The sequence below is a fragment of the Turicibacter sp. T129 genome, from assembly GCF_025594975.1.
GTDB lineage: Bacteria > Bacillota_I > Bacilli_A > MOL361 > Turicibacteraceae > Turicibacter > Turicibacter bilis.
On sequence record NZ_JAMQUU010000016.1, the window covers coordinates 57672 to 115342 of the forward strand.

Genomic DNA, 57671 nt, shown 5'->3' on the forward strand with positions numbered 1-57671 from the left:
TATTAATCGTTTTAATAATCAATACTTATTTATAAAAGAGTCTAAATTCATTTTATTACTGTTTTTTCCCCGATAGTTTTAACGGATAAACCTGATAAGATGCTTGGTTGTTTTTTTAATAAATCATATAATTTTGATAGGTAGTAATCATTGCATTTAATAGGAGTATTGAGGTATTCATTTAGAAATTAATACTTCTATCGATAGTATCAATAATATTTGTAAAGAAAATAAATAATGGAAAGATAACTACGTCAAATAATTTTCGTGAAATTTTTCGTGATATTAAGGAGCTAAATTCACTAATATAAGTTTATTTGTATTTGTCGTCTCAATCGTATTTTTACGAACTTTTTTGGTCTTCTATATCATTACCTTGTTAAAGTAATAAAATTTAATCTATAATAAAAGAGATAAAATTGTTTTAATTTTAGTGAGAGTTAGTAGGAGGATAAGGATGAATAAAGCCTTAACAATTAAAGATATAGCAGAAATTGCTGGAGTAGCGAAAAGTACGGTATCTCGATACTTAAATAATGGAAAAGTAAGTGAAGAAACAAAAGAAAAAATAAGACAAGTGATTGAAGAATATAATTATGAACCTAATGCCTTTGCACAAAGTCTTAAAGCAAAAAAGACTAAATTTGTAGGGATTATAGCACCTGGGTTAGACTCGATTGTTACCTCAAAGGTCATTATGGCAATAGATATGACGTTACGAGAAAATGGGTATAATCCATTAATCATCAATACAAGTTTAAGAAAAGATTTAGAAATTGAAAGTATAGAAAATTTAGCTCGATTAAAAGTTGATGGAATTATTTTAGTGGCTACAGAGATTAAAGAGATTCATCAGGAAGTCATTCATCAATTAAATGTCCCATTTGTAATGATTGGACAAGGAAGTGATGGAATTATTTCTATTATTAACGATGATTACCAAGCTGGATTTGAGATTGGAAGTTATGTTCAAGAAATGGGACATGAGAATGTCATTTATTTAGGAGTGCCAGAAGATGATACTGCCGTTGGAATCAATCGTCGTAATGGTGTTATAGACGGCTTACGTAACAACAATGATTCGATTCATATCCGTGTATTAGAATCTGACTTTACGAGTGAACTAGCGGAGAGAGTTATCGATGAGGCTTTAATGGAAAATCAGCCAAGTGTCATTATTTGTGCGACTGATCGTATCGCATTAGGAGCTAGAAGGGCTATTTTACGTCATAACCTAAGTGTGCCTGAAGATATTTCATTGACTGGTTTTGGTGGCTATGATTTGGCAACCTTAGTAACCCCTCCTCTGACCACGATTAAATTTGAAAATGAAAAAACTGGTCAATTGGCAGCTGAAACAATCATTGACTTAATGGCTGAAAAGAAAGTTCCGGATTTACAGATTATTGGATATCAACTCATCAAATCGGAAAGTGTTAAAAGAAAATAGAAGTAGAAGACAATCAGTTTGAAAATTGATTGTCTTTTTTTGTAAATGCTTACTGAAAGGGGTTGTAATAGATAAAATAGTATGCTATATTATCCCTGTAACGCGTGGAACCGGTTCCTATTAATGAGAGGAGAAATGAGATATGTCTAATAAAAGAGAAACTTATCAAAAAATTTCAGAAAAATTATTAGTGTTGCTTGGTGGAAAAGAAAACATACAAGGAGTTGCCCACTGTGCGACACGATTAAGAATTGTATTAGTGGATAATTCATTAGCAGATTTAGATCAAATCGGGGAATTAGATTTAGTTAAAGGAGTGTTTGTAGCGGGGGATCAGTTACAAATCATTTTTGGTGCAGGAATAGTTAATAATGTTTATGATGTCTTTACAGAAGTTAGTGGAACGGAAAAAATGTCTTTAGGTGATGTGAAGGCTCAATCAGCACAAAAACAAAATGCTTTCCAAAAGGCGATTAAATCATTGTCTGATGTTTTCGTCGATATTATTCCAGGGTTATTAGCAGCTGCTTTATTAATGGGATTAACAGGTTTACTTGAGCAACAAGGAATTTTTGGTTCTCAATCTGTTGTAGAAATGTTCCCATCTTTATCTGGTATTAATCGCTTCTTATCCATTTGTTCAACAGGGATCTTTACTATCTTACCAATGTTAGTTGTTTATTCAGCAACAAGACGTTACGGAGGAACACCCGTTCTTGGGTTAGTCATTGGAGCTATTATGTTACATCCGGATTTAGCCAATGCTTACTCAGTTGGAAATGGAACAGTTGAACCAGAGGTTATTAATATTTTTGGATTAAATGTTGAATTAGTTGCCTTTCAAGGTGGAATTATCATCGCTTTAATGATGGGATTCATTACAGCTAAATTAGATATTTTCTTTAATAAAAAAATTCCTGATATGGTTAAACTATTCTTTGCTCCGTTATTAACAGTAGTTGTGGCTGCGTTATTATTATTTACAATCATAGGTCCACTAGGACGTAGTTTAGCAGATATCATCACTTATTCATTATTATGGGCAACAACAAGTTTAGGCGTATTTGGTTACATGTTATTTGCTGGAATTCAACAAATTATTGTTATTACTGGGATCCATCACGTGATTGGAGCAGTTGAAGCACAATTAATTGCTGATACAGGACGTAACTTTATTATGCCATTAATGTCAGTTGCATTAATTGCACAAGGTGGGGCAGTTTTAGGATTCTTACTTTTAAATTGGAAAGATGATAAAACAAAACAAATCTGTATTTCTTCATTTGGATCAATTTTATTTGGAATTTCGGAACCTGCTATTTTTGGAGTGACATTAAAAAATAAATTCCCATTAATTGCAGGATGCCTTGGAGCGACACTAGGTGGAGCATATGTTTATTTGGCACATGTCACAGCTATTGGATTTGGAGCAACGGCTATTCCTGGAATTGCAATCGTTGCAGCTGAAGGAAATGGACATTTAAACTATATTATTGCTCATTTAATTGCCTTAGTGGCAGGATTTATTTTCACATATGCCTACGGAAAAGTAAAAGGTAAAAGAGAGGTAGCTTAATCATGAGATATAAAGAGCCTAAACATCGTACCATCCTAGAAACGACAAAAGAAGAATTAGCTCAACTTCTAGAAAAGTCAAAAAATGACAATTGGAAACCGATTTATCATATTCATCCAGAATTCGGACTATTAAATGACCCGAATGGATTAGCTTATTTTAATGGATATTATCATCTTTTTCATCAATGGTATCCTTATGGAACAACACATGGAATGAAGCATTGGGCTCATTTAAAATCTAAAAACTTAGTTGAATGGACACGTGAAGAAGTCGCTTTAATACCGACTGAAGACTATGAAGCTCATGGAGCTTATTCAGGGACATCTATTGAAATAGATAATAAGTTATACTTATATTACACAGGCAATATTAAATTAGATAAAATGAATCGAAGTTCCAACCAATGTTTGGCAATTATGGATGGTGATGGTAATATTCAAAAACATCCATCGAATGCATTAATTGAAGGGGTTCCACAAGGATATACGGGACATGTTCGTGATCCAAAAGTATTTAAAAAGAATGATCAATACTATATGATTTTAGGGGCTCAGCGATTAGATGAAACAGGAACGTTCATTGTGTATCAATCTCCAAATGGGATAGAGTGGAAGTTACTTGGAGAATTAATCTTAAAGAACTTTAATCAAGAGTTTGGTTATATGTGGGAATGCCCAGATTATGCTCAGATTGATGGAAAAGACTTGTTAGTCTTTTCACCACAAGGAATTGAGCCACAAGGAGAGAAATATAAAAATTTATTCAATGTGACGTATGTTATTGGAAAATTAGATATAGAAAATTTAACGTTTGAAGTCGAATCATTTGATGAGTTTGAACGAGGATTTGATTTTTATGCGACTCAAATGTTCAAAGGAAAAGAAGAGCAAACATTATTGTTAGCATGGGCTGGTTTAGGGGAGTTCGAGTATCCAACAGATGAATTCGGATGGGCACATTGTTTAACCTTCCCAAGAGAGATCACTATTAAAGATAATAAAGTCATTCAATTTCCAGCCAAAGAACTAGAGCTATTACGTCTAGACGGAATGAGTGAATCAGGAGAATGCCAAGGATTTGCTTTATTACCAAATGAAACGAATACGTATGAGTTAAATGTGACACTTAAACCAAATGACGCGAATACGTTTGGATTGAATTTAGCCGTTTCAGAAGAGGAGCGTTTAATACTCGAGTTTAATCAAAAAGAACAAACTGTGACTCTTGATCGAAGCGAGTTGAAGCACCAATTTGTTGAGGAGTTCGGGACGTATCGTCAAGCAGATTTAAATATTGGTGAAGTGCTTGAAATTAAAGTTTTAATGGATAATAGCATTGCTGAAATTTTTATCAATAATGGGGAAGTAGCTTTTACAACTAGACTATTCCCATTAAAAACATCGACAAATATTGAAATTTTTAGCGATGGATCAATGATGTATAACTATGAAAAATATCTTTTAAAACGTGGTATCTAAGATATTTATTTTTAAAAAGAAAAGGACTGTCAAAATTCTGACAGTCCTTTTTACTATATAAGTCCGAATGTATTAAACTAATCGGAACTTATATAAACATTCAAATTTGCAAGACTTTATTGATAAGAAATAAATAATTCTGTTAGAGGATTCTAAAAACTAAACAGAGGAATACGCTAATCAGGCTAAAAGCATATTAGTGAAAATAATTAGTATAAGGTAATAATAAATAGCCGTACTGATAATAAATAATGGACTTCTTTTATTTATTGTATTTTTAAGAGATTAGAAATTTAAAAACTTTTTAATTAAACCATGCACGTTTGCCGTTTCCTGACGTATTTTAAAGTAGATGCTGATTGGTGGGGTGAAACGATGAAAAAGGTAGAGGATTGTAAATTTTTGAGTGGAAGTTTTGTGGAGGATAGAATTAGGGAAGCGTTTAAGAAAAATGAGTATTGTCAGCTTTTTGAGCTGAGTTGTAAGTATCCAAAAGAGGCTGTTCAGTTTGCGCCATATCAGACGTTAAAGACGCGTTTAAAAGAACGAATTAAAGAAGACATGCGTTATCAAATACTAGATCGATTTAAAGTTGAAACGATCGAACATCTTCCATATAAATATGTAGAGGAGCTTGAAAACTTTATCAATCATGAGTATTGTCCATCAAAAGGACTAGTCAAAGAAATTTATAATTTAAGTTTATTTTATGATTCTGTTCGTCTAAGAACGGGTTTAAGGTTAGATGAAACAAGTGTGAAAGGAAATTATAAGCGTGAGCTAACCTTCTCTGAAGATTTAAGACGAATTATTGATGCAGAATTTTAAAGGCGTTAGATCGTAGGTCTAACGCTTTTTCGACGTTTAAATTTCCAATTTTATGTCATCACACACGCGAGGTTACTTGACTTGTCATAAGATAATATCACTCAAAGACACTAATAGTAAAAAATTCTCGAGGTGAAGCAGTATGGAAAGCAGTAGTCAATTAACTGAGTCTAAAATGATGCAAGTCTTAGAGTGGGGGTATGAAAAAGCAATTCAAGGACTTCCTGGTATGGAGTCGGCAGAAGAGTTAGCTAAACGTTATCTTGAAAAGTATGACACCGTTGATGAATCCATTGATACCTTCATCAATTGGCAGTGTGCAAAATGTGCAACCAGTGGATTTATCACTGGATTAGGGGGACTATTAACATTACCAGTTGCCATTCCAGCTAACATTAGTTCCGTTATTTTTGTTCAAATTCGAATGATTGCAACTATTGCAAAAATGAGAGGATATAACCTCAAAGATGATCAGGTTAAAACATTAGTTTTTGTCGCTTTAACGGGTCAAGCGGCGACAGATATTTTAAAACAAGCTGGGATTACGATTGGCTCAAAAGTTGGGATAAATTTAATTAAAAAAATGCCAATGAAAGTCATTTACCAGATTAATAAAAAAGTAGGATTTCGCTTAGTAACCAAATTTGGCCAAAAAGGGATCATTAATTTAGGAAAATTAGTCCCTATTGTTGGTGGTGTTATCGGTGGAACGGTTGACACCGTTGGAACCTTAACTGTCGGAAAAACAGCTAAAAAACTCTTTATTTAACTATTCAGCCCCCGTAATATGTAAAAAAATGACGCCTTGCGTCATTTTTTTTGTTTAATATTCGGTCATTTTAACGGATACAATCTGTTCATTTTCATTAATATCATTAAATAGTGTTGTAGCATCCAGTGTTTTACGAAGTTTTTTGGTTGAGAAATTGAAGGATATTTCAGTGATATCGTCATGTAAACCAAGAAGTTCTAAATCAAGAATATGCGCATGATACTTTTTTGCCGTAGCATTTAAATGCTGTAAGGTTTCATTTAATTGATGACATTGAAGATTAATCGAAAAGCGGCGATATTTTCCGAAGGGAATGAACGTGGAAGCATGTTCGAAAACAGTGAGCGTTAAGATAACCGCTACAAATCCAATAATGGAGATGGCGTAGGCTCCTGATCCAACGGCAAGTCCTAAACAAGCTACGACCCAAAGACTAGCGGCTGTTGTTAATCCTTTAATGGTGGTTCCTTCTTTTATAATCGTTCCCGCTCCTAAAAAACCGATACCAGAAATGACTTGAGCACCTAAACGAGAGGGATCAACGTTAAATTCGGCTCCAATATGAGTAGCATTAAATGCTCCAAGTTGCATGATGGCACAGGAACCCACCGCAACAAGCATATGAGTTCGTAATCCGGCGGGACGATGCGTACTTTCTCGTTCCCATCCGATGAGACCACCAATAAACATGGCTAGTAAAGTGCGAAAAGTAATATTGATTAAAAGTTGATAGTTCATTAGTGTTTCCCCCACATTTAAAACGGTTTATGTTTTACGATATGAAAAATAAAAGTCAAATAGAACGTGCAATTGTTTGAAGTGATGATTTAGATCATCTCTCAGAAGTTTTTTTGCTTGATGAAATCAAGTATAGTTTCTTGATTCTGCTCCACACTACTTTTGAAAGGAGTGTTGTTATGCAAAATCAAACCCAAGTGGTGAATTTAAATTTTTTAAATGATCGTAAAGAAATCGTGACTTCTAATGAAAAGTATAAATGCGTCTATTTTAATTTTGAAGTTGGAGATGGATTAGCCAAACATCATCATGACGGATATGCGACAGTGCTCGTGTTAAAAGGTGCCGTGAAGATGACCTTTGAGACAGAGAATGTTCCACTGGCAGATGAAAATGTTTTTGAATTAAGCGAGAATATGATGTTATCGTTTGATGCGCGTGTTGTTCATGACTTAGTGGCAAAAGCACCATCACAAGTTTTAGTGACGATTTCAGAACGTCTAAGTTAAGAAGTGAGAACTCTCACTTCTTTTTTTATGTATGAAGATCCGACAAAATACCACATAATAAGTGTATCTAAGCTATGGCGAGGTGGGATCATGAATTTATATAATTTTATGAATGAGATTGATGAAACCATTTTAAATCGAGGGCTTCTTTATTTTAAAGATGGTCATGTGCTAGGAACAAAAGTGTTATCAAATGGATGGGTGGAAGTGTTGGTGGTAGGGCATGATGACTATACGGTCAGCGTTCAACTAGCAGACGACGGTACCATCTTAAAGGCAAATTGTGCATGTCCGTACCGAGGAGGTCCGATTTGTAAGCATGAAGTAGCTGCTTTTTATTCCCTCTCTCATTCCTTTACTCCAAAAGAAAGTCCTTTAGCCAGTCTTTTAAAAAGTTTATCGATCGAAACATTGGTGGCAGAGCTTTTAAAAGTGGCAGATGAAAATCCAATGATTTATGAACGGTTGATGGCCTATCAGCAACCACAGGATCAATTAGCAACGTTTGAAAGACAGTTAGAGGAAATGGTGGCTAAACATATTCAGTTCGGTCATGAGATTTCAGGAAAAGCGGTGCAGCACTTCGTTGATGATTTATATGAGTTGCTAGGGCAGATAAAAGAGCAAGCGTCTGTTCAATTAAAGGTCGAAATGATGCTTTTATGTCGAGAGGAATGTGAGGGAGTCGATAATCAAATTGATGATTCAGATGCCATTTTTTCTGAGTTTTTAGGGGAGTTACATGCTCAGTTGCAAAGCCTTATTTTTGCGACCATCGATTATCATCAAGACATTGATGAGGTTTATTCATTATTGATGAGTCGATTACAAAAAAATGCTACATGGGTTGATTTTGAACTCCTTGATTTATTGTCGGAGTATGGGCGAGACCCACAATACTTACAACAGATGATTGAGTATATTGAAACGATGGTTGAAGTGGTTGAAGATAAGGTGAAAGGGTCTTTGTATAAAGTGTGGTATGAATTACTGGCGAAGTATCAGGAAGAAAGTTTAGATGCGTTCCTCGAATGTCATGCGGATGTGCCGGTCTTAACCGAATTTCGAGTGGAGCAATTCGTTTCGCAAGCAAGGTATGAGGAGGCTATTCCGTTGATTTTAGAGCTTGAAGCGTTTGAAGAAAATCGTTTTGATGCGACATGGAAACTGTATCGCTATACGATTTATGAAAAAATGAAAGATATAGAGGGGATGAAAAAACTGGCGTATGAGCTCTTTGTTGGAGGGAATTTTGATTACTATGCGAAATTAAAAAAACTTTATGGGGAGGCGTTTCCTTTCATTTATGAATCCCTAAAATTAGAGATGCGACGATTAGATAAGCAGGAGCTTTATTTGAAAATGATTGAAACAGAAAAAGATCAAGAGGCACTGCTGGCTTATGTGAAAGAGGACTTACGTTACATTGAAAGGTTTGCAAGTTTACTTTGGGACACATTTGAAACAGAGGTGCACCATTTATATGAGCAGTATATTAAACAGGAACTCATGAAGGTTAGTCATCGAAGTGGTTATCGTCGAATCTGTGCCATTTTCAGACGATACCGTCCCTTTACAACCGATGAGGCGTATGAGACACTTATTCATCAATTAATCGCGATGTACCCCCGACGACGAGCCTTGATTGAGGAATTACAGTGTTTACTTCACGAATTAGAGGAAGAAAGCTCAAATCAGCATGTCGAGCAACTATCAATAGATATCGCTTAAAAAAAGATGACCTGAAAAGGTCATCTTCTTTTAGTTATTCATGGTCATATAGTTAATCACAAAACTATGAACTAGCTCGTCTTCACTGGCAAATGAGGTTTTATAGTAAGTATGATAGTTAAAGGATTGAATGTAAACATTCGGGTTATCTTTCAGCCAGTTGTTGACGGTCTTCACCAAAATCTCTTCCCCTGCTGTGCTTGAAAAGATTTTAATCATAGAGACTCCTCCTTTAACAAATGAGATAATACATTATATGTGTCAAAAGTCCAAAAAATGCTTCATCTTTTGTATGAAATTGATGGATTTAGGATTATAATAGAATAATTAGTTAGAAATGAGGCGTTAGTATGAAGAAGTGGATTTGGATATTGAGTAGTTTAGTGCTATTGATCATCGGGGGTGTTTATGTCAATCGTCATCTTCCCGAATGGATGATTAAAGGTGGACTCGCGTATGTACAGCAAACGGATTATGCGTTAATCTTAGAGTCAGATAAGGTTTCGCTGAATGCAGACCAAAAGGCTGTGGCCAAAGACGTGTTGCAAACAATGACCTATGATGTGAAAGGAACCCGTCTTTTAGGGGATGAAGCGTTTGTGACTGTTGAGGTGACGCTTGTTGATTTAATGCAGCTTATTGTGGATGAAAAAGAAGCGATTTTTAAAAATACGTTATCGGATTGGAAACAAACACTGAATGATTTATTTAATCAGCGAATAGAAGGGGTTGTCATTCGACAGTTAGCACTTGTTTTAGAGCAGACAAGTGAGAAGCCGATGACAACTGTCACGATTGAGGTTCCCTTTGTTCGAGAATATCTATGGTGGAAACCTGTGATGACGAAAGAATGGATCGAAGCCATCGTACACGATTATTTAACGCACGAATAGGGAGCGGATGTGTCGCATATGCTTTTTTTAGAGGAGCGTGATGCGCATGAAATTAAGTCGCACCGATTTATTTTGGGGAATTGCACTTATAGTGATAGGAATTGGGTTTGGTGGAGAAGCGTTAGGATTATGGAATTTTGAAGTGTTTTTTAATGGCTGGTGGACGTTATTTATTATTGTGCCTTGTCTAACCAATATGTTTGAATCAGGAATTAAGCGATCAAATACCATTGGTTTGACGATCGGTAGTTTGTTGTTATTATCGAGTTGGAATGTGGTACCAGAGGAGTTAGTTGTTCCTCTTTTATTAGTTGTCATTGGGGGTGTTTTAATTTTTATCCGTCCCTGGTCTGACAGAAATGATTAATCATTTCTGTCTTTTTTAGTTGCTTTTTAGGGACAAGGGGAGTAAGATAAACATATATTAATTAAAAATAGACACCGGTTGAAACTTTATAGAAGAGTTTCCCTATGGGAACACCGAAGGAGTCATACTCTCAGGTACTTGTTAGCAAGTGAGGACTGTAAAGTGGACGGAACTCTGGAGAGACCTATTGATTAGGCGCCGAAGGGGCAAGGCAGTGATGCTCAATCTCTCAGGCAAAAGGACAGGGATATTATCGACTTTTTTGAGACGCTTTTTTTAGCTGCCTCAATTTTTCGTTAATGCTAACTCCAGAGTCATCTTTTTAGGATGGCTCTTTTTTGTTAGTTAGGTGAATAAAAGTGCTCTTGAAAAAGAAACATCCCTTCTTTTTTAGGCAACCCGTCGGGTGTGGAAAAAAGGAGACGATTGTATGATTCAATTTTTAGACCAGTTAGATAGTTTTATTTGGGGACCCCCTCTACTTGTGTTATTAGTCGGAACAGGAATCATGTTAACCATTCGTTTAGGATTGATTCAGGTGACTAAACTTCCTCAAGCGTTAAAGCTGATTTTTAAATCTGATGATTCGGGTGAAGGTGATATTTCTTCATTTGGTGCGTTGTGTACCGCTTTAGCGGCAACGGTTGGAACTGGAAATATTATTGGTGTGGCCACAGCTTTAGCAGCAGGAGGACCAGGTGCATTATTTTGGATGTGGTTCGCGGCTTTCTTTGGAATGGCAACGAAGTATGCTGAAGGTGTTTTAGCGATTAAATATCGTCAGCTTGATGAGAATGGTCAGGTAGCGGGTGGCCCAATGTATTATATTACAAACGGAATGGGTGAAAAATTCAAACCGTTAGCGATTTTCTTTGCGTTTAGTGGGGGCTTAGTCGCGTTATTTGGAATGGGGACATTCACGCAAGTGAATGCCATTACGAGTAGTATTGAAAATACGTTACATCTTCCAGCTGAGGGAGTTGGTCTCGTGTTAGCACTATTAGTGGGGATTATCACTTTTAGAGGCATTAACTCGATTTCAAAGGTGGCAGAAAAAGTGGTACCTGTTATGGCAGCCTGTTATCTTATCATCTGTGTCACCATTTTAGTGATCAATCACGCTTCACTTCTCCCAGCTTTTGAACTGATTTTTAAAAGTGCATTGACCCCAACAGCAGCGGTTGGTGGATTTACGGGAGCAACGGTAGCGATGGCCATTCGAAATGGAGTTGCGCGCGGGGTCTTCTCAAATGAGTCCGGACTTGGAAGTGCACCGATTGCAGCGGCGGCAGCGAAAACAGAGTGGGCAGCTGAGCAAGGATTAATTTCCATGACAGGAACATTTATTGATAGTTTAATTATTTGTACGTTAACTGGATTAACACTCATGGTCACAGGCGTTTGGCAAATGTCTGATGTTGCCACAGGAGCGTTAACAGAAACCGCGTTCAATACAGTTTTACCAACGATTGGAGGACTTCCATTAGGATCCGTATTATTAATGGTTTGTTTATCATTATTTGCTTTTACCACAATTTTAGGTTGGAACTATTATGGAGAGCGTTGTTGTGAGTTCTTATTCGGCGTGAAAAGTATTATACCGTATCGTTTGATTTTTGTTTTAATGGTAGGACTTGGAGCTTTTCTACAACTGGAGGCTGTGTGGTTAATTGCTGATATCGTTAATGGATTAATGGCACTCCCAAATTTAATTGCGATTGTCGCTTTAAGTGGAGTCGTTGTTGCCGAGACAAAAGCTTACTTTGAACATCTTCAAGAACGCAAGCAACAATCAGTGGAATCTATCCAAGCGATGGAGGATTAATTTTATCATTTAATAAATAAAATCAGGTGTAGGAGTGAAAAGAACCGGATCACATTTATTAAATGTTGAGAAAGGCCTTATAAAATAAGACAAAATGACTATAAAATTTTTATGTTTGTAAAAAAAAACTTGAATTTTCAAATTTATTTGCGATAATAATATCAATATTCAAAAGAGAAAAAGGAGGATGAAAATATGAAAAAGTTACCGTTAATTGCACGCATTGTGATATGGCTTTTAATCGGGATTGGTCTGGGGGTGATCTGTCGCACCACGGCGTTTGAACTACCGATTGCTATGACGGCAACCTTTCGTACTTTGTTTGGAGCCTTCTTATCTTTTGTTATACCGTTAATTATTCTTGGACTGATTATTCCTGGAATTGCTTCCCTTGGACGTCAGTCAGGTAAAGGGTTATTATTAACAACTGGGTTAGCCTATGTGTCAACGATTTGTGCAGGATTAACTGCTTTTGTGATTGGGAAGGTTTTTTTACCCATGTTTACAAGTGGTCTAGGCTTATTACCCAGTGAGGGTTCTTCGGTGTCACCTATCTTTACCATTGATATTCCAGTACTGATGAGTGTCATGAGTGCTTTAGTTCTCGCTTTTATTTTAGGGATTGGATTAGGTGCTAACAAAGATAGTGTGTTATTAAAAGTTTGTCAAGATTTCAGTGATATTATGATGGGGGTGATCGGTAAGGTGATTGTTCCTATCGTACCACTTTATATCGGTTCCGTTTTTTCAGAATTAAGTTATAGTGGAGAAATTTTTGTAACCATCAAATCATTCTTAATGGTTTATGTTGTTTTATTCTTATTACAAGTTGGTTATTTACTAATTTTATATAGTGTGGCTGGAGGGATTAAACGTAAAAATCCATTTGCTTTATTAAAGAAAATGTTACCTGCTTATTTGACCGCTATTGGAACACAATCTTCGGCTGCAACGATTCCTGTAACACTTGAATGTACAAAATCAAATGAAGTAGATGAGGAAATTTGTGAGTTTGTCATTCCATTATCAGCTACGATTCATATTGCAGGTGATACGATGACACTTGTGCTCACATCTATGGCGATCTTCTTTATGAATGGTCAAGTGCCAACGTTAGCACAATATATCCCGTTTATTTTCATGATTGGTGTGATTATGATTGCTGCCCCAGGAGTACCAGGTGGAGGTGTCATGGCTGCTTTAGGTTTATTAGAGTCAATGCTTGGATTTGGAGCACTTGAAACCCCATTAATGATTGCCTTACATGCGGCACAAGATAGTTTCGGAACAGCGACAAATGTCACAGGAGATGGAGCTATGGCCATTTTTGTTGAGAAATTGATGAAACGCTCAAAAGAAAAGTCAACTCAAGCAGTTGGCGTTGAACCAGTTATTCACGATTAGTGATTAAACCAGTTACGGAAAGTAACTGGTTTTTTTATGTTTAATAGATATATTTTCCTTCTTTTTCGACCATACTACGATGGAATCAATAGGAAAGGGTGGTAGGGTATGGACTTATCGAATTATGAGTCTTTACGTGCATGCTCAGCCGATGAGGTGCTTCATCAATTAAGGCAAGCAAATCAAAAGTTAGAAATTTATGCTGCGGAGATTAATCCTGAACTTTTTGTCAATTTACAATTACCAACATTTCCAAAAGCAGATGTCATCATGTCTAAAGAAGTCTTAACCGTTTCAGATGATGAGTTTTTAGCGTTATTTCATCGTGTTTTTTATGAATCTTTACAGGTTGAAATCGATTTGAAAGAAGAGAAACGAATTAAATACTTAAAAGGTTGGTGCCTGTTAGCGATTGTGTGTGTTTCCATTTTATTCATTAGTTTTAGTCAAAACCAGGAACTCAAAGTTTTAATGTTTATCATCGTCATAGCACTTTGTGTGTGTTTATATGAGTTACTTAAACATAAAACGAAGTTATTTGTCTCAGACATTAAACGACGAACGAATTTTAAGGTGATGGCGGATAGCTTCCTTGGATTTTTACCAACCGTTTATATTATTGATCAACAGATGTACATTGGAGCTAATTTGTTAAAACGTCCATGTAGTATGGAGTTTTATTCTGTTGAATCTGAAGCTGAGCAACAACAGCTAAAATCAATCTATGAGCATTATGTGATGGCTAATAGACGCATTCAAGATGAGTTTATTATTGGTCAATATTTCGAACGAATGCATTCGGATGAGCTGTCTAGTATGAGTTGGCAAGATTAGATTATCTAAGAACTTAAGCTACGTTGATATATAAGTCCAGATAAGTTTTTTACATCGTAAAAACTTTTAGCTGGACTATAGTCTGCCTTGAACGGCATGATCATCCCATATTTCGGTTGCTGTATTAAACGTAGAAAACATTTCTGTTTGTATATAGGCAATCTAATCAGAGACTTTTTTGATCATTAGTTTTTGTTTAAGAGGTTATTTTTGAGCGATTCATGTTTAGTATTTGCTATATTAGAATACTTTTTTGAGGAGTCGAATTAATTTATGAAAGTATTAGGTTATAAAAACTAATTATCAAATTGAATAGAAGTAAATCATTAATGAGGAAAGTAATTAAATCTATTGTTGAAAAAACAAATCCATATTTTTATATAATGTTGAAAAAAAGTCGAAATAATGTAAGGGATTAAAGAAATGAATTTAGATACTCATGTGAGGAATAAAAACAAATCGCTTGTAAAATGATGTCAAATTGAGTAAACTATTATTATTTGATAAAATATATTGGAGGTTATTGCGACTCATGCAAAGTACATTTTTTACAGATTTTTTATATTTAACAGATATTAAGACGATTCTTTTTATCGTTGTGTTATTTGCTTTATTCTTTGTAATGAAGCAAATGGAGAAAAAGAAAGTTAAATTTTCAACGCGTATGTTATCTGCAACTGGAATCGGATTGGTCTTAGGACTTTTAATTCAAGTAGTCGGGGGATTCCCAGATGCACCACTTGAGGTGCCATTCATTGCAGAAATTAATAAATGGTATGGACTATTTGCTAATGGATTTATGGATTTATTAAAAATGTTAGTTATTCCATTAATTTTCGTCTCAATCATGCGTGTTATTATTAACATGAAACAAGGTGAAAATTTAGGGAAATTAACAGCTCGTACGTTAGGTCTTTTACTTGGAACGACTGCTATTGCAGCGATGATTGGATTAGTGGTCGGTAACTTATTCCAATTAGGTGTGAATTCACACTTAGTAGCTGGAGAGGCAACGATTCGTGAAGTAAGTTCACTTGTAGATACGTTACGTGGATTATTACCATCTAACCCAATCGCATCGATGGCAAATGGAAATGTTGTTGCGGTTGTGATCTTTGCAGCCTTCTTAGGACTTGCTACAAAGCGTCAAACGAAAAAATATTACGATATTGTCAAGCCATTTATTGATTTAGTTGAAGCTTTTTATAAAATTATCTTAAGTGTTGCGATGACAATCATTAAATGGATGCCATATGCTGTTATTGCCTTACTTGCGAATACGATTGCAGGGCGTGGAATGGCTGCTCTTGGGGAAGCTATCGACTTTATTTTAGCTACATATATTGGTGTGGCCTTAATGTTTGTCGTACATTTAATTTTAATTGCCTTAAGTGGATTAAATCCATTCCGTTATGTGAAAAATGTTTTAGATGCCTTAGTTTTAGCTTTTACGTCACGTTCATCACTTGGAACATTACCAGTAAGTATTGAAAAGTTAACTGATAATGTGGGACTAGATAATGGGACAGCAACGTTTGTTGGAAGTTTAGGTTCAAATGCCGGAATGAACGGATGTGCTGGAATTTATCCAGCTTTAGTGGCCATTACAGTAGCCAATATGACAGGAACACCAATTGATATGACATTTATCGTTATGTTAGTGATTGTCATTGCCTTAGCTTCATTTGGTATTGCTGGTTTACCAGGTTCTGCAACAATGGCTATTTCAGTTGTTTTATCAGGAATGGGAATGGGAGAATACTTCCCATTAATTGCAGGGATTATTGCGATTGATCCAATCTTAGATATGGGACGCACGATGTTAAATGTTAATGGAACATTAACAACGGCAGTTTTAGTTGGAAAATCATTCAACAAAATTGATCAGGATGTTTACTACGGACGTAAACAAGTCGTGACAGAAGAATAATAATAAAAGACGGATCGTTTCATTTGAAATGTTCCGTCTTTTTAGTTTCTTAGGCTTTCATTTCTGTGATTCCCATATCCAGTAATTGAAGTTTAATGGATCCAATTTTTGAATCTTTAGCGACTTCATACTTTGTTGGTTCAATAGGTTCTAAAGCACCAACGATATCGATAATCTCATGGTTATCTGATAATCCTTGTGTCGTAATCACTTTGTAGCAGGCAATGATTTCTTTATCTTCTTGATGTTCAATTTTAGTGTATTCCGTATAGCTATTGGCTGAGACTTCATTCCATGCGTGGAAGAATTCGATATTAAAGTTTAAAGCTTTTAAATGCTCACGGAAAATATCGATGCGTTCAATTAGATAGGCATCTTTTAAATCGTCTAATTCAATCGTCATTAAGTCATTTAAAAAGGTTTGTTGTTCTTCCTTTGTTGCCAAACGTGTTTGATTATCTTCATCCATTGTTAATTGTTGTTGATAACAACCATATACTTTCGTATTTAATTGGATTTTCCATTCTGCTTGCATTGGTTTAACTCCTACATCTATTAGTTTTTCTGATTGTATTTTACTATATTTTTGGTTAAATGAGTAGGAAATGTTAGTTATGAATGATGATTATGGTGATTAGTTTCTCTTTAGTCATAAAATTGTGATGGGTATCCTCAAAAGTCAGTAATTTTATAGGGGGAAAGAAGTGATAGTAGATAACTATTTACTTTTATGAGTGTTTTAGAATTTTATTAAATGATATTAAAAACATCGAAACTTTAGGATTTCGATGTTTTTAATTGGTCAATGAAATTAAAGAAGCTTTGTAAGCTTGAAAGATGATGGGTTTCTGTAATTCGTCCTTTTAATCCATTGATAAATGCTTCGGTGTACATAATCGGAGCGGGACGCGACTTACTGTATCGGTATCCATTTTCTTGCATCATGCATCGTAAATAACGTTCGTGATAAAGAGATGAGGTCGATACGAGACGACGACTTAGATCATTTTCCATATATTCAGGATCACTGGAAGAGACGTTGTAATGTGTTAAAAATGGTAAAAACTTTTCACTAGGTTGCGCTGGGAAAAAGTCACGATTTCCAAGTAACCAGGTTTCGAGACACTTATTTTGAACAAAGATGACAAATGGGCAAGTTAGAGGTTTCGGATAATTTTTGATTTTTTGGGTGACGATTTCGGTTCGCCTTTCTGTGCCCTCCTCATCACCATCTAAGAAAATTAAGAGGTAGTCAATTTTTTGAGTGTCATTAATCGTCTCAATCGTTTGTCCGAGGACATTTTTTGAAGGGGACGTTGCATCGGTTCCAAGTATTCGCGGATAGCCCAGTCCACTAAAAATAACATATTGATTTTCTGTCATCTCATCGATCGTCGGTGCCCGAGTGATAGAGGGAAGTAAGAGTGGAATCCAGTGATCAATAATTTTATGGCCGGATTTTCCATCTTCAACGAGAATGTAGAGATTCATGTTATAAGACCCCCTCAAATTCTAATCGATTCATTAATTCAAAAAAGGCATCATATCTCGTTTTTCCGATTCCGAATTCTTCAGCTGATTGGGCATGGATTGTCGATTGTTCTCTTGTGATAATCTGCCATGATTCACTCGGAATATTATTGATGATATAGGGATGATGACTACTTAAAATCAGTTGAAGATCTTCACGTGCGACTATTTGTTCGAGTAAAGGTCCCATACAGTTTAACCCGAGTCCATTTTCAAATTCATCAATCAAGAGTAAAGATCCAGATTCGCTTAAAATCACTTCAGTTAAATAATAAAAAGTTTTAAGCATTCCATCTGATAGAGTTTCGATGCTTAACCATTCACCACTTTTTTCTTTGAAGAAAAGGTGAAGAGCAGATTGAGGGGTACATTGGACTTGAATATCTTCAATCGAATCAAAGATAAGTTGAAAAATTGAGAGAATCTCTTCTTTTTGCTCGTTACTTGCAAGGATAAACCGTTTGGTGAATGAATTCGTTTGTCTGATTTGATTGATAGGTTTCATCAAGTTAATAGAAGGAAGTTGGGTGATTAAATCTGAGGGAGCATCTAATAATGCTTCATTGCACCAAAGTCGAATGATAACCGGATGATGATCTTCTATATAAACGAAGTAATGATAGTGTTGATGGTTTAACTCAAAGCGTAATTCATACTCTCCATCTTCAAGGTCGGATGAAGATTGCCCCATTAAAAGTTTAAAAAGGCTATCGATATAGGTCAAAACTTGACTTTTTCCAGAACCTGAGACTCCGACTAATAACGTGAGCGGATGAAATGATGAAAGATTAACACAAAGTCCCGTTGCACTACTCGCACGCAATGACTCCAATCGCACAGTGATCGCCCCCATTTTATTTTTACTTAGTATAAGATATGAAAAAATGAGTTAAAGTGTGAATTGCCCGTATTTCTTAAGATTTTCTTAATAAAGAGGTAAACGACAAAAAAAAACAAAAATCTACAAATTTGTATGTTATAATTAAGGAAAAAAATCAGGAGGCATCGAGGAATGGGAAAAAAAAATAAAGTAAAAATCATGCTTATAACTCTGGTTGTTGTTGTAATTGGAGTTGCAGGATTTTTTATGTGGAAGAGTGGACCGTCTAATAATGGATTAATCGCCTATGTGGATTCGGTTTCAACGATTACAGATCTTGGGAGTGGAACTGGATTAAATAATCGATATAGTGGGGTAGTAGAGCCACAGGAAACGATTGAAATTAATCGTAATCAAGAGCGACAAGTCAAGGAATTGTTTGTGAAAATCGGTGATAAAGTTGAGGAAGGTACAGAACTTTTTGCTTATGATACAGATGAAATAAGTTTAAGTTTAAGTCAAGCCGAATTAGAGTTAGAGCGCTTGGGGGCATCTATTATAAGTTTAAATGAGCAAATTAAATTATTAAACTCACAAAAAGCTTCAGCACCCGAAGATCAAAAATTAGACTATACGTCACAGATTTTAAATACTGAAAATGACTTAAAACGCGCAGAGTATGATAAAAAAAGTAAAGAAGTTGAAGTTGCGCAATTAAAAGCTTCACTAGAAAATTCAGTCGTGAAAAGTACCGTTTCAGGAGTGGTGAAATCAATTAGTGAAAATGGATATGATATGTATGGTCAGAATGAAGCATATATTACGTTATTATCAACGAAAGATTATCGAATTAAGGGAAAAGTGAGTGAGCAAAATATTTGGCAATTACAAGCTGAGCAACCGGTTATTATTCGTTCGCGTGTGGATGAAACACAAACATGGAGTGGTATGATTACGCATGTCGATTTAGAAAATACAAAGTCTAACAACAATAATAATTACTATGATAGTAATGGTGAGAGTGGAAGCACTTATCCGTTTTACATTGAGCTTGACTCAGCGAGCGGTTTAATTTTAGGACAACATGTTTATATTGAATTAGACAATGGACAAGATGAGGTGAAAGAAGGCGTTTGGTTATATGACTATTATCTTGTCCATGAAGAAGATGGAGATTATGTTTGGGTTGCCACAGAAAATGATAAATTAGAAAAACGTAAAGTTACACTGGGTGAGCTAGATGAAGAATGGATGCGATATGAAATTTTAGATGGTTTAACAGTAGATGATTACATTGCTTTTCCAGATGACCGTTTAAGTGAAGGAATGTCTTGTGAGCGAATGCTAGGATCAGGAGGATATTTATCAATGGAGGAGTCAGATTTCAAAGAAGGATTTGAAGGAGATTTTAAAGAAGAATTCAATGAAGAAGTTGAAGGGGAGTTCGATGAAGGTATTGAATCTGAGGTCATAGAAGAAACTGAGAGTACAACCATTTCACCGTCTTCAACGACAAGTCAAAGTGCCAGTAAACAATAGGGGGGAGGCTGAGCAATGATTTTACAGTTAGAAAATATTAATAAACACTATTTACAAGATAAACTTGAAGTCCCTGTCCTAAAAAATATTACGTTTGAAGTGGAAGCGGGAGAATATGTCGCCATCATGGGACCTTCAGGATCAGGAAAGTCAACCTTAATGAATATATTAGGTTGCTTAGACCTCCCTTCATCAGGAAGTTATCATCTTAATGGATTAGATGTTTCAAAATTAAATGATGTACAGTTATCAGATTTAAGATTAAAAGAAATTGGATTTGTTTTTCAAAGCTTTCAATTGTTATCACGCCAAAGTGCGCTTGAGAATGTAGAGTTACCATTGACTTACGCTGGTGTTTCAAAACAGGAACGTCGTCAACGAGCGACGTTGGCTTTAGAGCGTGTTGGATTAGGTGAACGATTACACTTTAAACCGACTCAGCTTTCAGGGGGACAAAAACAACGTGTTGCGATTGCAAGGGCGATGGTAAATAATCCAAGCATTTTACTAGCGGATGAACCGACAGGTGCATTGGATAGCAAGTCTGGTGCGCAAATTATGTCACTTTTTAAGAAGCTAAATGAAGAAGGCGTCACAATTGTAATGATTACTCACGATCGTGCAATTGCAGACCAAGCTCATCGAAAGATAGAAATTTTAGATGGAGAGATTGTTTATCATCCAGAGAGAGGGGGCGTGGATCGATGAAAAAAGCACCTTTAATAATTGGCGCTTCGTTGCTTTCATTTGGTTTGATTGGTGGAGGAGTTTATGCTTATCAGCAACTAAGTAGCGGCTCAGCGATTGAGGTACAACCTGTTGCGTACATTAGTACGTCATGGTGGGGCGACGTGAATGAATCAGATGGTTATGTTACATCGGATATGACACAAGAGGTCATGCTTCAAGATCGCAAGGTAATCAAAGAGGTACTGGTTCAAGAAGGACAACAAGTATCGATTAACGATCCATTGTTAGTTTATGATAGTACGTTAGTTGAGTTGGAACTTGAAATGCAGCGACTAACTATCGAAAGTTTAAAAGTAAACATTGATTCAGCTAAACGTCAGTTACAAAAATTAAATTCAACTCAACCGATTGCAAAAAGTGAAGGAAACCCAGTGACCACAATGCCCGTGTCATTAACAAGAACACGAACAACAGAAGGAGAACAAGAAGAAGTTTTAACCTATGCCACAGCGTTAACACCTCTTGAGGATGGAACTTATTCTTTAGAAGTTAAAGCTTCAGCCAAGTTAAATGTGTCATTCTTATATCGTTTAAAGGGGTTAGATGAAGTGGGACAAACTCAAATTTCACAACCGATTCAGTTAAGTTTGACTCTTTTATCGGATGATGGATCACAACCAATGATTAAAGTATTAGATGGATCAAGCTTAGAAATTCCAGCAGAGTTTATTGAAATAACAGTTAGTGACTATTTTAAAGAAAGTATACCTGATGAACCTGAACAAAACCAACCAGATCATGAGGAGAAGCCTGATCAAAAACCAGAAGAAGAACCAGAACAGCCGATATATCCAGATCAGGAGCCTGAAGAGGAACCTGATATCTCACCAGATCTCCCTGATTTACCACAAGAAGGGTATACTAAAGAGGAGTTAGCACAATTAATTCAGGAAAAAAAGACAGAGATTCAAACATTAGAACTTGATTATAAAGAGGCACTTCTAAAAGAAGAGAAGATTAAAAAAGAAATTGAAAATTTAACGGTTCGTAGTAGTGTTAACGGAGTGGTCAAAAAAGTTGGCGATCCAAGTGTCGGTTCGATTGAAGGATCAGCATTTATTGTTGTTAGTAGTGATAGTGGCCTTTATTTAAAAGGAACGTTAACAGAATACCAATTAAATGAGGTGGAACCTGGACAAATGGTAGAGGTGATGTCATGGGATACAGGAAATAGTTATATTGCTTCTATCACAGAGATATATCCATACCCAGTCGATGATCCGTATTCGTATGGGAATCAAAATGTTTCTAAGTATCCTTTTGTCGCTTATATTGAAGATGCCACCGATTTAAAAAATAATATGTCTGTTTCGGTTCGAGTTCAAGAAAACGTTGAAAATTCAAATGCTTTATATTTAGACATGGCTTACATTGGTGATGAAAATGGACGCAAGTTTGTCTATAAAGTTGATGAAGACTTCCGTCTGAAAAAGGAATACATTCAAACAGGGAAAGTCATTTATGGTTCGTATATGGAGATTCTTTCAGGTGTTAATGAAGATGATCAAGTGGCCTTCCCATATACTAAAAATATTAAAGATGGTGTCAAAGCTAAAGAGATGACAAATATGTGGGGGTACTAGATATGATAGAAAATATTCAACTATCGTTAAAAGGAATCTGGTCCCATAAAATGCGTTCATTTTTAACTATGCTCGGGATTATTATTGGGATTGCTGCGATTATCGCTATTGTCTCAACGATTAAGGGAACGAATGAACAAATTAAGCAAAATTTAATTGGATCAGGAAATAATGTAGTAAATGTAAAATTAAGCCAAGATGGTTATGAAGTCGATGCAGGACAAGTGCCTTATGGAACTCCTGTGATGACGAGTGATATTTTAGAGGAAGTTAAAGCGATTGAAAATGTAGAAAATGCTTCGTTCTATGTGAGTCGAAGCTATGCTGATAGTATTTATTATCAAAATACGGTATTAGATGGGGCATCAGTGAAAGGAATTGATGAGCATTATTTCCAAACGACAGGATATTTGATTAAACAGGGACGTTCATTTATTCCATCAGATTATGAAGAGTTTCGTAAGGTCGTTATTTTAGATCAAAATGCGGCAACAAGTATCTTCCAAGGAACTGATGCCATTGGAAAAACAATTGAGATTATGGGGGAACCATTTATTGTTGTTGGTGTTGTTTCACTACCAAGTAGCTTCTCACCTGTGATTCATTCGATTGAAGATTATTATATGTATCATCAAGATAACGGTGGAGCCCTTTATATTCCAAATGCTGCTTGGCCAATCGTTTATAGTTATGATGAGCCGCAACATTTAGTTGTTAAGGCAACTGATACGGATGCGATGGGACAAGTCGGGCGAGAAAGTGCAGATTTATTAAATATGTATTTAGGAGACAATAATGTACAATATAAAGCAACCGATGTTTTAGAACAGGCTAAACAATTACAAGAATTAAGTGCCGCAACGAATCAACAGTTGATTTGGATTGCAAGTATTTCTTTACTTGTTGGTGGAATTGGTGTGATGAATATTATGCTCGTTTCTGTTACAGAACGTACGAGTGAAATTGGATTGAAAAAAGCCATTGGAGCCCGAAAAAGTGTGATTCTCACACAGTTTTTAACTGAAGCCGCAGTATTAACAAGTTTAGGTGGTGTCATTGGGGTATTAGTCGGTGTTGGACTGGCTCAAGTCATTTCTCGAATTTCTCAAACGCCAGTGGCCATTAGTGTACCGGCTATCGTTTTATCAGTCATCTTTTCAATGATTATCGGAATTGTCTTTGGATTATTACCATCCATTAAAGCAGCAAACTTAAATCCAATTGATGCCTTACGCTATGAATAGTTAGTTCTAAAAGGTACTCAAACATTTATTTATTAGAATAAATTCATTCATACTAAAACGCTAAAAAGCCTTAGAGAAACGAGCTGAATGGCTCTGTTTTCTAAGGCTTTTTAGTTATTTATCTTTTCTTTTTACCTAGCTTTATTTTTTTCAGTGCTTCTGTTTTAGTTCTTCTTTTATCGTTAGTCATCAATTAAAAGGAGAAGTGAAATAAGATAGTTTGGTCATACAGTGCGTTATCAGTACAACAACTAGCTGTTATTGAAGATAATCTAACGTTTCATGAGTAGGAAATGGAGTTAGAAGAAGATGACGGCAGGGATACAGAAATCCTCTTTTAAGTATAGCTTAACTTATTGTTTAAAGTTTTGGATATGAGTTCTATATATAAACAGAAATGTTTTCTACATTTAATACAGCAACCGAAATATGGAATAGCTATGCCGTGCAAGGCAGACTATAGTCCAGCTAAAAGTTTTTACGATGTAAAAAACTTATCTGGACTTATATATATAAATAGATAAGTAGTCTACCTCTCAAGTAGCAAATAAAAAATACTGATCTGTTTTACCAATCAAGGCAGACTATTGTTCAGGGGTTCCCTGGCATTTTTGAGAAAATGTATCCTCCACTGCTAGGGTATGGGTTCCCTGGCATTTTTGGAGAGAATGTATCTACCTCTAGTATGGCTTAAAAGTTTTTATCATCTGAAAAACTGATTTGGATTTATATAGACTAGAGCCACAGTTGGTATATAATCTTGATTAAAAGAATTTTGTCTTTTCTTATATTTAAAGATAGTGAGAGGCGTGAAACGTTACTAATAAAATGATTGTTTTTTATGAGCTAGACAGGAAAATGAAAAACCACCATCTAATATGGTGGTTTAGTTGAACGCCCTGTTTAAGGGAGTTTTATTTATTCGGTTAAAGCTAACTCTTCTTCGTGAATTTTATCAATGGGTTCATCTTGTTGAACGCTATTTTCAATTTCACGGTAATGATCCATCTTTACACGAAATAATTCTCCATTTGTTGGGGGGGTATAGGTAATAGCATTTGCTCCCGCTGCAATGGTTTCAAGAATTGATTCATCGGTTGGTCCGCCAGTTGCGATAATCGGAATGGTTGGGTATTGTTGGCGAATTTTACGCACAATGCTAGCTGTTTTAGAACCACCACTGACATTTAAGATATCAGCTCCAGCATCAATACGAGATTGAACATCTGTATGTTCAGAAACAACTGTCACGACGACAGGAATATCAATCGTTTCCTTAACGTATTCAATGGTTTCACGAGGTGTGGGTGCATTTAAAACGACGGCAATAGCACCTTGGAATTCGGCATGTAAGGCAATGTTTGCTGAACGCGTTCCATGTGTTAGTCCTCCACCAACACCACAAATAACAGGAATGTCTGAAACGGACATGATCGCTTGAGTAATCGTTGGTTGTGGAGTGAATGGATAGACGGCAATGACCGCGTCTGCATTTGTATTTTTAATAATTGCTACGTCTGTTGTAAAGATAAATGATTTTAATCGTTTACCAAAGATACGGATTCCACTTGCATTTCGAATCACATCTGGGACACGAACGAAATTTTTACGCAAGTTACTCGTTACCTCAGGTACAAGTTTTTCGGGAATATTTACTTTATTCAAACTGTCACATCCTTTCGTAATGTCCATAATTACAATATATTCATTATATCGAAATTGTCTGAAAAAGTTAATAATATCCGATTTTTATTTTATAATTCTCATAGGAATTTCTCGAAATTTACGCTTTTTATAAAAATTTCGCACTCGTTTCCATTATATTTGTCGACAGGTGAAAAAACTTACGTCTGAAGGTGGTCAATTCTAATGATTAGTAGTATACTTGAAAAGGAAAAGAATCCTGTTATATTTCTTTAAAGGGTGCAAAGACTAAGTTTAATACTAGTTTTTGTTCTTTTACTATGTTTATGAGACAGTTGGAGGTGACATCAAGTGGAAGATTCCATTCCCATACGGACAATTAAATTAATCACATGGATGTCACCAAGTGTCGATGACATCGTGTGAGACTATAAGAGGTGATTCGATGAGAAGTGAAGTGAATTTCATTAATTCACTAACAAGTGGCGGGTTTGAGTGGGTTAACTTAATTAATCCCACCCATCAAGAAGTAGAAACATTATGTAAAGCACATGACTTAGAGTATGAAACAGTTATTACAGCACTTGATGAAGAAGAGCGTTCACGTGTTCAAATTGAAGATAACTTTACGATGATTATCGTCGACGTTCCTGTCTCATTTGAGTCTGATACGTATTACTCAACTGTCCCACTTGGGATTGTTAAAACAGATCGCATGCTTTTAACATTATGTACACAAGAGTTAAATGTATTTAGCAAACGCTTAAAAGTCACAACAACAAGTATCAATGCACATATTTATCAAATTTTATATACGATCTCGATTCAATACTTAGGTTATTTACGTGTTATTGAACGTAAGAGTAGCCAAGTTGAGCGTGCCTTACGTCACTCACCACAAAATGAAGATTTAATCGAAATGTTGGACTTACAAAAAAGTTTAGTTTACATGTCTTCATCCCTTCGTTCAAACCAAATTGTATTAGAACGTTTAGTCAAGCTTGAAAAAAATGATACACCGGAAGCTGAAATGTTAGAAGATGTTATCATTGAAAATAAACAGGCGATTGACATGTCAAAAATTTATGGAAACATCTTAAGTAGCAACTTAAATGTCTTTGAAACAATTATTTCAAATAACTTGAATATGGTCATGAAATTTTTAACGGTCGTCTCAGTGATTATTGCGGTTCCAACCGTCGTTTCAAGTTTCTGGGGAATGAATGTTCCCGTCCCATTCCAAGAGAATAAATACGGCTTTTTAATTGTTTCTATTATTTCAGTTATTATTACGATCTTAGCCGGTCTTTACATTAATCGTAAAGAAAACCGACGTTATAAAAATAAATAGAAGAGCCCATCTGCCTTGCAGAGGTTTTTTTCTTTCTTGAGGTGATCACATGAACTTAAATGAACAATTACAACGACAAAAATCTTATTTACATCACCACGGACCCATCTCAATTCAACAACGACTGAAGGCATTAATGCAATTAAAGCAAGCAATTAAGCAGTACGAAACAGAGTTAGAAGAGGCACTGAAAAAAGATTTAGGAAAGTCTTCTTTTGAAGCTTACACCTCAGAGATTGGTTTCATTTATTCGTCCATTGATTATACGATAAAGCATTTAAAGAAATGGGCACGTCCTCGTCGTGTGAAGAGCGATATAGCCCAATTAATCGGAACATCTTCTGTTTATCCATCCGCCTACGGCGTCGTTTTAATTATTGGACCTTTTAATTATCCCGTTCAACTTTTATTAGAACCATTAGTAGGAGCCATTGCAGGTGGAAATGGCGCCATTTTAAAACCTTCAGAGCTTACCCCAACCGTTGAAAAAGTATTAGTTTCATTAATAGAAACAGCCTTTAGTAATGAGTATGTTTCTATTGTAACTGGTGGAGTTGAGATTAATCAGGAACTGCTTGATTTACCATTTGATTATATTTTCTTTACCGGGAGTGTACGAGTTGGTAAAATTGTCATGCAAAAAGCGAGTCAACATTTAACTCCAATCACACTCGAACTGGGAGGAAAGTCTCCGGTGATTATTGATGAGACAGCGAATTTGAAGCGGGCAGCTAAGCGTTTAGCTTGGGGAAAATTTATGAATAACGGTCAGACGTGTGTGGCGCCAGATTATGTCCTTGTTCATCATCAAATCTATGAAGCTTTTTTAGAGGAACTGATTCAAGTGTTGATGAGATTTTATGGTGAGAATCCATATTTAAGTGAGGACTATGGTCACATCGTAACCGTCCAGCATACGAAGCGCTTAGCTCAGCTCATTGAAGAGAACCGCGAAAAGATCATTATTGGAGGTGAGGTAAGACTTGATGAGAGATATGTGTCTCCAACCGTTTTTAAACACGTTTCTCTAGATGATTCTTTAATGGAAGAAGAGTTATTTGGACCTTTATTACCGACGATGAGTTATCGAACGCTTGATGAGATTGATCAGTGTCTAGCTTTGCATCCTAAGCCTCTTGCTTTTTATGTTTTTTCTGAAAATCAGACCTTTGCGAATCATTTGATTCAACGTTATGCCTTTGGAGGGGGATGTATTAATGATGTTGTAACACAGGTAGCATCTAATTATTTACCTTTTGGTGGAGTGGGCCCATCTGGTATGGGGCGTTATCATGGAAAATCAAGTTTTGAGACGTTTACGTATGAAAAAGCGATTGTTAAACGTTCAACGAAGGTTTCTGTTCCACTCGTATTTCCACCTTATCAGAATCGTTTACGATGGATCAAAAAAATCATGAAGTAAGTGATCATCATTTGGCATATTATTTAATAAAGGAGGAGAAAATATGTCGTGTCTAGGAAATTTAATTTGGATGATTTTTGGAGGATTTATTAATGCTCTCATCTGGTGCTTTTTTGGAGCGCTATGGTGTTTGACCATTATTGGGATTCCAGTTGGACTTCAATGTTTTAAACTAGCTAAGTTACAATTTGCACCGTTTGGAAAGGAAGTTGTAACGGTGAATACATCGGGTGGAACTTTTGTTTTAAATATTGTTTGGCTTTTATTTGGTGGTTTAGAATTAGCACTGGTTAATTTAGTTAGTGCGATTTTTCTAACAGTGACAATTGTTGGTATTCCGTTTGCGCGACAAGCGCTAAAATTAGCGATGTTATCCTTAATGCCATTTGGAAAAGAAGTGTTGTAAACGTCTCATATTGGGGCGTTTTTTTATTTTTTTGGTAATTTTTGTTTAAAAATACGGTTCTTTTCTCATACTAAAGTAGGTGATATAATGGAAAAAAGAGTCGTTTATATAGCTTATTTGATTATTGCATTTGTCATTTTTAACTTTTTTTATGGGTTTACCGATTGGGTTGCCTCTTGGCAGATGTGGGATTGGTATCTCATTATTTTACTGTTAACCATTGTGAGTTTACTCATCATTAAATATAAACAAAACCAACGGAAATTAGCGGTGGAGCAGTATGCAAAAGAGAATGATCGACGACGGATTCAGCTAAGTCAGTTGTTACTGTTTGAACAGTTAGATAAATTGAATGATGAACTCTTCCATGAGTTATTACAGCGTTTTTTTGAGCTTCAAGGATATGAAGAGCTTGAAGTCAGCTCGAATCCAATAACATGTGGTTACGATTTTATGATGTGGAATCAGGGACAAAAAATTATAGTAAAATATTTTAAACGCGTTCCGATGATTGAAAACTTATACACGGATCCTGAAGGATTAGATTTTGCTCTTGGCGAGCTAGTGACTTTAAAAGAAATTCGTGAGTTTTATGGAAGTATGAAAGATTATGACATTCAGGCAGATATAGCTATCGCTTTAAGTACGAGTGATTTTGAAGAAGAGGCGTTATTGTTTGCAAGTCGAAATGGTATCAAGTTGATGAATGGTCATGAATTTTATGAGGCACTTAATGGACTAAAGGAGGAAAAGACAACCATTTCTCCTTCACCACAAGTTTCAGTGTCTTGATTTGCTCCTTTGATGAACTGTTTCATACACTATATAAGAAGCAGTGCTTTTGGACATCAAAAAAAATTTGATTTCTGTCGTCATTTTTTGTGAAAGGAATTAAATGATGTTAATGGTAATGCAGCCAATAAATCTTGTAGTCGAACAAAGTAAAGGATGGTGATTAGATGTTTTGGAGTGGTTTTGTAGTTGGAAGTGCGGTGACCTTTATTGAGTTAACTATCTATAGCTGTTTAGTGGTTGCTTCGCGTGCTGATCAACAAATGGAAGAGGAACTTAACCAGGAAAATAAATAGTTTTAATACCCTTGGATAAACTAACAGTAAATTAAAGAATCCGAGGGTGTTTTTTATGAGAGTTCGATTTGGTTATGTTGCGATTGCGATGCGTTTAGATAAAGTTACAAGTTCATCTCCTGTGACATATAAGAAGTATTCATCTATTGAGTCTGAAAGGGAACGTTTAAGTTTACTTAAACGAGTGACTCAATCGAATCTAATTGATTTAATAAAAATTTTAAAGTATAACATTGAAAATGACATTCATTTTTATCGCCTCACGTCAAAACTCATTCCACTTGCCACCCATCAAGATGTGGTATGGAATTATTCAAAAGTGATTCAGACCGAATGTCACGAAGTAGCTAAGTTAATCAAACAGTCTAATATGCGAGTCGATGCGCACCCCGATCAGTTTAATGTCTTAAATAGTGTCAATGAATCGGTTATCGAGTCTTCGATTCGTACACTTGAGCATCAATTAGATTTATTTGATTTATTTGACATGGAGCATGGAAAGCTAGTCCTTCATGTGGGAGGAAAAGCGGGTGGAAAAGAGGCGGCACTAGAACGATTTATACATACCTTTGAGCGGCTACCCTCACGTCTTCAACGGGCACTTATTTTAGAAAATGATGATAAGACCTATTCGGCTTCAGATGTTTTAGGTCTTTGTCAACGACTGCATATACCAATGGTATTAGATATTCATCATCATCGTTGCTATAATGAAGGAGAATCATTAGAATCAATGGTAGAATCTATTTTTAAGACGTGGGAAGCCGATTATTGGCCACCTAAAATTCATGTGTCAAGTCCGAAGGAGTTTGAGACTGATCGTCGTCATGCTGATTTTATTGAAGTAGACGATATCCTACGATTTTTAGATTTAATTAAACCGTTAAATCAAGATATTGATGTTATGATTGAAGCCAAGCAAAAAGATTTAGCTCTCCACCGATTAGTTCATGAGATTAAACAAGCACGGCCAAAGTGGCAGTGGCTTGATCATACGACCATTGAAATTTAATAAACCACATAAAAAACAGATTGCTTATTCATGAAGTAGTCTGTTTTTTAATACAGTTTAATAAAGAGATTGAATAGAACTAAAGGAGCGAATAAATAGATGAGAAACTTAGTTAAAGAAGATTTTAAAGGGGTTATTTCAATTGAGGAGCATGGAAAATGGGTTTTTAAACAAGCGTATGGAGAGGCTGATCTTGCCAATCAACGCCTCAATCGATTAGAAACAAAATTTCCTATGGCATCAGGAAGCAAAGTATTTATTGCAGTGGCCATTTTACAACTTATTGAGGGGAAGTTTATTTCTTTTGATAGCACACTTGGCCAACTCTTACCCTTTGATTGGCATCATATTGATAAAAATATTACGGTTCGTCAATTATTGACACATACGTCAGGATTACCTGATTATTTTGATGAGTCGCTTTGTACGGACTATGCGAAGTTATGGGAGAATTATCCGAATTACCGAATTCGAACGTCTCAAGATTTACTTCCCTTATTTCTTCATAAACGCATGGCATTTCCGAAGGGGCAAAAGTTTCAGTACAATAATGCCGGGTATGTAGTCTTAGGGTTAATCATTGAAGCTGTCACTAAATTACCGTTTGATCGTTATTTAGAAAAAATCATTTTTACTCCTTGTGAAATGGAGGATACTGGCTATTATGAGCTTGATCGATTACCACTTCACTGTGCAACGGGTTATTGTCTAGATGAAGAGACACAAACTTATTACAGCAATATTTATAGCCTTGATGTGAAAGGAAGCGGAGCAGGAGGAGCCTATACAACAGCAAAAGATATGGATCGCTTTTGGACGTGTTTGATGAAAGGAAGATTAATTTCTCAACCGATGGTGAATGAAATGTTATCTCCTCAAGTGAAGGAAGATTGGTATGGTTACGGGGTATGGCTTAAATCGTTAGATGATGGTCACTATCTTCCGTTTATACAAGGGAGTGATCCAGGAATTAGTTTTATTAGTTCTTATGATCGACAGAAGTGTCGAACTATGACAATGATGAGTAATTTTGCTCAAGATGTTTGGACCTTACACGGGAATTTTTATAAGGCTTTAAACAACTAAGTCTTATTTTAATCAGACGTTGGAATTTAGGATAGAACTAATGTTTGAACTCATGCGTTGTCCCTTTATTTTACGACAAACATTCGGTATAATAATAAAGTTAAGAATGTAGATAAAGGATGAAACGTATGTATTTAAAAAGAATTGAGACAATTGGTTTTAAATCCTTTGCAGATAAAACTGTCGTTGAATTTGAACAAGGTGTCACTGCGGTCGTTGGACCGAATGGATCCGGAAAAAGTAATATTTCCGATGCGATTCGTTGGGTACTAGGTGAGCAGTCAGCTAAGAGTTTACGTGGGGGGAAGATGGAAGATATTATCTTCGCCGGAACATCAACTCGTAAACCATTAAACTTTGCTGAAGTGACGCTTGTTTTAGATAACAGTTGTGGAAGTTTACCAATTGATTATGAAGAAGTCAGTATTACGCGCCGTGTTTATCGTACGGGAGATAGTGAATATTTAATTAATAAACAAAAAGTGCGTTTGAAAGATGTCGTCGATTTAATTATGGATACAGGGATTGGTCATGACTCTTTATCGATCATCTCTCAGGATAAGGTTAAGGCAATCGTTGAGGCGCGCGTTGAAGACCGCCGTGTAATTATTGAAGAAGCGGCTGGTGTATTAAAATATAAAATGCGTAAAAAAGAAGCGACTCGAAAGCTTGAATCAACAAGTGATAACTTAAGTCGTGTACAAGATATTATTTTTGAGCTTGAGGACCAGGTTGAACCGCTTCGTAAGCAGTCAGAACAAGCTGAGAAGTACATGGTGTTAAAGCAAGAATGTAGTGATTCTGAAATTAGTGTGTTAGCTTATGATATTAAAACTTTAAATGACCAAATGGAGCGTTCAAAAAAGGAACGTAAAGATGTTGAATTTGAGCATGTCAGTATTAATGCTAAAATTGCTAATGATGAACGTCGTCGTGATACGTTAAAGCAAAATCAGCAAGCACAAGAGCGCCAGTTGGAACAATTACAAGCTGATTTAGTTGAAACATCAGAATGGATTCAAAAGCTTCAAGGTCAACGTGATGTTTTAAAAGAACGTCATAAAAATGCGTCATCTAATAAAGAAGAATTAGCAGAACAACAAGCACAACTTGAATCACGTTTAGAAACTTCACAAGTCGAGTTGAAAACAGCTGAAGAGGCCATGACAAAGACGAAGACATCGTTAGAAACGAAGCAATCACAGTTACAGAAGGTCTCTGAAGAGTATCAACATTTAGAAGAAAACTTAAAGATTCAATTAGATACGACGCGTGACGCTTATTTTGAAGATGTGAATCGGTTAGCGAGCGTTAAAAATCAATATATTGCGATTAATCAGCAGATTAAGCGAACAGAGACCACGCTTGAGCGCATCAATGAGGATGAGGAAAAAGCGTTACTTGATCGTGACGCATTAGTTCAAGAGCAAGAGACATTTAAAGCACAGTATGGAAAGTTTGAGACATCGCTAAAAGAAAAACGAGATTTATATCAACAATTATATAAAAAACATCAACAACGCTTAAAGCAGGCAGAGATGGAAACAAATCGTCATCGTCATTTAACCCATCAGTTAGATAAGATGAATAACCGTTTGCAATGGCTTGAAGATGCTCAAAAAGATTTCTCTGGATTTAATGAAGGGGTTAAAAAGATTTTAAAAGCTCGTGAACAGGGACAAGTCTCTGGGATTGAAGGGGCTGTTGCTGAGTTAGTTACGGTTCCAAAAGAGTTAGAATTAGCGATGGATGTCGTCTTAGGGCCAGTCATGCAACAGATCGTCACGACCAATGATGATTCTGCTAAAAAAGCCATTGATTTTTTAAAGAAACATCACGCAGGACGTGCCACGTTCTTACCATTAAACGTTATTAAATCACGTCTTTTACCACTGGATGTTCAAAATCGTATTCAAGGAAATCAAGATGTGGTAGGTGTAGCTTCACAATTAGTTGGCTATGATCAACGTTATCGACAAATTGTTGAAAATATTTTAGGAAATATTATTGTAACCAAGGATTTAAATGTGGCGAAAAATTTAGCGAAACAGCTGAATTATCGTTATCGTATCGTAACGTTAGAAGGTGACGTGATTAATGCTGGAGGGGCGATGACCGGAGGGGCTGTGAAGCGTCAAGGTTCATCTTTACTTCGTCAAAAAAATGAAATTGAAGATTGCCAACGTCAAATTCAGCAATTAACGGATGAGTTAGAACAGTCAAAAGTATTTCAAGAAGAATGGGCACAGACCGTGAAGCAATCTGAAAAAGAATTGCAAAAGGTACAACTTGCTGGTGAACGCTTAAAAGAGAAGATGTCTGAAGTGAATCAACAGAAGTTAGCGTTTGAATATCGTGAAAAATCACAAAATGAACGTGAGCAATTACTTCGTATTGAACGTCGTGAACATGAAGCCGAATTAAAACAATTAGTTGAGAAGAATAATCAGTTAGCAGAAGATCGTTTAGTTCTAGAACAACGTATTGAAGAGGCAAAAGCAACAATTGAGACGTTAGAAGAACAACTTGAACAACAAGAAGAATTAAAATCTCAATTATTACAACAGATGACTGAATTAAAAGTCGATGTGGCAAAACTTGAAACGGCATTACATAATGAGTGTGCGACGTTTGAGCGTTTAAAAGGTGAAACTGAACAAGCTAGAATACGTTTAAAAGAATTATTAGATAAAATTGCTGAAAGTGAACAAGCATTACTTGGAAATGACGATGAAGTGGTTCAATTAGAAGCAAACTTAGCTGAGAAAAAAGAAAAACGTGAAGGCATCATTGAACAGATTCAAGATCAGCGTGTCACGTTAACAAAAGTCAGCCAAGAATTAGAGACACTTGAACGTGAAGTTCGAGAAAGTCATAAAGTTCAACAAAAGATGGCTGAATCATTAAATCAATTAGATGTTTCAATTGGGAAAGTCGATGTTGAGATGGATATCATGATTAAAAAGTTAGAGGAAGAGTATCAGATGACGTTTGATCATGCAAATGAAAATTATCCATTAAAAGGCTCAATTGAAGAAATTAAATCACGTATCCGTAGTATTAAAGGTCAAATCGCTGCACTGGGTGAAATTAACGTTGGAGCGATTCAGGAATATCAACGTGTTAAAGAGCGTTATGATTTCTTGACGACACAGCGTGATGATTTAATCGAAGCGAAAGCCACGTTAGAAGAGACTATTAATGAAATGGATCAAGAGATGACGGTGAAGTTTAAAGAAACGTTTGATCTGGTTCGTGAACAATATATGGAGATCTTTAAAAAATTATTCGGTGGTGGAAGTGCGGATTTAGTGTTGACCGATCCTCATGATTTACTTCATACAGGGGTAGAAATTATTGCTCAACCACCAGGAACGAAGTTAAAGACTTCGAATTTATTATCAGGTGGTCAAAAGGCATTAACATCAATCGCGTTATTATTTGCTATCTTAAAAGTTCGTACGGTTCCGTTTTGTGTGCTTGATGAGGTTGAAGCCGCACTCGATGAAGCGAACGTCGCACGCTATGCGAACTATTTAAAGGCATTTAGTAATGAGACGCAATTCATTGTCATTACTCACCGTAAAGGAACGATGGAAAAAGCCGATGTTTTATATGGGGTGACGATGCAAGAGCGTGGAGTGACGAAATTAGTTTCAGTCCGCATGGATAATGTCTCAGACTATATGGATGACGAAAAATAATAGTCAGATGGCTAAAAATGTGATAGAGTAACAATAAGTAGTAGTTAACTATAATACAATATGATGATTGAGGTGGCATCTATGGGTTTATTTGATCGTTTGAAATCGATCGTTCTTGGAAAGAAAGAAGTGTCTGAGACAGAATTACGTGCTCAGCAACATTATAAAGAAGGTATGAAGAAAACACGTGGGAACTTGTTAAAACAATTACAATCAGTGTTTTCAAGTTATACAGATGTGAATGAAGAATTATTTGAAGAATTAGAAGATATCTTCATTATGGCAGATATCGGGGTTTCAACGGTTGTTGAATTCATTGATCAATTAAAAGAAACTGTTCGTGAGCATAATGTAACAGATCCAAAAGAGTTACAACGTATCATGGTTGATAAGTTATTTGAAATTTACGTCAAGGGTGAGATTGTTAACTCAAACTTACGTATGAATAAAGAAGGTTTAACAGTTATTTTATTTGTTGGGGTTAACGGTGTTGGAAAAACGACATCAATTGCTAAAATTGCTCATCAATTAAAAGCTAAAGGAAAATCAGTATTATTGGCAGCGGGAGATACGTTCCGTGCGGGTGCCATTGAACAGTTAGAAGTTTGGGGAGACCGCATTGGTGTAGATGTTGTTTCTTTAAAAGAAGGTTCAGACCCATCAGCGGTTATGTTCGATGCTATTAAAGAAGCGAAGGCTCGTAATGTGGATGTTTTATTATGCGATACAGCGGGACGTTTACAAAATAAAGTTAACTTAATGAAAGAGCTTGAAAAAATTAAACGTGTCATTGAACGTGAAGTACCAGGTGCGCCTCACGATACGTTATTAGTTATTGATGCAACAACAGGTCAAAATGGAATGAGTCAAGCAAAAGCATTCTTAGAGGCAACAGATGTTTCTGGAATTGTTTTAACTAAATTAGATGGAACAGCTAAAGGTGGAATTGTTTTAGCAATCCGTAACGAAATTGGAATTCCAATTAAGTATGTTGGTTTAGGTGAAAAAGCAGAAGATTTAGTTCATTTTGATATTGAACAATATATTTATGGTCTGTTTGCAGACTTATTTGAAGGTGACGAGAACTAATCGATGTTACGTTTGATTTTAAAATAAGTCGGTAGGCATGATAGATTGGACTGGGGGCAAAACGATGCTAGAGAAAGTCAATCGAATGAATGAGCTATATGATACTTATCAAGAGTTATTAACGTCTAAGCAAAAGGTGTATTTCGAACTTTATTATCAAGATGACTTATCACTCAGTGAGATTGCAGAGCAGTTTGAGGTAAGCCGAAATGCAGTATTTGATAATATTAAGCGCACAGGTAAGTTGCTTGAGGATTATGAAGATAAGTTACAGTTATTAAATAAGCGTGAAGCACGCGAAAAGATTATTGATCAGATGATGTTGCATACATCGGATGAACAATTAGTGAAATGGATGTATGAGTTACAATCACTTGACTAAACAAGAATCAGTTAAATTTACAGTGCAAAATTAACTCATTCTATTGTTAGACTGTGTGAATGATGTTTTTATATAGAAACAAAAATGTATTTCATATTTTTAGGATGAGTCATAGTTTCACAAACGATTGGGGACTAAGACATCCTATCGTCGCGGGGTCACCTAGCGATTTCTGAAAGAGATCTATTCCACCACCGCTAGGGATTAAAAGTTTTTCAAATAGCAAAAACTTATCGCGACTTGTAGATATAGGAGGTTTATAAAATGGCATTTGAAACATTATCAGAACGCTTGCAGTCAGCACTAAAAAGTGTTACACGTAAAGGAAAGTTAACGGAAAAAGATGTTGACGTGATGATGCGTGAAGTCCGCTTAGCGCTACTTGAAGCCGACGTAAATATTAAAGTCGTACGTGAATTTATTAAAGAAGTAAAAGAGAAAGCCATTGGTGAGACTGTTTTAAAAAGTTTAACACCAGGGCAACAAGTTATTAAAATCGTTAATGAAGAGTTAACGAAATTAATGGGTGAAAATGCAGCTGAATTAAACTTTGGACATACAAAGCCAGCTGTGTTTATGATGGTCGGATTACAAGGGGCCGGAAAAACAACTCATACAGGGAAATTATCAACTTACTTACGTAAGAAAGAGAAAAAGAATCCGTTATTAGTCGCTTGTGACGTGTATCGTCCAGCTGCGGTTGATCAGTTAAAAACAATTGGGAAACAATTAAATATTCCAGTTTTTGAAAAAGGAACATCAATGAATCCAGTCGATATTGCTAATGAAGCAATGGCATATGCGCGTGAAAATGGTCACGACTTAGTGATTATCGATACGGCCGGACGTTTGCATATCGATGAGCAATTAATGGATGAGTTAAAAGATATTAAAGCGTTAGTTAAACCACAAGAAATCTTATTAGTTGTTGATGCTATGACAGGACAAGATGCGGTAAATGTAGCACAGTCATTCCATGAGCAATTAGATTTAACAGGAGTTATTTTAACGAAATTAGATGGGGATACTCGTGGTGGTGCGGCTTTATCGATCCGTAAAATTACAAATGTTCCAATCAAATTCATGGGGATGGGAGAAAAACTTGATACATTAGAAGTATTCCACCCTGAACGTATGGCATCTCGTATTTTAGGTATGGGAGATGTTATGACATTAATTGAGCGCGCTCAAGAGAATTTTGATGAAGAAGAAAGTATGAAGTTAGCAGATAAAATGATGAATGCAACATATGACTTCAATGACTTCTTAAAGCAAATGAAGCAAATGAAAAAACTGGGTGCATTTGAAGATATCTTAAAACTGATTCCTGGAGTAGGGAATCAATTAAAAGATATTAATATTGATCCAAAACAAATGGCTCGTGTGGAAGCAATCATTTACTCAATGACAGAACAAGAACGTAAAAACCCAGATTTAATTAATGCAAGTCGTAAAAACCGTATTGCTAAAGGGTGTGGATGTGATATTGCTGAAGTTAATCGTTTAATTAAGCAATTTACAGATATGCGTAAAATGATGAAGAAATTCTCAAACATGGATCCACGTCAAATGGAACGTATGGCAGCCGCTATGCAACGTGGTGGAGGAAATCCAATGGCTGGCCTTGGTGGCATGATGGGACAAGGTAAAAAAGGAAAAGGTAAAGGACGTGGAGGATTCCGCTTCTAATAAAGAAGATCGCTAAATAGGCGATCTTTTTTTTGTGATAAAAAATGAATAGTTAACAAAAATTTTTTCCGCAAAAAGGTGAGACATTTGAAATTATTCTGAAAAATGAAAGGATATTAATAAAACTTTGCATTTATTTGTCATAAAAAAGAGTCTTTTACAAAAAAATAAGGAAGAAAAGATGGCTTTAATAAAGTGAATGCATAGAAGATTAAAAGCATGTTTATATTTTTCTCATTATGTTGAGAATGCCATGAACTATGTTCTTGTATGGGACTATTACAAATAAGGATTAAGAAAAAAAAGAGTGAACTAAATCATTTGGAAATATCAAATGATACGCTATGTATTAACTGTTTCTTCACAAAATTAACACACAATTTATGGATAAAGCATCTAATAATGGTTAAAATGAGGTTGTTGATGAACAATACAGATTAATAATAAACAGGTGGAGGGACTTATAATGTTCAAAAAATGGTTAAGTGTTATCTTATCAGTAGCAGGTGTATTAGCCTTTATAACAGGATGTTCGACCAATGAAATAGATAGAGGTGAAACATCACAAGAACCGAAAGTGACAGCAGAAGCTAAAGAAGGTGAAATGGCAACAAAAGTTCCTAAATATGTGTTTATGTTTATTGGGGATGGAATGTCTCAAGTTCAAGTGAACTCAGCACAAGTTTACGAAGGGAGTAATGTATATGGAGACGTTAGGACATCAAATTTAAGCTTTACACAATTTCCTGTTACAGGCTTAGTTACAACACAAAATTCTAGTTCTTTTGTTCCAGATTCAGCCTCAACGGCAACATCCTTGTCATCAGGTGTTAAGACGCATAGTGGAGTTATTGGTCTAAATGTTGATAAGACAGAAGCGACGAAAACTATTGCTGAGCAAATGAAAGAATCTGGTAAAAAAGTTGGGATTGTATCATCTGTCACTTTAAATCATGCGACACCAGCTGCCTATTACGCTCATGTTGAATCACGTGGAATGTATTATGAAATTGCTAATCAATTAGCAGAATCTAACTTTGACTACTTCGGAGGAGGATCCTTATCTCAACCAACAGGAAAAGATAACAATCAAAAAGATGCTTTCGAAATTATTAAAGAAAATGGATATACGATTGCCAATACAAAAGAGGATATTTTAGCTCTAGATGAGAATTCAGGGAAAGTTTATGCGGTAAGTCCAGTTTTACAAGATGGTGGGTCACTGCCATATTATATCGATACAAAAAAGGGAGATTTAACACTAGCTGACTTCGTTCAAAAAGGAATTGATGTATTAGATAATGATGAAGGGTTCTTTATGATGGTTGAATCAGGGAAAGTTGACTGGTCATGCCATGCTAATGACGCGATGACAGCCATTCAAGAAGTTTTAGGGTTTGAATCAGCAATCGATGTGGCGATTGCCTTTGCTAATGAGCACCCAGAAGAAACATTAATTGTCGTTACGGGAGATCATGAAACAGGTGGTATGAGTATCGGATTTGCGGCAACTGGTTATGATACAGCATTCAATTTATTAGACGCACAAAAAATGTCTTATGTCGCATTTGATGAATTAGTTAAAGCGAAAAAAGAAGAAAATCCAAACTTAACATTTGAAGAGATGTTACCAATGATTAAAGAAAACTTTGGCTTATTAACAGCTGATGATGAAGCTGCAGCAGTTAAAGAAAATCAAGCCTTCGTTTTAAGTGACTATGAATTAGCAAAATTACAAGCTGGATTTGAAGAATCAATGAAAGCAGTAGAAGATCGTACATCAAGTGAGGAAAATGACTTATTATACGGTGGATATGATCCATTATCTGTGAGCTTAACACATATTTTAAATAATAAGGCGGGAATTGGATGGACTTCATATGCACATACCGGAACACCAGTAGCTGTGTATGCCATGGGAGTAGGATCTGAAAAATTTAGTGGATTTTATGACAATACAGATGTTTATCATAAATTAGTTGAAGTAACAGGTTTAAAAGAATAATCCATATTGAGATAAAACTAGTTAAGTTAAATAATTAACAAGACTGGTGAAAACCAGTCCTCTATCATTTTGAAGGAGTCGTTTGTTTTGACGTGGTTAAAGAATAAAATCAATCGAAAAGAATGTGTTATGATTGGAGTTTTTATCGTTTTACTTGCTCTTTTATGGTGGATTCCAACGGGGTTTCAAAAACAAATTTATGTTAATTCAGAAGGTGTGAAAGCAAAAGTCGTTGAAGTAAATAATAAGGGTGTTTATTCCACGGGGATGATTCAACAAGGGGACCAACGTTGCACAATTGAAATTTTAGAAGGTGAACACAAAGGACAACAAGTTGAAGGGATGAACTTGCTGACTGGAAAGTTAGAGTTTGATAAAATGTTTAAACCGGGCGATGAGGCTTGGGTATTGTTAGAGTTGGACTCATCGAATGAGGTTATCTTCGCTAATATGGTGGATTATTATCGAATCGATCAACAAATTTTCTTAATTGGATTATTTGTTATACTAATCATTGCCTTTTCGGGCTTTACTGGAGTTCGGACATTGTTGTCGTTTTCCTTTGCTTTATTTAGTATTGTGAAGATTTTAATTCCATGTCTGCTAAAAGGAATCCCTCCATTATTAGTTGCCTTAATGGTTGGAAATTTATTGACAGTTATAACCTTGCTGTTAGTCGCAGGTTGCAATAAAAAGGCATATACGGCAATTATAAGTTCGATGATTTGTTCTTTAATGACGTGTCTATTAGCTGTTGTATTTGGGGATCTATTTAAGATGCATGGAGCCGTGATGGATTGGTCAGAGTCTTTACTTTATGCAGGATATCAACATTTAGATTTAACGGCCATTTTTCAAGCGGGAATTTATTTAGCTTGTTCAGGTGCCATTTTAGATTTATCGATTGATATTTCAGCTGCTTTAGACGAGGTTATTAAAAATAATCCAAGTGTTTCACGAGCAAATTTAATTAAATCGGGGCTTTCGATTGGAAAATCCGTCGTTGGGAGTCAGACAACAACGTTATTACTTGCTTATATGGGAAGTTATATTACGATTTTAATGGTTTATATGGCACAAGGAACACCATTAATGTCTATTTTAAATTCTCAAAAAGTTTCATCTGAAATTCTGCATACGTTTGTTGGTTGTATTGGCTTAGTTCTTGTTTCACCACTAACAGCTATCATTTGTGGGATTGTTTATTGCCCAAGACATCATCGTGAAGCAGCGATTGAAACATCACCACTTATTCCAGAAAATTAATATAATAAAAAGCGCCCTGTTTAATGATAGCGCGCTTTTTGATAGGTTCTTTATCTAATTGTTCGTTGAGTTTGGTAATTTTGATAATAATCATCTTCGGCAAATTGATTGCCTTCATAATTTTTAATTTGAGGCTTTAGATCGATGACCTCAGTTTTAAAGATGAGATCATGTAGTGTTCGATGGTCGCTACGTTCACTGCACATGAAATAACTGATGATATGGCTCAGTCCAAATGTAAGTATGAATAATAAATATTTCGTTAGTTCTCTAAGCTGAATTTCCCACCAAGCTAAAGGAGTATGTGACTTTAAATGTAGTGGTTTCAGTTTGAAAATAAGCTTGCCTATACTTTGACCTTGATTTAGACACGGAATTAGAAAGATTAAAAGATATAACCCAAGGATAAGGATAACTTTTTGTAACCAGCCCATTAAGGTAAAAGCACACATAAAAATAAATAATATAGTCATTCCAAAATCAAGGAGATAGGCGTTGCTGCGTTTAATGAAATTTGCGATATAAATTGACTCTTTCACACACTCACCTCTTTAATCCAATTTATGGATATTATAACATTGAAACGTCTTTGTGTAAACGTTTAAAATAGGGAGGTTAAGAGGTAGTAAACTAGAGACAGTTGTGCTTAAAATACAGGGAAATAAAAAATAAGCCGCCTAGGGGGTGGCGGCTTATTATTCATACTTTGACCATATGTGAAAGGGAGAGGAGAAGTATGATAGAAGAATAGGGGGGATTATTTTTATAGTAACCTCTCGGCTACAATTATAATATTGACATTAACTATATTTTCTATACAATTAAATTAGAAAAATATTAGGAAGTGATAAAATGCGAGTTGTTGCTGGAACATTAAAAGGACGTAGCATCAAGGCAGTTAAAGGAACAAATACGCGACCAACGACAGATAAGGTTAAAGAAAGTATCTTTAATATTATTGGCCCTTATTTTGATGGTGGAGTAGCATTGGATTTATTCGGTGGAAGTGGAAATTTAGGAATTGAATCATTAAGTCGTGGAATTGATCGTGTTATTTTTGTCGATCGAGAAACGATTGCTATTAATACGATTAAACAAAATGTTAAAGATTTAAAAATTGAAGATCAAGTTGAAATTTATCGAAATGATGCATTTAAAGCATTGAAAGCCATTGTCAAACGTGGTTTACAATTCGATTTAATTTTATTAGATCCTCCGTATAAGGGGCAGCGTATTAATGAGATTATCGAGTTTATTCATGAAAATGAGTTATTAGCTATGGATGGAATTATTATGGCTGAGTGTTTAAAAGAGGATGAACTTCATGAATCAATTGGAGATATTCATCAAGTTAAACGTGAAATTTATGGAATTACCGCTATTACCATTTATAATCGAGTAGATGAAAACTAATGCATTGATTCATGATTACTCATGAGTAGTGTTAACATGGAGGATATAGGAATGGATAAAGTAGGACTTTACTCTGGAACGTTTGATCCGGTGACGAATGGACATTTAGATGTCATTGAGCGCGGTTATGAACTATTTGATCGTCTTTATATCACTGTGGCGCAAAATATTAATAAGAAAACATTATTTACAGTTGAAGAACGTGTAGAGATGTTAAAGTGTGCGACAGCACATCTACCTAATGTAGAAGTGATGGTTTGTTCAGATAAATTAGTCGTAGATTTTGCTAAAGAAGTGGGAGCTAAAACGATTTTACGTGGTCTTCGTGCAGTTACAGATTTTGAATACGAATTTCAAATTGCAACGACGAATAAGCGATTAGCACCAGAGATTGAAACGGTCTTTTTGATGACAAAAGCAGAAAATATGTTTTTATCTTCATCAACGACAAAAGAAGTCGCTCGATTTGGAGGCGATGTTTCAAGTTTTGTACCTGACTTTGTCAAAGACGCGCTAGAAGAAAAATATAAAATATTACAAACGAAATAATGTGAAGAGATAAGTAAGGTTTGCTGTTACTTATCTCTTTTTCTTTATCCTTTCATTTTTATAACTAGTGTGGTATCTAATACAAGATTGCTTGGGAATAGTGACTAATACTTCAGCTAATAATGGACTAATTTTAAAGGAAGAGACTGAATTAAAGAACGAAATTAAAGGAGGTTTGCTGAAATTATGGATTAAAAAAGCTTATCCATTATTTTGGATAAGCTTTTAAGCTAGTTTATGTTTGACTCTTATTTTTATTTGGTGGTATAGTTTTAAAACGAAATAAGAAGCAAATAAGACCACGGTCAGTGGAATGAGAGAAGAGTCCACTGTAGATGGAGTTGAGTCGAGAGGAAGGAAGACATCTATATCCTCTCTTAAGACTGTTTTCCATGTCAGTAACACGATGAGTGCACTCGTACATCCATGAAGGAGTCGCATGATGAAATATTTAAGATAAGGAATATTCAAGTTTTTGGCAAACATAAAACTTTGTGTGTGGACAGATAGACCAGTAAAACTAATAATAAAAGCAGTTAAGACGAGTTTAGTTTGAAGAGGAGCGGTTGTTTGCGAAACTTTAGTGACTCCTTGGGTAAATTCAAGAATTCCTGCTACAAGTGGTTCTATTGACGCTAGACCTATATCTTCAATAAAAGGATGCATAATGACATTGAAGAGTTGTGTAATCTCGATAATATTAAACGTCTCAGAAATGATGTAGAAAAAGACGATAATTCCTCCAACACGGATTAACGTTTGAAGACTACTTTCAATACAGTCAATCAAAATAGCAGAAAATGATTGATTTGGAAATTGAACGGTGACTTGGCGAATTGTTTCTTTGGAGCGAAGTAAAGGATAACAACAAATAAAGACAGCAATTGATCCTAAAAGATGCGCTATTAATAATAAGTAACCAATCGTGGTGGATTGATACAACACGACGCCTACCGTTCCGAGGATGAAGAGGGGGCTGGCAAAGTTGCAAAAATACATGAGTCCTTCCATTTCTTTAGCACTAATTAAATGTTGATCATAGTAATCTCGTGCCATCTTTGATCCTGATGGATTTCCACTAATCATGCTCAAAAACATAACAAAAAATGTAATGGGTGATAAGTGAAGTAGGTATTTAAATAATGGCGTGAGCAACTTACCGATTAATTGCGGCACTTGATAATAAATCATGAGACGCGTCAGTACAAAGAATGGAAAGAGTGAAGGCACAACTTTTTCTGCCCAAGTGACAAAACCAGTTTTGGTCGCCGCAATAATAGGCGCTGGTTGCAGTAATAAGATAATAAGAAATGCAAGAAGAACAACAGAATTCATGATTTTTTTCATAGATAATCACCTATAATGAATGTATTGTAAAGGAAGGGAAAGTATGTCTTTTTTAAATTGACACATAACTACAAGTTATATGGATTCTAAAGTAGGTAGTGAATACTTTTTCATGAAATCATCAAGATGAAGTTAGTTTCATAGGCGTTTTAATAAGTGTTAAAAGAGGACAATTCGATTGGAATAGACATCAAGTTTTGCATATGATATAATATAATCAATGAGAATTATTATCAATCAAAAGGAGACATGATGATGACTTTATCGACATTAAAAAAAGGTGAGAGTGCGTTAATTTTAGATTTTAAAGATTTGTCAGATAGTTTCAGCCGTCGACTTTATGACGTGGGAATTTCCATTGGCTCAGAAGTTACGATGTTAAATATTTTAAACTTTGGACAATTATTTTATATTTCAATTGATGATGTTGATTTTTGTATCCGAAAACAAGATGCTAAAAAGATAACTGTTGAAAAATTATAAGGAAAATTAGGAGGTGAGTTGCTTGCGTTTAATGTTAATTGGAAATCCTAACGTGGGTAAAACAACATTATTTAATAGCTTAACAGGAGCGAATGCTCATGTTGGGAACTGGAGTGGGGTCACAGTTGATAAACTGGTAGGGAGTATTAAAAAAACGAATGATGAGCTAATAGACTTACCGGGAACTTATAGTGTGACGCCAAGTAGTGAAGATGAGGGAGTGGTGACTTATGCCCTTTTAAATGAGTCATATGATGGACTTTTAAATATTGTCGATGCAACGCATTTAAAGCGTAATCTTCATTTAACGATTCAGTTGCTAGAAGCAAATGTTCCTATCTTAGTGGCCATGAACATGATGGATGCTCTTCATAGAAAGGGATTAAATTTAAACCTTGAGAAATTAGAAAAAATGCTCGGAGTTGATGGAGTCCTTATTTCTGCTCGTAAAAATGAAGGAATTGATGAAGTGATTCATCAATTACCCACATTAACACTAAAAAAACCATTTCGTCTATATTATGGTGTCACAATTGAAACAGCTATTTCTCAGATTTTATCGCTTCTTAGTGAGACTCCTCAACATTTAGATGCCCGTTGGATTGCGATTCAGGCATTAGAGGGAAATGAGGGAATTTATCAATCACTATCTCTTGCAAATGAAGTACCAATTCGTGCGATTGTGGAGGAAACTGAACGAAAAATTATAAACGAAAAAGTGGCTTTATCGTTAAAAGGTGCTATTTTTAATAAGCGACGCGAATTTATTCATCAACTTTATCGTGAGTGTATGCAGACGATTCCTGGTTTTAAAGTTGAAACGAAGCCTAAGTTAACGAAGGTCGATCGTTATTTAACACATCCGATTATCGGAACGTTGATTTTTCTCGTCCTTATGTTTTTAATTTATGTGGTAACGTTTGATTTAGTAGGAAATCCAATCTCCGATGGATTTAGTGCCGTATTAGATGAATGGATTGTACCGAATCTATCAAACTTCTTAGTGTCATTAGGCGCCAACCCAGATGGTTTCATTTATGGAGCACTCATTGATGGATTAGTTGCAGGGGTAGGAGGTGTGATTGTCTTCTTACCACAAATTTTAATTTTATTCTTCTGTTTATCGCTAATGGAAGCAACTGGATATATGGCGCGAGTTGCGATTGTGATGGATTATATCTTCTCAGGGTTTGGACTAAATGGGAAGGCGATCGTCCCGCTTGTGACTGGATTTGGGTGTAATGTTCCTGCGATTATGGCGACGCGTACGATTCCTGATCGGAATGAACGTATCAAAACGATGATGGTGATTCCATTTATGTCGTGCTCTGCTCGTTTACCGGTTTATGTCTTATTTGTTGGAATGTTCTTTGCGAAGTATCAATCTCTTATTATTATGGGATTATATTTACTTGGTATTGTGATTGCTTTATTAAGTGCAAAACTATTATCAGTATCAATCTTTAAAAAGACAGAAGATAATTTTATTTTAGAGGTTCCACCGTATCGTGTTCCACAAGTCAAAAATTTAATTAGCCAGACGCTTAATCGTGGAAGTGACTTTATTCATACGGCTGGGAAATTTATTGTCTTAGGATCGGTTATTTTATGGTTATTACAAGAGATGGGGCCAGCAGGATTACATGTGGCGAGTGATGAAAGTTATTTAGCAATGTTAGGTAGTGTCTTAGCTCCGTTATTTCTTCCTCTTGGCTTTGGAACATGGCAAGCAGCTAGTAGTTTAGTAGTAGGATTTTTAGCGAAAGAATTAGTGTCCTCATCTATGCTAATTATTTGTGGGGCGGAAGCGGGGATTTTAACGTTATTTACACCACTTCAAGCCTTTAGTTTTTTAGTGTTCTCTGTACTTTATATTCCTTGTCTATCAACGGTGGGGGTCATGTATCAAGAAACGAAATCAGCTAAGACAACAGCGTTAATGGTTGCGTTTGGATTAATTGTTGCTTACCTCGTTAGTTTAATTGTTTATCAGTTAGGATTGATCATTGTATAATATGGACTTTTTATAACTCCTTTTGAATAGAAATTTAGGCTATAAAAAAATCACGACATCAAATGTGTCGTGATTTTTTTAAGTTAAAAATAAGGTGATAAAAACTAATACGGTTGAAATGAAGTTTTGTACAGCGTGTACACCAATTGAATACCAAATATTTTGATGACGATAATAGGTATATCCTAATGCAATCCCCATCGCCATGTATTGAATAATATAGATGAAATCTCCTGCACTAATGACGTGAATCATTCCAAATAAGAAACTACTTAGGAAGATTCCGAGCCATGGATGTTTAAGAAGCCCTCGCATAATAGTGAAGCGGAAAACAACTTCTTCGGCTAGAGGGGCACATAAAATCGTCATACTTGCCATTAAAATCGGATGGAATTCCATAAGATTCGTAATGACTTGTTGATTGATTGATGACTCAGCTGATTGGGTAAAGAAGATGACAATCATACCTGAAACGTATGACGCTGCAAATAAAAGACACCAACTAATTGCAACTCCTTTTATGAAGTGTTTAACAGAAGTGATTTTTTTAAATTGATCAGCTAGCTCACGACCAAAAAATGCGATGGAAACAATGACTAAAACGATATAAGAAATTAAGTTTGCAAACACTTGAATATCTACATCGTTTGTGCAAAATGTGGCTAATAAGTGAAATGAAATCGTTGGTAATAAAAACATCACAAAGATATAAGTAAAGATTAATAAGGTTGACTTTGCTTGACGTAAATTCATTTGACACCTCCCAATAAATCATGATTGTTATGATTTATTATAGCATATCACCCTTTAAAAAGAAATAAGACAGAGGTTGTTTAAAAACAGGGAAAACATCGACATAAAGTTCTTTTTTAGAGAAATACTGTCTTGGTTCGCATGTATGTTAAATTAGACATACTTCAGCCCCACTTTTTTGATAGGTGAGAATGCTTTTGAAAGCTGCTGGAAAAGTTTTAAGTTTGTGAATGGATGGAGAAATTTTGAGGGAATGGTAAACAAACCATTTAAATGATTTTAACTGATTTTATTTATTGAGATGATTGGATGTGGGAATCTTAAGAGTGAAATAGTCGTTCTTCTTTTTTGATACTAAGACATCTCATAGTTTCGATGGGTTCCCTTCCATTTCCAATAGAAATATGTCTTCTACTGTCAGGGCGTAGTTAGTTTTTACAAGGATAGATCAATGAATGGTTGAAAGACTGAAGGTGGTCTTTCTTTTTTTGTTGAATAAAAAACTTTTTTGTATTACCATAATAAAGATAAATTAATATAGTTATACAAAAAATATTTCTACTAAAATATGATATTATCAACGTTTTTAATGGTTTTGTATTTTCTTTGATGTAATGTTTTTTAATGAATTTTGATTATTTGCCACCATTTTGCCACCATACTTTTATTTTGGTGGCAATTTTATTTGTTGAATTTTCTTTCGAATAATTTGATGGCATCTACTTCGCCTTCTTTTGTAACATGACTATATGTATCAAGCGTAGTCGTGATACTACTATGACCTAAACGTTCTTGAATAACTTTTATATTAACACCTGCATTTAACAACATAGTGGCGTGAGTGTGTCTTAGTGCGTGGAATTTTAAGTCAACTCCTAATCGCTTACTCATTCTAGTTACTTTAGATGTAAGTGATTCCGGAGGAATAGGCGAACCATCTTCATTGCAGCAGACAAAATCTTGTTCTGTATAATATACGTTTCCGTAAAAATCTTTATTAGATAGTTGTTGTTTTCTATGCTCTAAAAGAGCATTTACTAATTTATCTGTCATCAATAACGTACGATTACTAGATGAAGTTTTTGTTGGTGATAACTCTAATCCAGTACCAACTTTATTCAATAGTTGTTTATCGAAAGTTATAAGTTTATTCTCTAAATCAACATTATCCCATGTTAATCCTAACACTTCACTTCGGCGCCCTCCGACTTGAGTTGCGATTAAAAAAGGGATATAATAACGAGTGTCTTTTAAATCTTCAAAGATGGTATCTAAATCGTCCAACGAAACGATTGCCATCTTTTTTTCTTCGCTTTTTTTCTTCAACTCTAAACGATCTAGAGGGTTATAAGAGATAATCATTTGCTTAATTGCTAATTTAAAAATATTATTTAAGACTTTTTTAATTGCAGCTATTGTATTGTTAGACAAACTTTTTTGCTTTTCTGCAAAGAATTTTTGAAGTATTTCAGGTGTAATACTTGTCATTTTTATAAATCCTAATTCAGGAATAATGTGATTTTTAAGCATACTATTGTATTGAACTAATGTGTTATATCGACAAGAATTGCTGGCGACATTCTCATACCAATAATTTGAGAATTCTTGCAAGGTGTAACTAACATTATTTTGGACAAAGCCTTGCTTTTCGTATTGTTGTAAAACTTCACGTAAGGCAGTTTCTGCTTCTTTTTTAGTTCTAAATCCACCTTTTTCCTTCTTCTTGTAAGCGCCATCTACTTTAATTGTAAAGTAATAACTCCATTTTTCACCACGTTTACGTACTGAACCTTTCATTTTATCACCTCAATTTCATATCTTTAGAAAACAGGATAGGGTATAAACCTTATCCTGTTTTTTTTATTTAACTACTTTTAATTTTTCTTTGTTTTTGTCGCTTGTGGTATTCGTAACAGAATAATCCGTATTTGGCGCTAATTTTGAGACACTTTTTATATATGCCTCCTCAGCTAATTCAACTTCAGTTTTAATTGATTGTGTTTCTTTAGCTTGAGGAGGGATATTGAATGTCTTGGTTGCAAATTCAAGTATATTTATTCTAGTTTGTGAATCGAATTGCAGAAACTTTTCTAATAACTCCATTTCGAAATCACTCATATTAAGAGATTTAATATATTCGGCAACGTCATTATCGTTTTGCGGAAGAAATATTTCGCCTTCTCCGTTTAGAAGCCAATATTTGTTTACATTGAATTCACGACAGATATCATTAATTGTCCTTGAGCTTACTGAGCGTCTTCCAGTTTCATAACATGCTATTTGCCCTCGAGATAAATTTAATTTCTCTGCAAACTCAGCTTGATTAAGATTAAGTAGTTTTCTTAATTTTTTTAGTCTTTCTTGCATGATTTAACCACCTTTCGTAATTATATTATCATCATTTTGTAGCAAAAGATACAATTTTATTCAAAAATTTTAAAGAAGTTGTTGCAAAAGCTACAAAATAGTGGTAATATTGTCGATGTGAGGTAGCAAACGTTACAAAAACTATGCCTCACTAAAGGGAGGTGAGAGAATGGAGAATTCTGCCGATAAAAAACCTGAAGTGTTTAGTCAGCTTGATGCGTTCAGATATATTTTGAACAACATGGATACAGTTGAGCAAAAATGCTTCGCAAGTTTTATTCATGGTATCGAGTTCCAAAGAATGCAATCATCTTTTGATAATAAATTACAGGAGGCGTAAAAATGAACAACATTCAACTGGGAGTATCTCAATCAAAGGGATATGAAAATGAAGAAATTTTTATAGTGTGTTGTGAAGTACAATATGGTAGCGGAAGTGCAAATTATTTTTTAACAGATTTAGATGGGGCATTATCAAAAAGAATTTGTGATGCTATGGTGTTTAAAAATAAAAATACTGCTCATAGATATGCGAGCAGTATCGAGTGTGTTTATCCGAATATTAATTTGTTAGGTAAAGTACAAGAAACTACTTTTGGTTTTCTATTGGATATGATGTTCTAAAACATAGATCTAATTTGCGATGTGCAAAAGAAATCATGGTTAATAAATCTATCGCATCTTGTTTATCAATATTCCAATGAATTTTAGCTTCATGCGCTGCGATATTTCGAAACATGGAAAAAATACCTAACAATAGATTTCTTAACCCAATATGTTCATTGCGTTCGGATGCGGTCTGAAGTGAATTAAGTGCTAGTAAAGGTCTTTCTCTATCAAAGGCTTTATGAACTAATGTTGAAGCATCATCTCCTAATCCAGTTTTTGAACGTATTTTATCAGATAAACTCTTTGTTGCCTCTAAAACTGCATGAAAATAGTTATCTTGAATAATTTCTTCTTTACAAAACTTCAAAACATCTGGATGGATATTTCGATCGAAAAGAATTTTATGGATTTCAGATGCTCGTGACTTAGCTTCATTAATTGTATTCGCTTTTAATGTTTGGCGTATTTTCCCATCGTCACATAATTTCAAAGATGAAAAAACCAGTACTTGATTTAATTCGAATAATATTTTTTGAAATTCATCATTCTTATTGATGAACGATACCGGTGAACAAGAGTGTTCTATAAAGTGTAGTACTTGATTTGAAGCGTTGTAACGATTTTGAGAGTATTCGAAAAAAGCATTAATTCTACGCCATTTAGTATACTGTGGACAATCTTGATAACCAAAATTTTCAAACAGTCCGGTTATTTGAGAACCAGTAAGAGAATCGCCAATTATTTTACTTATTTGTTCTAGTACTATCGGTTCTAATTTGGGAATAGGTGCCATAATTTCACCTCCTTTCGGTGAAATTATAACAAAATATGACAATTTTATAAAGGAGGAAGAGAAATGAACAATATCAATATTAAACCTTTTTACTCAAAAGGCTATGAAAATGCAGAAGTAATCAACATTCAAAATAAAGACGGAGTAGCAGTTGTAAGTAGTCGAGTGGTGGCTTATGACTTCGATAAACGTCATGACCATGTATTACGAGATATTAATAACATTATCGAATCTAATACAACCCAAAATTGGGGGCTACTATTTATCGAATCTCAATATAAGGCTTCAAACGGAAAAATGAACAAAGAATATCTACTCACACGAGATGGATTTAGCTTACTGGTTATGGGGTTCACAGGGAAAGAAGCTTTGCAGTGGAAATTACAATACATTGAAGCTTTTAACAAAATGGAGGAGCAGATTAAACAGGCGTCACATAATCCATACGCTAACTTATCACCAGAGTTGCAATCAATTATTATGCTAGATCAAAAGCAACAGATGTTAGAACAACAAGTTCAAACAGTTCAACAGAAGGTGAATGAAATTGAAGAAAATGCTAAGTTGGACCCAGCTGAATATAGTTTAGTTTCTAAACGAGTATCATCACGAGTGTATGAAGTTCAAAAAGAGCGTCAAATGAACTTAAATAAAAAACAGATTGGAGAGTTATTCAGAGCGTTGAACAGAGATATTCTTGAAATTACAGGAGTTAAGACACGTACACAATTACGTCAAAAGCATTTAGATATGGTGCTTGATTTTATTAATGATTGGTATCCATCAAGAGCAGCAATGTTTAACATTAATCAAATGAGTTTAGAGATTTAAGGAGGGGTGCAAATCATGGTAGATAAAAAAGAAAATCCAATTCCAATTCCACAACGTTTTGCAGTAACGTTGGAGGAGGCTGGTTATCTTATGGGGGTATCAGCTCAAACAATATCTAAATACATCAAGGCAGGGTTGATTCGTCCATTACGACCTAATAACAACAGTATTCGCGTTCGAGTACAGGATGTTGAGGAGTTGTCCGAGCGTATGGTTGGTCATGTTTTCGACGCTAACGAGATGGCGTTAAAGCCTATCGAAGTATACGGAATTTAAGGAGGAAGAGGAATGGATTTAAAAGATTGGTTAATAGTTGTTTTGATGTTTTTAACAGCAGCAGTCTTTATTGGAACAATTATTTATTTAATGCAGTTAATGGGATATTAAATTTTTTCGCTCTAACTTAGATAATTAATGAAATATCTAAATTAATTTTAAGGCTCATTTTCTTCGATTTAAAGGTGTTTGAATTTTCACCAGTGTTGTTTATCGGATTTTTATTTCAAACACCTTAGACAAAGAAAAACAACAAAATTTGGAGGGATTAAACAATGGGAGTTATGGATATTCACACATCAATGGATAAAGTGATTATATTTGGAATTTTATTTGTTAAAGAGTCGAATACGGTTCAAATTCGCCCACATGGATCTTTAAAAGAAATTGTGAGATTGAATATTCAATCAATTGGGGAGTTACAACGCTTTGCGGTGGAATGGTATTACAAGAATATTTATCATCAAAACTTTGGTGGAAGAGAAATGGCACCTTATGAGGTTGTCTTAAAGAATTATTAGGAGGTGCTGTATGACTTATTTGCTTGCAGTAGATGCAAAACTGAAAGATTTGATTAATGAAAAAATTGAAAATTGGGAAGAGGGGAAAAGTTGTACATTTAAATTTAGCTTCACAGAAGTTGGATTACTTCATGAGCCATCAGAAAGCGACTTAGATATATTAGTTGCTGACCTTCCGTACATTGAATCGTTGGAAGTCGGAAAAGATGAAACTTTATTAGTCACGATTGACAAACATACGTTAAAAGCAGCGTACGAAGCACAACTTCAAGAATGGATAGAAGAGAGTGATTTGAAACAGTTTGGTCGTTATGAGAGTTGTGGGTGGATTTGATGGCTGTATATCGACAAGTCTATATTACATTTTGGCAAGACGAATTCATCTTGGAGCTAACACCTGAAGAAAAGTATTTCTATCTGTATTTAATGACAAATTCTAAAACATCGCAGTGTGGAATATATCAGTTACCGATTAAGGTTATGGAAATGGAATTAGGATACAACAGAGATACAATCATTAAACTTATTGAAAGATTTGAGCAATACGGAAAGATTGCATATGATGAATCAACTAAAGAAGTGGCTTTGGTTAATTGGTTGAAGTTTAATCCAATAAATAACATCAATATTCAAAAGTGCGTAGAAAAGGAATTGCAAGGAATTAAGAGTGACTTTTTAAAGGAAAAATATAACCCCCTTATAAGCCCCTTACAAACCCCTTGCAAGAAAAAAGAAAAAGAAAAAACAAAAGAAAAAGAAGAAGAAAAAGAACAAACAGATAAAAAGAAAAATAAAAAGAAACCTGCTAACGCAGATTTCATCTCGCTATTTTCTTCTTATACAACAAATGAAAATCTAATTGAAGCATTAAGTTCTTTTGTTGAAATGAGGGTTTTAATCAAAAAGAAACCAACTGAACGTGCTATGAAGATGATTTTGAATAAATTAGATAAACTAACCTCTTCAGATGAAGAAAAGATTTTAATCTTAGAACGATCTATCTTAAAAAATTGGACAGATGTTTATGAGTTAAAGACTCAGAAGCAAAGGGGGAATACAGATGCAAAGTCTATCAGAACTATTGGGGAAGTCGACTCAACAGGACGCCAGTATCTCTAATTTAACGGAAGTTGAACGAGTTCAGTATTTTGTCAATGTAGATAATGCACGTCAAGGACATCTGAATCAGAAAGACTTCGACTGTAAGGTTTGTTTAAACAAAGGATGGATTGCAGTGGTTCAACAACATAATGACATCGTTACTCAAGCTACAAAAATATGTGGATGTATGGAAGTTCGAAAAATGATTCAAAATGCACGTTTAAGTGGGATGGGCGAATTATTAGATCATCGTTTAGAAAATTTCAAGGTTGCGGAAACGTGGCAAGGAATTGTACTTGAAGGAGCTAGAAATTACTTAGAACATCAAGGTGACTCGTGGTTTGCTATTTTGGGTCAAAGTGGAGCAGGAAAGACAATGATTTGTTCAGCTATTGCTAATAAATTATTGAAACGATATAAGAAAGTCAAATATATGGCTTGGACTGAATTTACGGAGAAGCTTAAACGAATGAGGTTTGATGTTGACCGTGATGAATACTTTGATGAATTTAGTAAAGTTGAGGTCCTATATATTGATGATTTCCTAAAAGGAAGTGTTGTAGATGATTCAGGAAAGTTGAAGGTTAATCCAACCGATGTAAAATACGCCTTCCAGTTGATCAATGAACGATACAACAAGAGATTAGTCACTATTATTTCATCAGAGTTTATGATTGATGAAATTAGAGATTATGTTGATGAAGCTGTTGCAGGCCGCATTAATGAACGGTGTAAAGAGTTCTGTCTACAGATTAAGAAAGATGGAAATAAGAATTATCGTTTTAAACAAGGAATAATTTTGTAGAAAGGTGGTGATATGAATGCTGTATAAAAATAAAAAAAAGAGCACAACTGCTACCAACAGTCATGCTCCAAAGAGATTAGTTCACCATGTAAAATCTCGAAGACATTATACAGTATAGACAAAATAGAATCAATGTATTCACTAAATATAACAAAAATTAGACATTTTAGGAGGATATGAATTATGGAACGTAAATTAGATGAATTAGGACGATTAGTAATCCCAATGGAGTTCAGAAAAGCATTAGGATGAGGGAAAGGTGCGCGAGTGAATATGCAAGTTTCAGGTAACAAAGTTATTTTAACAAAGAGCGAATGTTGTTGTGCAATTTGTGGTTCGTCAAGTGAGTTGAAAGAGGTTAAAAGTGTTCGTATGTGTCAATCGTGCATCGACGAAATTAAAGCAAGTGATTTTTGGGAGGAAGTTTAATGGATCAGTTCTTAAAATTAGGAGAAGCATTAGCCTCAATGGCTCGCATTATGGCACAGGAAGAAGGGATTGTCACAGCAGGTGTGACGATTCCTCAAAATAAATTCAGTCGTGAGGATTTAGAGTATTTAAGTAGTGTTATTACAAAAGAGCTACCAGTTGAAGTGGAGTATCACCGTGAAGAAAGGTTTGTTGTAGTTGCCTTTACTCGAAAGTCGGTGTGATATGAGTAAAGAATTTGATTACAGCAAGATCATAGAGTGTCCCTACTGCACTAAGTTTTCTGATTATAACTATGACAAATGCCATTTAGGGCAACAGGAAGTTGTTAAGTGTGAGTGTGGGAGGAAGTTTGTGGTGACATGTGATAAATATGAGTATTTTGATTGGCATGAATTTTACGAGATGCAGGAGGAAGAGTAATGAACGGATTAGAAGCAATTGAGTTAATGAAGCAAGGGAAGATGATTAAAAGTGGCATTTGGATTTATAGCATGGATAGTGATGGGGTGATTTGGCTAAAAACTGAATCACACACAGGTTGGGTTGAAGCACATACATTCAATATCCTAGCTAATGATTACGAAGAATACATCGAACCTAAACCATTAACAGGTTGGGAACGTGTAGATGGGAAGATGTATAACGTGATTCTTATTAATGACTTAGGTAAATCAATGGAGTGTGGGCAATTCAAGGATGATATGTATTATAAACAAGCCAATTACTTCTCAACCGAAGAAAAAGCAGAGGAAATCAATTTCAAACAAACGTTATTCCGTAAGTTACAACGTTTTAGTGATGAGAATGGTGGGAATGAGATTAATTGGTTAAATACAAATCAACAAAAATTCTTCATTACCTATTACTACGATACTAAAGAATTGGATTTATACTATGTTTGCAATGATAAAGATTTTGGTCAAGTTTATTTCATATCAGAAGAAATCGCAGAAAAAGCAATCGAATTATTCCGTGATGAATTAATCAAATACTTTACGCATGATTGGAGTGGGAAGGATGAGACACCGATTAATCTTAACTCGGAAGAAAGATAAAGCGCAGTTTATTGTAACAGAGATAAAGTTAGAACGCGGGGAGATCGTAAAGCTTTGTGCGGAGTCAGTGGAACTCATCGAAGGGAAATACATTAATGAGTTAGTCTTTACTTTTCCGTGTGCTCAAGCGGTCAAACGATTTAAGCGTTCGTTTAAATTAAGTCATTTGTGGGAGGAAGTTTGTGGTGACGTGTGAGAAGTATGAGTATTTTGATTGGCATGAATTTTTAGAATTATCGGAGGAAGAGTAATGGAATTACAAGTATTACAACAATCAATTCCAGTAGTGGAATTTAATAAAGAAGATTTACGAGTATTTTTAGAACAACAATTAGAGAAATATAAAAATTTAGTAGTGACAGTAGATACAGAA

Annotated in this window: 59 protein-coding genes and 1 riboswitch (1 of these 60 only partly in view); of the genes, 47 read left to right on the forward strand and 12 right to left on the reverse strand. The window is 35.2% G+C overall.

Annotated elements, in window-relative coordinates; genetic code table 11:
• Positions 1-457 precede the first annotated feature (457 nt).
• The 5 genes from NEH75_RS02525 to NEH75_RS02545 all read left to right on the forward strand — a co-directional run bounded on the left by NEH75_RS02525 (position 458) and on the right by NEH75_RS02545 (position 6104).
• Complete coding sequence (locus NEH75_RS02525; RefSeq protein ID WP_262948492.1) at positions 458-1450, forward strand: LacI family DNA-binding transcriptional regulator; 993 nt, start codon at positions 458-460, stop codon at positions 1448-1450.
• 142 nt (positions 1451-1592) lie between these two features.
• On the forward strand, positions 1593-3026 hold the full coding sequence (locus NEH75_RS02530; protein ID WP_055304407.1) for a PTS transporter subunit EIIC: 1434 nt from the start codon (positions 1593-1595) through the stop codon (positions 3024-3026).
• Between the two features lie 2 nt (positions 3027-3028).
• Positions 3029-4507 carry a glycoside hydrolase family 32 protein gene (locus NEH75_RS02535; protein WP_055304405.1) on the forward strand — a complete coding sequence of 493 codons (1479 nt, stop codon included), beginning with the start codon at positions 3029-3031 and terminating at the stop codon, positions 4505-4507.
• Between the two features lie 375 nt (positions 4508-4882).
• Positions 4883-5335: a hypothetical protein gene (locus NEH75_RS02540; protein ID WP_055304403.1), complete on the forward strand. Its 453-nt coding sequence runs from the start codon at positions 4883-4885 to the stop codon at positions 5333-5335.
• 142 nt (positions 5336-5477) lie between these two features.
• Positions 5478-6104 (forward strand): EcsC family protein, encoded by a 627-nt coding sequence (locus NEH75_RS02545; protein ID WP_055304401.1) that lies wholly within the window; start codon positions 5478-5480, stop codon positions 6102-6104.
• Positions 6105-6158: 54 nt separating this feature from the next.
• Here the strand turns inward: NEH75_RS02545 and NEH75_RS02550 are convergent, their stop codons facing one another.
• Entirely contained in the window at positions 6159-6845 is a 687-nt protein-coding gene (locus NEH75_RS02550; RefSeq protein WP_055304399.1) for an MgtC/SapB family protein, read from the reverse strand.
• 179 nt (positions 6846-7024) lie between these two features.
• Here NEH75_RS02550 and NEH75_RS02555 point away from each other — a divergent pair, with 179 nt between their 5' ends.
• Complete coding sequence (locus NEH75_RS02555) at positions 7025-7354, forward strand: hypothetical protein (protein ID WP_055241560.1); 330 nt, start codon at positions 7025-7027, stop codon at positions 7352-7354.
• 90 nt (positions 7355-7444) lie between these two features.
• Positions 7445-9085 carry an SWIM zinc finger domain-containing protein gene (locus tag NEH75_RS02560; RefSeq protein WP_262941025.1) on the forward strand — a complete coding sequence of 547 codons (1641 nt, stop codon included), beginning with the start codon at positions 7445-7447 and terminating at the stop codon, positions 9083-9085.
• A gap of 30 nt (positions 9086-9115) precedes the next feature.
• On the opposite strand, the gene NEH75_RS02565 is transcribed toward NEH75_RS02560, so the two are convergent.
• A complete protein-coding gene (locus NEH75_RS02565; protein ID WP_055241556.1) occupies positions 9116-9304 on the reverse strand; it encodes a hypothetical protein in 189 nt (62 codons plus the stop codon).
• A gap of 131 nt (positions 9305-9435) precedes the next feature.
• Here NEH75_RS02565 and NEH75_RS02570 point away from each other — a divergent pair, with 131 nt between their 5' ends.
• The 6 genes from NEH75_RS02570 (at position 9436) to NEH75_RS02595 (ending at position 16338) form a co-directional block, all read left to right on the forward strand.
• Complete coding sequence (locus NEH75_RS02570; RefSeq protein ID WP_055304394.1) at positions 9436-9978, forward strand: hypothetical protein; 543 nt, start codon at positions 9436-9438, stop codon at positions 9976-9978.
• 40 nt (positions 9979-10018) lie between these two features.
• Positions 10019-10345, forward strand: coding sequence for a LiaF transmembrane domain-containing protein (locus tag NEH75_RS02575; protein WP_262941024.1), 327 nt, complete (start codon positions 10019-10021; stop codon positions 10343-10345).
• Positions 10346-10509: 164 nt separating this feature from the next.
• Positions 10510-10600: riboswitch (glycine riboswitch) on the forward strand.
• A 175-nt stretch (positions 10601-10775) separates the two neighbouring features.
• Complete coding sequence (locus tag NEH75_RS02580; RefSeq protein WP_055304392.1) at positions 10776-12170, forward strand: alanine/glycine:cation symporter family protein; 1395 nt, start codon at positions 10776-10778, stop codon at positions 12168-12170.
• 195 nt (positions 12171-12365) lie between these two features.
• Positions 12366-13574 carry a dicarboxylate/amino acid:cation symporter gene (locus tag NEH75_RS02585; protein ID WP_262941023.1) on the forward strand — a complete coding sequence of 403 codons (1209 nt, stop codon included), beginning with the start codon at positions 12366-12368 and terminating at the stop codon, positions 13572-13574.
• Between the two features lie 108 nt (positions 13575-13682).
• On the forward strand, positions 13683-14408 hold the full coding sequence (locus NEH75_RS02590) for a hypothetical protein (protein WP_262941022.1): 726 nt from the start codon (positions 13683-13685) through the stop codon (positions 14406-14408).
• 532 nt (positions 14409-14940) lie between these two features.
• Positions 14941-16338, forward strand: a complete 1398-nt coding sequence (locus NEH75_RS02595; protein WP_262941021.1) for a cation:dicarboxylate symporter family transporter — start codon at positions 14941-14943, stop codon at positions 16336-16338.
• 49 nt (positions 16339-16387) lie between these two features.
• Here NEH75_RS02595 and NEH75_RS02600 read toward each other — a convergent pair whose 3' ends face one another.
• The 3 genes from NEH75_RS02600 to NEH75_RS02610 form a co-directional block, all read right to left on the reverse strand.
• Entirely contained in the window at positions 16388-16873 is a 486-nt protein-coding gene (locus NEH75_RS02600) for a hypothetical protein (RefSeq protein WP_055274909.1), read from the reverse strand.
• Between the two features lie 242 nt (positions 16874-17115).
• Positions 17116-17829 (reverse strand): hypothetical protein, encoded by a 714-nt coding sequence (locus NEH75_RS02605; RefSeq protein WP_055241541.1) that lies wholly within the window; start codon positions 17827-17829, stop codon positions 17116-17118.
• 1 nt (position 17830) lies between these two features.
• Positions 17831-18706, reverse strand: a complete 876-nt coding sequence (locus NEH75_RS02610) for an AAA family ATPase (RefSeq protein WP_055304386.1) — start codon at positions 18704-18706, stop codon at positions 17831-17833.
• Positions 18707-18880: 174 nt separating this feature from the next.
• On the opposite strand from NEH75_RS02610, the gene NEH75_RS02615 reads away from it, so the two are divergent.
• Genes NEH75_RS02615 through NEH75_RS02630 form a run of 4 tightly spaced genes read left to right on the forward strand, consistent with a single transcriptional unit; the run spans position 18881 to position 23804 of the window.
• Positions 18881-20227, forward strand: a complete 1347-nt coding sequence (locus NEH75_RS02615; protein ID WP_055304384.1) for an efflux RND transporter periplasmic adaptor subunit — start codon at positions 18881-18883, stop codon at positions 20225-20227.
• A 15-nt stretch (positions 20228-20242) separates the two neighbouring features.
• Entirely contained in the window at positions 20243-20935 is a 693-nt protein-coding gene (locus tag NEH75_RS02620) for an ABC transporter ATP-binding protein (protein ID WP_262948493.1), read from the forward strand.
• Complete coding sequence (locus NEH75_RS02625; RefSeq protein ID WP_055304380.1) at positions 20932-22560, forward strand: hypothetical protein; 1629 nt, start codon at positions 20932-20934, stop codon at positions 22558-22560. Before NEH75_RS02620 ends, NEH75_RS02625 begins: the two co-directional genes overlap by 4 nt.
• A 2-nt stretch (positions 22561-22562) precedes the next feature.
• Positions 22563-23804, forward strand: a complete 1242-nt coding sequence (locus NEH75_RS02630) for an ABC transporter permease (RefSeq protein ID WP_055304378.1) — start codon at positions 22563-22565, stop codon at positions 23802-23804.
• A 918-nt stretch (positions 23805-24722) separates the two neighbouring features.
• On the opposite strand, the gene NEH75_RS02635 is transcribed toward NEH75_RS02630, so the two are convergent.
• Entirely contained in the window at positions 24723-25469 is a 747-nt protein-coding gene (locus NEH75_RS02635; protein ID WP_055274919.1) for a hydrolase, read from the reverse strand.
• Positions 25470-25893: 424 nt separating this feature from the next.
• Between NEH75_RS02635 and NEH75_RS02640 the strand changes: the two genes are divergently transcribed.
• The 13 genes from NEH75_RS02640 to NEH75_RS02700 all read left to right on the forward strand — a co-directional run bounded on the left by NEH75_RS02640 (position 25894) and on the right by NEH75_RS02700 (position 41949).
• Positions 25894-26799, forward strand: coding sequence for a magnesium transporter CorA family protein (locus tag NEH75_RS02640; RefSeq protein WP_055241527.1), 906 nt, complete (start codon positions 25894-25896; stop codon positions 26797-26799).
• Between the two features lie 49 nt (positions 26800-26848).
• Positions 26849-28222, forward strand: coding sequence for an aldehyde dehydrogenase (locus NEH75_RS02645; RefSeq protein ID WP_262941018.1), 1374 nt, complete (start codon positions 26849-26851; stop codon positions 28220-28222).
• A gap of 43 nt (positions 28223-28265) precedes the next feature.
• Positions 28266-28628 (forward strand): YccF domain-containing protein, encoded by a 363-nt coding sequence (locus NEH75_RS02650; protein WP_262941017.1) that lies wholly within the window; start codon positions 28266-28268, stop codon positions 28626-28628.
• Between the two features lie 87 nt (positions 28629-28715).
• A complete protein-coding gene (locus NEH75_RS02655; protein ID WP_055241519.1) occupies positions 28716-29420 on the forward strand; it encodes a restriction endonuclease in 705 nt (234 codons plus the stop codon).
• A 167-nt stretch (positions 29421-29587) separates the two neighbouring features.
• A complete protein-coding gene (locus NEH75_RS02660) occupies positions 29588-29716 on the forward strand; it encodes a hypothetical protein (RefSeq protein ID WP_262941015.1) in 129 nt (42 codons plus the stop codon).
• 55 nt (positions 29717-29771) lie between these two features.
• Complete coding sequence (gene uvsE, locus NEH75_RS02665; RefSeq protein WP_055304374.1) at positions 29772-30728, forward strand: UV DNA damage repair endonuclease UvsE; 957 nt, start codon at positions 29772-29774, stop codon at positions 30726-30728.
• Between the two features lie 99 nt (positions 30729-30827).
• Positions 30828-31814 (forward strand): serine hydrolase domain-containing protein, encoded by a 987-nt coding sequence (locus NEH75_RS02670; protein ID WP_055304372.1) that lies wholly within the window; start codon positions 30828-30830, stop codon positions 31812-31814.
• A gap of 128 nt (positions 31815-31942) precedes the next feature.
• Positions 31943-35518, forward strand: a complete 3576-nt coding sequence (gene smc, locus NEH75_RS02675; RefSeq protein ID WP_262948494.1) for a chromosome segregation protein SMC — start codon at positions 31943-31945, stop codon at positions 35516-35518.
• 81 nt (positions 35519-35599) lie between these two features.
• Positions 35600-36607, forward strand: coding sequence for a signal recognition particle-docking protein FtsY (gene ftsY / locus NEH75_RS02680; protein ID WP_055241510.1), 1008 nt, complete (start codon positions 35600-35602; stop codon positions 36605-36607).
• A 64-nt stretch (positions 36608-36671) separates the two neighbouring features.
• Positions 36672-36989 carry a putative DNA-binding protein gene (locus NEH75_RS02685; protein ID WP_055304368.1) on the forward strand — a complete coding sequence of 106 codons (318 nt, stop codon included), beginning with the start codon at positions 36672-36674 and terminating at the stop codon, positions 36987-36989.
• Between the two features lie 264 nt (positions 36990-37253).
• Positions 37254-38678, forward strand: coding sequence for a signal recognition particle protein (gene ffh / locus NEH75_RS02690; RefSeq protein WP_212723841.1), 1425 nt, complete (start codon positions 37254-37256; stop codon positions 38676-38678).
• A gap of 466 nt (positions 38679-39144) precedes the next feature.
• Positions 39145-40683, forward strand: coding sequence for an alkaline phosphatase (locus NEH75_RS02695; protein WP_055241503.1), 1539 nt, complete (start codon positions 39145-39147; stop codon positions 40681-40683).
• A gap of 87 nt (positions 40684-40770) precedes the next feature.
• A complete protein-coding gene (locus NEH75_RS02700) occupies positions 40771-41949 on the forward strand; it encodes a YibE/F family protein (RefSeq protein ID WP_238580538.1) in 1179 nt (392 codons plus the stop codon).
• Positions 41950-41999: 50 nt separating this feature from the next.
• Here NEH75_RS02700 and NEH75_RS02705 read toward each other — a convergent pair whose 3' ends face one another.
• The gene (locus NEH75_RS02705; protein WP_262948495.1) at positions 42000-42488 is read right to left on the reverse strand and encodes an RDD family protein; all 489 of its coding nucleotides are present in this window, start codon (positions 42486-42488) and stop codon (positions 42000-42002) included.
• A 313-nt stretch (positions 42489-42801) separates the two neighbouring features.
• On the opposite strand from NEH75_RS02705, the gene rsmD reads away from it, so the two are divergent.
• Together rsmD and coaD are read left to right on the forward strand one after the other, a co-directional pair.
• A complete protein-coding gene (gene rsmD, locus NEH75_RS02710) occupies positions 42802-43362 on the forward strand; it encodes a 16S rRNA (guanine(966)-N(2))-methyltransferase RsmD (RefSeq protein ID WP_262948496.1) in 561 nt (186 codons plus the stop codon).
• A gap of 51 nt (positions 43363-43413) precedes the next feature.
• Complete coding sequence (coaD, locus tag NEH75_RS02715; RefSeq protein WP_055274935.1) at positions 43414-43911, forward strand: pantetheine-phosphate adenylyltransferase; 498 nt, start codon at positions 43414-43416, stop codon at positions 43909-43911.
• 225 nt (positions 43912-44136) lie between these two features.
• Here the strand turns inward: coaD and NEH75_RS02720 are convergent, their stop codons facing one another.
• The gene (locus NEH75_RS02720; protein ID WP_068758833.1) at positions 44137-45258 is read right to left on the reverse strand and encodes a nucleoside recognition domain-containing protein; all 1122 of its coding nucleotides are present in this window, start codon (positions 45256-45258) and stop codon (positions 44137-44139) included.
• Between the two features lie 255 nt (positions 45259-45513).
• On the opposite strand from NEH75_RS02720, the gene NEH75_RS02725 reads away from it, so the two are divergent.
• Both NEH75_RS02725 and feoB read left to right on the forward strand, forming a co-directional pair.
• Complete coding sequence (locus NEH75_RS02725; protein ID WP_055304357.1) at positions 45514-45741, forward strand: ferrous iron transport protein A; 228 nt, start codon at positions 45514-45516, stop codon at positions 45739-45741.
• Positions 45742-45772: 31 nt separating this feature from the next.
• Complete coding sequence (feoB, locus tag NEH75_RS02730) at positions 45773-47755, forward strand: ferrous iron transport protein B (RefSeq protein ID WP_238581255.1); 1983 nt, start codon at positions 45773-45775, stop codon at positions 47753-47755.
• Between the two features lie 78 nt (positions 47756-47833).
• On the opposite strand, the gene NEH75_RS02735 is transcribed toward feoB, so the two are convergent.
• From NEH75_RS02735 to NEH75_RS02745, 3 genes are all read right to left on the reverse strand, one after another.
• The gene (locus tag NEH75_RS02735; RefSeq protein WP_055274940.1) at positions 47834-48508 is read right to left on the reverse strand and encodes a CPBP family intramembrane glutamic endopeptidase; all 675 of its coding nucleotides are present in this window, start codon (positions 48506-48508) and stop codon (positions 47834-47836) included.
• Between the two features lie 681 nt (positions 48509-49189).
• The gene (locus NEH75_RS02740) at positions 49190-50305 is read right to left on the reverse strand and encodes a site-specific integrase (protein ID WP_262941011.1); all 1116 of its coding nucleotides are present in this window, start codon (positions 50303-50305) and stop codon (positions 49190-49192) included.
• A 63-nt stretch (positions 50306-50368) separates the two neighbouring features.
• Entirely contained in the window at positions 50369-50875 is a 507-nt protein-coding gene (locus tag NEH75_RS02745) for a helix-turn-helix domain-containing protein (protein ID WP_262941009.1), read from the reverse strand.
• 169 nt (positions 50876-51044) lie between these two features.
• On the opposite strand from NEH75_RS02745, the gene NEH75_RS02750 reads away from it, so the two are divergent.
• Together NEH75_RS02750 and NEH75_RS02755 are read left to right on the forward strand one after the other, a co-directional pair.
• The gene (locus NEH75_RS02750) at positions 51045-51215 is read left to right on the forward strand and encodes a hypothetical protein (RefSeq protein ID WP_262941008.1); all 171 of its coding nucleotides are present in this window, start codon (positions 51045-51047) and stop codon (positions 51213-51215) included.
• 2 nt (positions 51216-51217) lie between these two features.
• A complete protein-coding gene (locus NEH75_RS02755; protein WP_262941007.1) occupies positions 51218-51499 on the forward strand; it encodes a hypothetical protein in 282 nt (93 codons plus the stop codon).
• Here the strand turns inward: NEH75_RS02755 and NEH75_RS02760 are convergent.
• Positions 51465-52277: a TIGR02391 family protein gene (locus tag NEH75_RS02760; RefSeq protein ID WP_262941006.1), complete on the reverse strand. Its 813-nt coding sequence runs from the start codon at positions 52275-52277 to the stop codon at positions 51465-51467. The genes NEH75_RS02755 and NEH75_RS02760 overlap by 35 nt on opposite strands.
• 63 nt (positions 52278-52340) lie before the next feature.
• Here NEH75_RS02760 and NEH75_RS02765 point away from each other — a divergent pair, with 63 nt between their 5' ends.
• From NEH75_RS02765 to NEH75_RS02815, 11 genes are all read left to right on the forward strand, one after another.
• Positions 52341-53108, forward strand: coding sequence for a Rha family transcriptional regulator (locus tag NEH75_RS02765; RefSeq protein WP_262941005.1), 768 nt, complete (start codon positions 52341-52343; stop codon positions 53106-53108).
• Between the two features lie 15 nt (positions 53109-53123).
• Complete coding sequence (locus NEH75_RS02770) at positions 53124-53384, forward strand: helix-turn-helix domain-containing protein (protein ID WP_262941036.1); 261 nt, start codon at positions 53124-53126, stop codon at positions 53382-53384.
• 275 nt (positions 53385-53659) lie between these two features.
• Positions 53660-53905: a hypothetical protein gene (locus NEH75_RS02775; protein WP_262941004.1), complete on the forward strand. Its 246-nt coding sequence runs from the start codon at positions 53660-53662 to the stop codon at positions 53903-53905.
• A 10-nt stretch (positions 53906-53915) separates the two neighbouring features.
• Positions 53916-54239 carry a hypothetical protein gene (locus NEH75_RS02780; protein WP_262941003.1) on the forward strand — a complete coding sequence of 108 codons (324 nt, stop codon included), beginning with the start codon at positions 53916-53918 and terminating at the stop codon, positions 54237-54239.
• Positions 54230-55024: a hypothetical protein gene (locus NEH75_RS02785; RefSeq protein ID WP_411158679.1), complete on the forward strand. Its 795-nt coding sequence runs from the start codon at positions 54230-54232 to the stop codon at positions 55022-55024. Before NEH75_RS02780 ends, NEH75_RS02785 begins: the two co-directional genes overlap by 10 nt.
• Positions 54966-55811 carry an ATP-binding protein gene (locus NEH75_RS02790; RefSeq protein ID WP_262941001.1) on the forward strand — a complete coding sequence of 282 codons (846 nt, stop codon included), beginning with the start codon at positions 54966-54968 and terminating at the stop codon, positions 55809-55811. Before NEH75_RS02785 ends, NEH75_RS02790 begins: the two co-directional genes overlap by 59 nt.
• A 273-nt stretch (positions 55812-56084) precedes the next feature.
• A complete protein-coding gene (locus tag NEH75_RS02795; RefSeq protein WP_262948497.1) occupies positions 56085-56240 on the forward strand; it encodes a hypothetical protein in 156 nt (51 codons plus the stop codon).
• The gene (locus tag NEH75_RS02800) at positions 56240-56464 is read left to right on the forward strand and encodes a hypothetical protein (RefSeq protein ID WP_262948498.1); all 225 of its coding nucleotides are present in this window, start codon (positions 56240-56242) and stop codon (positions 56462-56464) included. Before NEH75_RS02795 ends, NEH75_RS02800 begins: the two co-directional genes overlap by 1 nt.
• A gap of 198 nt (positions 56465-56662) precedes the next feature.
• Positions 56663-57298: a hypothetical protein gene (locus NEH75_RS02805; RefSeq protein WP_262948499.1), complete on the forward strand. Its 636-nt coding sequence runs from the start codon at positions 56663-56665 to the stop codon at positions 57296-57298.
• A complete protein-coding gene (locus NEH75_RS02810; protein ID WP_262948500.1) occupies positions 57261-57494 on the forward strand; it encodes a hypothetical protein in 234 nt (77 codons plus the stop codon). Before NEH75_RS02805 ends, NEH75_RS02810 begins: the two co-directional genes overlap by 38 nt.
• 54 nt (positions 57495-57548) lie before the next feature.
• Positions 57549-57671: the start of a DUF1351 domain-containing protein gene (locus tag NEH75_RS02815; RefSeq protein ID WP_262948501.1), read on the forward strand. It continues 759 nt past the right edge of the window; only the first 123 of its 882 coding nucleotides appear in the window; it begins with the start codon at positions 57549-57551; its stop codon lies beyond the right edge, outside the window.

Bases quoted from the DNA above. Each gene is read 5' to 3' on its own strand.
- NEH75_RS02525 (WP_262948492.1), top strand. From the start codon at position 458: ATGAATAAAGCCTTAACAATTAAAGATATAGCAGAAATTGCTGGAGTA.
- NEH75_RS02530 (WP_055304407.1), top strand. From the start codon at position 1,593: ATGTCTAATAAAAGAGAAACTTATCAAAAAATTTCAGAAAAATTATTA.
- NEH75_RS02535 (WP_055304405.1), top strand. From the start codon at position 3,029: ATGAGATATAAAGAGCCTAAACATCGTACCATCCTAGAAACGACAAAA.
- NEH75_RS02540 (WP_055304403.1), top strand. From the start codon at position 4,883: ATGAAAAAGGTAGAGGATTGTAAATTTTTGAGTGGAAGTTTTGTGGAG.
- NEH75_RS02545 (WP_055304401.1), top strand. From the start codon at position 5,478: ATGGAAAGCAGTAGTCAATTAACTGAGTCTAAAATGATGCAAGTCTTA.
- NEH75_RS02550 (WP_055304399.1), bottom strand. From the start codon at position 6,845: ATGAACTATCAACTTTTAATCAATATTACTTTTCGCACTTTACTAGCC.
- NEH75_RS02555 (WP_055241560.1), top strand. From the start codon at position 7,025: ATGCAAAATCAAACCCAAGTGGTGAATTTAAATTTTTTAAATGATCGT.
- NEH75_RS02560 (WP_262941025.1), top strand. From the start codon at position 7,445: ATGAATTTATATAATTTTATGAATGAGATTGATGAAACCATTTTAAAT.
- NEH75_RS02565 (WP_055241556.1), bottom strand. From the start codon at position 9,304: ATGATTAAAATCTTTTCAAGCACAGCAGGGGAAGAGATTTTGGTGAAG.
- NEH75_RS02570 (WP_055304394.1), top strand. From the start codon at position 9,436: ATGAAGAAGTGGATTTGGATATTGAGTAGTTTAGTGCTATTGATCATC.
- NEH75_RS02575 (WP_262941024.1), top strand. From the start codon at position 10,019: ATGCGCATGAAATTAAGTCGCACCGATTTATTTTGGGGAATTGCACTT.
- NEH75_RS02580 (WP_055304392.1), top strand. From the start codon at position 10,776: ATGATTCAATTTTTAGACCAGTTAGATAGTTTTATTTGGGGACCCCCT.
- NEH75_RS02585 (WP_262941023.1), top strand. From the start codon at position 12,366: ATGAAAAAGTTACCGTTAATTGCACGCATTGTGATATGGCTTTTAATC.
- NEH75_RS02590 (WP_262941022.1), top strand. From the start codon at position 13,683: ATGGACTTATCGAATTATGAGTCTTTACGTGCATGCTCAGCCGATGAG.
- NEH75_RS02595 (WP_262941021.1), top strand. From the start codon at position 14,941: ATGCAAAGTACATTTTTTACAGATTTTTTATATTTAACAGATATTAAG.
- NEH75_RS02600 (WP_055274909.1), bottom strand. From the start codon at position 16,873: ATGCAAGCAGAATGGAAAATCCAATTAAATACGAAAGTATATGGTTGT.
- NEH75_RS02605 (WP_055241541.1), bottom strand. From the start codon at position 17,829: ATGAATCTCTACATTCTCGTTGAAGATGGAAAATCCGGCCATAAAATT.
- NEH75_RS02615 (WP_055304384.1), top strand. From the start codon at position 18,881: ATGGGAAAAAAAAATAAAGTAAAAATCATGCTTATAACTCTGGTTGTT.
- NEH75_RS02620 (WP_262948493.1), top strand. From the start codon at position 20,243: ATGATTTTACAGTTAGAAAATATTAATAAACACTATTTACAAGATAAA.
- NEH75_RS02625 (WP_055304380.1), top strand. From the start codon at position 20,932: ATGAAAAAAGCACCTTTAATAATTGGCGCTTCGTTGCTTTCATTTGGT.
- NEH75_RS02630 (WP_055304378.1), top strand. From the start codon at position 22,563: ATGATAGAAAATATTCAACTATCGTTAAAAGGAATCTGGTCCCATAAA.
- NEH75_RS02640 (WP_055241527.1), top strand. From the start codon at position 25,894: ATGAGAAGTGAAGTGAATTTCATTAATTCACTAACAAGTGGCGGGTTT.
- NEH75_RS02645 (WP_262941018.1), top strand. From the start codon at position 26,849: ATGAACTTAAATGAACAATTACAACGACAAAAATCTTATTTACATCAC.
- NEH75_RS02650 (WP_262941017.1), top strand. From the start codon at position 28,266: ATGTCGTGTCTAGGAAATTTAATTTGGATGATTTTTGGAGGATTTATT.
- NEH75_RS02655 (WP_055241519.1), top strand. From the start codon at position 28,716: ATGGAAAAAAGAGTCGTTTATATAGCTTATTTGATTATTGCATTTGTC.
- NEH75_RS02660 (WP_262941015.1), top strand. From the start codon at position 29,588: ATGTTTTGGAGTGGTTTTGTAGTTGGAAGTGCGGTGACCTTTATTGAG.
- uvsE (WP_055304374.1), top strand. From the start codon at position 29,772: ATGAGAGTTCGATTTGGTTATGTTGCGATTGCGATGCGTTTAGATAAA.
- NEH75_RS02670 (WP_055304372.1), top strand. From the start codon at position 30,828: ATGAGAAACTTAGTTAAAGAAGATTTTAAAGGGGTTATTTCAATTGAG.
- smc (WP_262948494.1), top strand. From the start codon at position 31,943: ATGTATTTAAAAAGAATTGAGACAATTGGTTTTAAATCCTTTGCAGAT.
- ftsY (WP_055241510.1), top strand. From the start codon at position 35,600: ATGGGTTTATTTGATCGTTTGAAATCGATCGTTCTTGGAAAGAAAGAA.
- NEH75_RS02685 (WP_055304368.1), top strand. From the start codon at position 36,672: ATGCTAGAGAAAGTCAATCGAATGAATGAGCTATATGATACTTATCAA.
- ffh (WP_212723841.1), top strand. From the start codon at position 37,254: ATGGCATTTGAAACATTATCAGAACGCTTGCAGTCAGCACTAAAAAGT.
- NEH75_RS02695 (WP_055241503.1), top strand. From the start codon at position 39,145: ATGTTCAAAAAATGGTTAAGTGTTATCTTATCAGTAGCAGGTGTATTA.
- rsmD (WP_262948496.1), top strand. From the start codon at position 42,802: ATGCGAGTTGTTGCTGGAACATTAAAAGGACGTAGCATCAAGGCAGTT.
- coaD (WP_055274935.1), top strand. From the start codon at position 43,414: ATGGATAAAGTAGGACTTTACTCTGGAACGTTTGATCCGGTGACGAAT.
- NEH75_RS02720 (WP_068758833.1), bottom strand. From the start codon at position 45,258: ATGAAAAAAATCATGAATTCTGTTGTTCTTCTTGCATTTCTTATTATC.
- NEH75_RS02725 (WP_055304357.1), top strand. From the start codon at position 45,514: ATGACTTTATCGACATTAAAAAAAGGTGAGAGTGCGTTAATTTTAGAT.
- feoB (WP_238581255.1), top strand. From the start codon at position 45,773: ATGTTAATTGGAAATCCTAACGTGGGTAAAACAACATTATTTAATAGC.
- NEH75_RS02735 (WP_055274940.1), bottom strand. From the start codon at position 48,508: ATGAATTTACGTCAAGCAAAGTCAACCTTATTAATCTTTACTTATATC.
- NEH75_RS02740 (WP_262941011.1), bottom strand. From the start codon at position 50,305: ATGAAAGGTTCAGTACGTAAACGTGGTGAAAAATGGAGTTATTACTTT.
- NEH75_RS02745 (WP_262941009.1), bottom strand. From the start codon at position 50,875: ATGCAAGAAAGACTAAAAAAATTAAGAAAACTACTTAATCTTAATCAA.
- NEH75_RS02750 (WP_262941008.1), top strand. From the start codon at position 51,045: ATGGAGAATTCTGCCGATAAAAAACCTGAAGTGTTTAGTCAGCTTGAT.
- NEH75_RS02755 (WP_262941007.1), top strand. From the start codon at position 51,218: ATGAACAACATTCAACTGGGAGTATCTCAATCAAAGGGATATGAAAAT.
- NEH75_RS02760 (WP_262941006.1), bottom strand. From the start codon at position 52,277: ATGGCACCTATTCCCAAATTAGAACCGATAGTACTAGAACAAATAAGT.
- NEH75_RS02765 (WP_262941005.1), top strand. From the start codon at position 52,341: ATGAACAATATCAATATTAAACCTTTTTACTCAAAAGGCTATGAAAAT.
- NEH75_RS02770 (WP_262941036.1), top strand. From the start codon at position 53,124: ATGGTAGATAAAAAAGAAAATCCAATTCCAATTCCACAACGTTTTGCA.
- NEH75_RS02775 (WP_262941004.1), top strand. From the start codon at position 53,660: ATGGGAGTTATGGATATTCACACATCAATGGATAAAGTGATTATATTT.
- NEH75_RS02780 (WP_262941003.1), top strand. From the start codon at position 53,916: ATGACTTATTTGCTTGCAGTAGATGCAAAACTGAAAGATTTGATTAAT.
- NEH75_RS02790 (WP_262941001.1), top strand. From the start codon at position 54,966: ATGCAAAGTCTATCAGAACTATTGGGGAAGTCGACTCAACAGGACGCC.
- NEH75_RS02795 (WP_262948497.1), top strand. From the start codon at position 56,085: ATGCAAGTTTCAGGTAACAAAGTTATTTTAACAAAGAGCGAATGTTGT.
- NEH75_RS02800 (WP_262948498.1), top strand. From the start codon at position 56,240: ATGGATCAGTTCTTAAAATTAGGAGAAGCATTAGCCTCAATGGCTCGC.
- NEH75_RS02805 (WP_262948499.1), top strand. From the start codon at position 56,663: ATGAACGGATTAGAAGCAATTGAGTTAATGAAGCAAGGGAAGATGATT.
- NEH75_RS02810 (WP_262948500.1), top strand. From the start codon at position 57,261: ATGAGACACCGATTAATCTTAACTCGGAAGAAAGATAAAGCGCAGTTT.